Genomic DNA, 57,671 nt, shown 5'->3' with positions numbered 1-57,671 from the left:
CCAAAACAATAAACTAATAATCCTCTCAACCCACGACCTCGAACTCGCTGCTCGTTTCGCCGATAAACTCTTCGAAATAAAAAATGGAAAACTGCATCCCATTTCATCCGTCGAGCTAAATCATAATATCAAATCGATGTTCGAATCCTAGTCTGCTTCTTCCCCCGCGAGGGAAACGCTACCTGAGAAAAAAACTATTCTTCCCCCACGAGGGAAATACCACCTGAGAAAAAAGATACTCTTCCCCCACGAGGGAAACACTACCTGAGAAAAAAACTATTCTTCCCTCATGAGGGAAATGCCATATGAGGAAAAATATGCTCTTCCCCCGTGAGGGAAAGCTCCGACATCCTCGAAAACCCTAAAAACAAACGGGTGCTTTGTACGCCCGAGGGAATTTATTTACATTTGCACATCAAAGATTTAGAAAGAAAAACAACATTAAGACACGCTATGATAAATAGAGATTTAATTCGGATAAAGGTTCTACAGTTAACCTACGCATACTATCAAAACGGCAACCGAAATATGGATAACGCAGAAAAAGAACTCCTCTATAGTCTGTCGAAAGCATATGCACTTTATAATTATCTTCTCGCGCTTATTCCAGCAATAACACAAGAGGAGCAAAGACGTGTCGAAATTCTCACAGCAAAGGCCGAACGCGAAGCAACCGAAGCCCCATCATCGAAATTCGTGAACAACAAATTTGCCGCACAACTCGAAGAAAACAAACAACTCAATACCTTCCTCGAAAATCAAAAACAACATTGGGCCGACGACATCGAAACCGTTCGAAAACTGTGCAACCAAATAGAACAAAGCACAATCTACAAGGATTACATGGAAAGCACAGAAGATTCCTACAACGCCGACCGCGAACTATGGCGCAAAATCTATCGCACACTCATTCAGGAAAACGAAGACCTCGACTTGCTGCTCGAAGAAAAAAGTCTCTATTGGAACGACGACAAAGAAGTAGTAGATACATTCGTGCTCAAAACCATAAAACGGTTCGACCCGGCAAACAAAGCCGATCAGGAACTGCTGCCCGAATACAGAGACGAGGAAGACCGCGACTTCGCAATAAAACTATTCCGCTCAAGCATCCTCAACTCCGAAACCTATCAACGCTACATGCGCGATACGAGTCGCAACTGGGATTTCTCCCGACTTGCTTATATGGACGTAATCATCATGCAGATTGCAATCGCCGAAATGCTCAATTTCCCCAACATTCCAATCATGGTGACAATCAACGAATATGTCGACCTGGCAAAACTCTACAGTACACCTCGAAGCGGAAACTACATCAACGGAATGCTTGACTCTATTGCACGCTATCTCATCGAAACCAGCAAACTGTTTAAGCAACTTCCAGAACCCAACACACGCAAAAAGCAAGACAAAAAACACCCAGAACACCAAGAAGAAAAAAATAACAAAACAAACATATAAAAGAAATGAACACAGCAATTTTTCTGGCCGCACAGGCCGCAGGACAAGGAAGTCCGCTTCCGATGATATTCATGATGGTAGCCATATTCGTTGTTATGTGGCTCTTCATGATTCGTCCGCAACAAAAGAAACAAAAACAAATTCGCGCTTTCCAGAACTCACTCCAAGAAGGCTCGCCCGTTGTAACAGGAGGCGGAATATTCGGAACCGTGAAACGAATAGACCTCACAACAAACAAAGTAGAAGTTGAAATAGCACGCGGCGTTGTTATCACGGTAGACAAGAACACCGTTTTTGCCGATGCACAATCATCAGCACAACAACAGCAAGCCAAGTAAGAAAAGAAAATCGATGATGGTTCGCAACGTGTTGCAAACACCCAAACAATTCAGAAACTTCTTGTCGAAAATTATCAACAAGGAGTTTCTGATTTTTTTGTTCTTCCTCGCTCTCAGTGGACTCTTCTGGCTTACGATGACCTTGGACGAAACATACGAGAAAGAATTCTCAATTGACATTCGCCTCATCGGAGTGCCGAAAAACGTAGTCATCACAAGCGAAATAGATTCCACAATACACTTCACCGTGCGCGACAAAGGCTACATGGTTATCCTCTATCAACTCGGACAACAACTCAACCATCCAATATTCTTCGACTACAATACCTACAGCGACAATAAAGGCGCAGGAACAATTCCCATTGCCGATGTGCAACGCCAAATCAACCAACAACTATTCAAAAGCTCGAAGATTACAAGCGTAAAGTCAGACGACCTAGTGTTTACATTTAACTTCGGACAGTGCAAGAAAGTACCCGTACAGATGCTTGGCAACATAGACCCCGGCAACAGCTACTATCTGGCGCATACCGAGTTCACGCCCGATAGTGTCGTTGTCTACGCCACCAAAAAAGTTCTCGACAGCATCCATAAAGCACAAACAGAGAAACTCAATGTCGGTAACTTCACAGAACCCAAGGAAATAACCGTAAATCTGGCCAAGATAGCCAAGGCTAAATTCGTTCCGGCACAAGTGAAAATAAAACTCTTCCCCGACGTGCTCACCGAAGAAAAAGTAGAAGTGCCCATAGAACCAACAAACGTACCCGAAAATAAAGTGTTGCGAACATTCCCCGGGAAAATAACAGTGAGCTTCGTTGTAGGAGCACAGAGGTTGAGAACCCTCCCGAAAGACCTCACAACAAAAGAACTCCTACCAACCGGATTCAAAGTCGTTGTCGACTACAACGAAGTCATGACCCGACATACCGAAAAATGCCGCTTATATCTACTCGCCACACCAAACGGAGTACGAAATGCCCGACTAGCAACAAACTACATAGACTACATCATCGAACAAAGATGAAAATAGCCATAACAGGAGGAATCGGAAGCGGAAAAAGCTTCATTTGCCAACATCTCGCCAAGCGAGGAATAAAGGTCTACAACTGCGACGAAGCTGCCAAACAACTTCTACGCACATCGCCCCAAATGCAACTACAGCTAAGCAAGCTCGTGGGGCCGGAACTTTACCGAAACAACCAATTGCAAAAGAAGATTCTTGCCAGCTTCATTCTCGAAAACAGCAGGTACGCCCGCGCCGTCGACGACATCATCCACCCCGCCGTAGCCCGCGATTTCGAAACATCCGGGTTCGATTGGCTCGAAAGCGCAATCCTCTTCGACAGCAACTTCATCAGTCGCACCCCAATCCATTTTGTTGTCTGCGTCACCGCCCCCACCCCACTGCGCATAGAGCGCATAGTTAAACGCGACAACATTACCCCCGAGCAAGCAAAGAAATGGGTCGATAGACAAATGTCTCAAGCCGAAATCATAAGCCGAAGTAATTATGAAATCATAAACGACGGCCAGCACGATATCAACCGACAGCTCGACCAACTACTCCAAACACTCGAAGAAAATGAATTATTAAATAAAAAATAAACACAACATGTCAGAAACTATCCTTTCAATTGCCGGAAAGCCCGGGCTATTTAAACTCGTCAGCCGAGGAAAAGCAAACCTAATCGTTGAAGCGCTCGACGAAACACACCGTAGGCAACCGGCCTTCGCAACCGACCGTGTAACCAGTCTTGGCGACATCACCATGTTCACCACCGACGACGATATACGCCTCGGAGAAGTGCTCATCAAGCTACGCAACAAAGAATCATCCCAACCAGCATCGCTCAACTGGCGCAAAGCATCGGCCACCGAACTGCACAACTATTTTGCCGAAATAGTCCCGAACTACGACCGCGACCGCGTTCACAACAGCGACATCAAAAAGCTCATTCAATGGTACAACATCCTCATCTCGGCTGGTATAACCGATTTCGAAGAAATTTTTATGCCTAAGCAAGATGAACTCAATTCGCAAGAATAAATCTCTTCCCTGGCATAATAAAAAGAGGGTGTGTCCGCAAAAAGCCAGACACATCCTCTTCTTTCTTAATAGACTTTCGTCAATAAACAAAAATATGCTTATATGAACAACTTGAAACAACGCCGAACCATTCGAAAATATTCATCCGAAGATATCTCAGAAACATTTCTCACCCAACTTCTCACTGAAGCCGAACGTACACCCACAATGGGAAATTTACAACTCTATTCGGTTGTAATTAGCCGAAATTCGGAGATGAAACGTCGCCTTGCCCCGGCTCATTTCAACCAGCCCATGGTTGAATCGGCACCGGTTGTGCTCACTTTTTGCGCCGACTCCCGCCGTACAACACTTTGGGCCCATCAGCGCAAAGGAAATCCGGGCTACAACAATTTCCTATCATTTGTCAACGCTGCCGCCGACGCCCTACTCTATTGCCAAACATTCTGCAATCTGGCTGAAGAAAAGGGTCTAGGCACCTGCTTCCTCGGCACAACATTCTACAATCCGCTCTCGATTGTTGAAACCCTTGCTCTGCCCCGACTCGTTATGCCCGTAGGAACAATAACCCTCGGCTGGCCTGCCGAATCTCCCGACCAGTCTGAACGTTTGCCGATTGAAAGTATCATCCACTCCGAAACCTATTGCGATTACACTCCCGAGCTCATCGACCGGTTCTATGCCGAAAAGGAATCCTTACCCGCCAACCGCCAGTTTGTCGAGATAAACAACAAAGAAACTCTAGCGCAAGTTTTCACCGACATTCGCTACACCCGAGCCGACAACGAGCATATTTCTGCTACACTCATCTCTGCCCTCAAGCATCAAGGTTTTCTAGATTAATTCTCCCCCTACCCTATATTCCGGCCCAGACTCGGCTTTTATGTTACTCAAGCATGTAGAGGAGTGTGTATTCTCGGGTTGTTTTGATGGTGTAGGGGGTCACGGTTTTATGACGTGTGTCGATAGCAATGCGCTCGGAGGGGACAATTTTCATTTCTTGATAAGTTAATTTGGCTTTATGGTGTAGTTTAAATAGCGCTTCCTTGGCACACCATGCTGCAAGGAGGTCGTTGATTGTTTTGAAAGGTTCGTCTATGCGCAGAAATCGGTGGGCGATGCGACGGATGCGTTCAGAGCGATATTCAATGTCGATTCCCACATGATGTGTCGGAGAGAGAATTATGGCTAGGTGCCCTTTAGTGTGCGAAATGCTTATGTTATTGCCGGGAATGATGGGTTCGCCGTCGGGGCCGTGGGTTAACTCAACGTCTTTGCCGAGCATTACATGGAGGAGTTGTTTCTCGGCTTGTTGTTCGGCTTGTCGGCCGTTCGAGATTTTAATTATTCCGAGTTTTGTTCCGTTATCAGTTATCTGTTTTATGATGATTCGGCTCATTTATGGTGACTTTTATTTTACTTATTCTTCTTTCTTCGATGGCGATGATTTCAAAGGTGTAGTTTCGGTAGTTTATTTTTTCGTGTATGCTTGGGAAGTCGCCTTTTATTTCAAGAATCAGTCCGGCGAGTGAATCAGCGTCACCTTCAATGTCGATAAATTCATCGTCGGGCGTTCCGATGATTCTTGTGAAGTCACTCAGGAGTGTTTTGCCTTCGAAGAGGTAGGTGTTGTAGTTTAGTTTGGAGTAGTATTTTTCTTCCTCGTCGTATTCATCGTTTATTTCTCCAACGATTTCTTCAAGTATATCTTCCATAGTCACAATTCCACTTGTCCCTCCAAATTCGTCAACAACGACTGCAATGTGCACTCTGTTGTTTTGAAATTCGCGCAGGAGGTCGTCGATTTTTTTTGTTTCCGGTACGAAATATGGTGGACGTATGAGACTTTGCCACCTGAAATTGGTTGTTTTCGAAAGGTAAGGCAACAGGTCTTTAATGTAGAGTATGCCACGGATGTTGTCTTGGTTGTCTTGATAAATTGGGATGCGCGAATAGTTGTTTTCAACAATGCATTGAAGCACATCTTCATATTTGCTTTTTATGTCGAGGTCCACTATATCCTGCCTGGAGGTCATGATTTCTCTTGCCGTTTCGTCGCTGAATCTGATTATTCCTCGGAGCATTTTCTGTTCATCCTTAATTTCGTTTTGATTGGTGAGTTCGAGGGCCTGTTCGAGATCGTCGACAGATAGTTGCCGATTTTCTTTTTGAACCACTCGCTCGGCAAATGCCCCACTTTTGAGAAGAATATTTTCGAGATACCAAAAGAGACGTCTGAGGAATATTATGCTTTTTGCAGCGCCTCGGCAGAATTTGAGCGGGTTTTGTCGACTGTAAACTTTAGGCATAATTTCGCCGAAAAGCAGCAAAAGAAATGTTAACAGAACGGTTATACAGAGAAACTCTAGCCATTCGGCTTTGAATCGAACTAGGTTTGTGAGCACATAGTTCGAGAGCATTATTATCGTGACGTTGACAAGATTGTTTGTTATGAGAATTGTTGCAAGGGTGCGTTCGCTGTCTTCACGGAGAAGCTGTATGTTTTTGTCGGCTACCCTTTTGTTTGGGTCGAGTTGGTCGAGGTCGTTAGGCGATAGACTAAAGAATGCTATCTCCGACCCGCTTGCGAATCCTGACAGGAATAACAATACGGCCGATAGCAATGCCGATATTATAACACCAATTGTTGGCTGTTGAAATTCAATGTAGGATGAAAGGTCAAGTAGTAGTTCGTGCATTTTTAGAATGGCAATTTAGCGTCGGTTTCTTCTCCGGTTGTTTCTGTTTGTGCAGTATTTGCAGTGGTGTTTTCCGTACGTCTGGATTGGGCTAACCATTCTAAATTGTCGGCATATATCTCGGTCAATGCGTGTCGAATACCTTTCTTATCGTCGTAATTACGATAACGCAAACGTCCCTCGATATATAACTTATCACCTTTATGAATGTATTTCTCAGTGTATTTAGCCAGTCCTTTAAACAGGACTATATTATGCCAATCGGTATGGTCGGGTACTTGAGTGCCATTCGGTAGAACATAACCTCGTTCTGTTGTGGCTAAACTGAAGGAGGCAACGCATTGGTCGGATTCGAAATATCTAATCTCAGGCTCTTTGCCGACATTCCCAATCAGCATTACTTTGTTCATTGCTCAAACATCAAAAAAAGACTCACTGAATGTGATTATCTCCACATCCCAAGATATCTAAAATTGAAGTTTTTTCCCTTTGCTGATGGGAATTGGCTACGGCTATCAACTCTTTCTCGCAGATAATCTACAATTCGACTATAGCAATCGGCGCCGGATAAAGCCTTGCAGTTTGCAACAAAAAGAGTATCTCGATATTCGTGCTTGCCGGTTGATGGAATCAGAACAACTCGTTTGAAATTCAATGTTCCTTCATACCATCCTTCTCTTTCTTGGTTTAGATGCATAATAGAGGGGTTTTCTTTGCGTTGAACGAAATCATTTCCACTACGCAATGCTTTTTTCTGTTTGAAATCAAGCATCGTTGCAGCCTCGGTTTTAATTATAATGAAATAAATACGTGGACGCACTTTATATCGCTTCGGATAGAAGACATCACTTTCTACATATTCCCTAATGTCTGCCTCCAAATCTTGTGTCATCTGGATATCGGGAATAGAAACTAAAAAGTCAATGGCTTCGTCGACGCTATGAGCTAATATCTCGTGGTCGAAGAATCTTAAATATAAATTCATTTGGATGCGTTAATATGTTTCTCTAAAAAAGAGCGGCAAACGGGGCTCGAACCCGCGACCTCGACCTTGGCAAGGTCGCGCTCTACCAACTGAGCTATTGCCGCATAAGAAAAACTCTATAATTAATTGTGAAGAGGAGGAGACTCGAACTCCCACGAAACAATTTTCACTACCCCCTCAAAGTAGCGCGTCTACCAATTCCGCCACCTCTCCAACAAAAAATTATTGTCTCTGAATAAGCTTGTGCCCAGAACAGGACTCGAACCTGCACGTCGTGAAACACACGCACCTGAAACGTGCGCGTCTACCAATTCCGCCACCTGGGCAAATCTAGATTTATCGGAAAGATTTCCTAGAGCTTACTTATTACAGAATGTCAAACAAAAAGAGCGGCAAACGGGGCTCGAACCCGCGACCTCGACCTTGGCAAGGTCGCGCTCTACCAACTGAGCTATTGCCGCATTGAAAACTCCACTAAGTCTTATCGTCGGGGCGACAGGATTCGAACCTGCGACCGCCTGGTCCCAAACCAGGAGCGCTACCGGGCTGCGCTACACCCCGCTAATTTCTCAACAGATTAACTCTATTTCAAAATTGCGAATGCAAAGATAATTTATTTTTTTCTTCTGCCAAAGGTTACTATTACTTTTTGCCGGCTATGGGAACATACAAAAAGGTGGCTAGACGAAGGTGTTAAAAATATCATTAAGAAGTAAGAAGAATCTTCTGCAAAATCTTACAGAATATCTTTTCTAATATCAGGTTTCCTGTCTCTAAAAATTCTGGACTCTATGCCATGAAACAATAAAAATCTAAGATTCGCGCTGGAGCGACGAAGTGATTTTTTAATTTTTACTGTTTCGCGCCGGAGCGAAGCTGTGTTTTTTTGATTTTCTGGCTTTCGCGCTGGAGCGACAGGCTACTTTTTCAATTTTTGCTATTTCGCGCCGGAGCGAAGCCATGTTTTTTTGATTTTCCGGCTTTCGCGCTGGAGCGACAGGCTATTTTTTCGATTTTCACTGTTTCGCGCCGGAGCGAAACTCTTGTTCTTGAAATATTCACGGCTTAGATGCCAAGATATATGGTAGTACGACGTCACAAACGATGATATAAGTTCTGCGACGCCGTTGATATAATCCTATTAATTGATGGGAGAGGATTTATTTCTCCTTTTAGTTTTCAAGGTCCTGGCAATTCAAGATGCGCTGGGCATTTTGGATTCGTTCTTTCGTGGGTGGTGAGACGCCGTCAAGTGTGTAAGGGATTCCGAGTTTTTTCCATTTGAATACGCCTAGTGAATGATATGGTAGTACTTCGATGCGTTTCACGTTGCGAAGGGTTGTTAGAAATTCGTGCAGGCGGAGGAGGGCGTCGTCGTTGTCGGTTAGACCGGGAACGAGAACGTGACGAATCCACACGGGTTTATTGATGTCGGAAAGATAGCGTGCACAATCTAATATATTTTCATTTCCCCAGCCGGTGAGTTGTTTGTGTTCGTGTGAGTCGATGTGTTTTATATCGAAAAGTATTAAGTCGGTGTAGCGCATGAGTTCTTCGAATTTCGAGAAGAATGGTTCGCGACGGGTGAATGGTTGGGCAGCTGTGTCAAGACAGGTGTTTACGCCGAGTGCTTTGGCTTTGCGGAAGAGTTCGATGACAAAATCGATTTGTATGAGAGCTTCGCCTCCGCTAACGGTTATGCCGCCGTCTTTTCCCCAATAGCTTCGATAGTTCAGGGCTTTGGCGAGCACTTCATCAGGTGTGCAGAGGTCATCGGATTGTGTATCCCATGTGTCGGGGTTGTGACAGTAGCGGCATCGCATGGTACATCCTTTAAGGAAGATGATGAAGCGTATGCCGGGGCCGTCGACAGAACCGAACGATTCGAAGGAATGTATTCGGCCGAGTATTTCTTTTTTTTCCATTAATGTTTTTGTGGGTATGAAAATAGGGACGCCGTGTTGTGGGGGCGTCCCTATGGTATGATTATTATCTCGATTTAAGATGGATTACATCTTTTCGTGCGACTGACGGGCGATAACGTCGAGCTGCTGTTCGCGAGTAAGGTCGATGAACTTCACTGCGTATCCACTTACGCGGATGGTAAAGTTTGCATATTCCTCTTTCTCGGGATGCTCCATAGCGTCAACGAGCTTGTCTACACCGAACACATTCACGTTTAGGTGGTGTGCTCCGCGGTCGAAATATCCGTCCATCACGCCCACGAGTGTTTTCGTACGTTCTTCGTCGTTATGACCGAGGGTGTCGGGACTGATGGTTTGGGTGTTCGAAATTCCGTCGAGTGCATATTCGTAAGGCAACTTGGCAACCGAGTTGAGCGATGCCAGCAAGCCATTTTTCTCGGCACCGTACGATGGGTTGGCACCAGGAGAGAGTGGAGTAGCGGCTGGGCGACCGTCGGGCAGATTGCCGGTGTATTTTCCGTAAACCACGTTCGAGGTGATTGTGAGAATACTTGTTGTAGGCTCGGAGTTGCGATATGTGTTGTGCTTGCGAATCATTGTCATGAACGTTTTGAGCAGCCAAACTGCGATGTCGTCGGCACGGTCGTCGTCGTTACCGTAGCGTGGGAAATCGCCCTCGGTTTTGAACTCGAGCGGGAATCCGGTTTCGTCGCGAACGATGTTAACCTTTGCGTATTTGATTGCGCTGATAGAGTCGACAACGTGACTGAATCCGGCGATACCGGTTGCGAACGTGCGACGCAGGTCGGTGTCGATAAGCGCAAGTTCGGCAGCCTCGTAGAAATACTTATCGTGCATGTAGTGAATCAGGTTCAGCGTGTTCACATAGATGTCGGCCAGCCATTCCATCATGTTCATAAAGCGCGGTATGAACTCGTCGTAGGTTACAACGTCGCCTTCGATTGGACGAAGAGCTGGGCCGCATTGTTCGCGAGTTTTGCCGTCTACACCACCGCTGATGGCGTAGAGAACGCACTTTGCAAGGTTGGCACGGGCACCGAAGAATTGCATTTCCTTACCGGTTTGAGTGGCCGAAACACAGCAGCAAATCGAATAGTCGTCACCCCAGATTGGACGCATAACGTCGTCGTTTTCGTACTGGATGGAGCTTGTGATAATCGAAATCTTAGCAGCGTAGTGCTTGAATGCTTCGGGCAGACGTGAACTATAGAGAACCGTGAGGTTAGGTTCGGGCGATGGGCCCATGTTTTCGAGCGTGTGCAGGAATCGAAAATCGTTCTTTGTAACCATTGAGCGACCGTCCATTCCCATTCCGCCTACTTCAAGTGTAGCCCAAACGGGGTCGCCCGAGAACAGCTGGTTGTACGAAGGTATGCGAGCGAACTTAACCATGCGGAACTTCATTACGATGTGGTCGATTAGCTCTTGAGCTTCTTCTTCGGTAAGTGTGCCTTCGGCGAAATCGCGCTGAATATATATGTCGAGGAATGTAGATACGCGCCCAACCGACATCGCTGCTCCGTTTTGTGTTTTGATGGCTGCCAGATAGCCGAAGTAAAGCCACTGAACAGCCTCGCGGGCATTGTTGGCTGGTTGTGAGATGTCGTAGCCATAGATTTTGGCCATTTCTTTCATTTCCTCAAGAGCGCGAATCTGCATCGAGATTTCCTCGCGTAGGCGAATTACATATTCTGTCATTTCACCGCAACCGCAGTTGAGCAGGTCTTTTTTCTTTTCTTCGATGAGGAAGTCAACGCCATAAAGCGCAACACGACGATAGTCGCCCACGATTCTTCCGCGTCCGTAAGTATCGGGCAGTCCGGTGAGAATGTGGTTGTGACGAACAATCTTCATCTCCTCGGTGTAGGCATCGAACACTCCATCGTTATGTGTTTTGCAATATTTCGTGAATATTTCGTGGAGTTTTTCTGACGGTTTGTATCCGTAGGTTGTGCATGCCTGTTCGGCCATTTTGATGCCTCCATAGGGCATGAATGCACGTTTGAGAGGTTTGTCGGTTTGCAGGCCTACAACTTTTTCGAGTTCTTTTGTTCCCTCGCCGATGTAAGCTGGGCCATAGGCTGTCATACTGGAAACAATTTCGGTTTCCATGTCAAGCACTCCGCCTTTTGCTCTTTCTTGCTTCTGTAGTTCTTTGAGCATTCCCCAAAGTTTCTCGGTCGAAGCGGTTGGACCGGCCAGGAACTTCTCATCTCCATCGTAGACGGTGTAGTTGTTCTGAATAAAATCACGCATGTTTACTTCATCAAGCCATTTTGTGCCTGTGAAGCCTCTCCATTCTTTTCTCATGATTTGTTGTTTTTAAAATTGATAAGTTGATAAATAAAATTACGTCTCTTTTGTTTCTCGTTTTTGTATGAGTCGCAGCGGATGATTTTCCACGCGGCAAAAGTAATCAGTTCAACCTGGGCCCTCAATACTTAGTTGTAAGTATAAAGCACTTGCACTGTTTTTAGTGATTGTGCTATTCGTGATATTATCGGCCTTTGTAATCCCTAACATTAAGGAGATTCAGGTTTAAGCTATATTGAAATTGCCTTGGCAAAAATACATCTTTTTTAATTCCTCTCGGCAATTACTATTGAAATCGGGGATTTCGGAGATTGCATCCGGTGGTAACGGTCGGAAAGAGAGTCTCTGTCCCGGGAGTTGCACTCGGTGCAAGACTTGAAACAGGTCTATAACTAATTGTATGGCTCTTTCTCAGTGTATAATAATGTTTGCTGAAAGCAGAGGAGAAGTTAGGGAACCTATACGATTCGTTATAGACCTAAATGGTTATCAGATGCTAGCACACTTTGTGGGATCCTGCGCTGATTACGACGGGATAGACTTCGGGAGCGTGGCCGTATCGGGATTTGAATTTGGCTATGGCTGTAGAGATAAAGTCATCGTAAACGTCATTGCTAACTAGGTTGATAGTACATCCACCAAAACCGCCGCCCATAATGCGGGAGCCGGTTACGCCTGCTTCGCGGGCGAGCTGGTTGAGATAGTCGAGTTCTTCGCAGCTCACTTCGTACTCTTTGCTCAAGCCTTCGTGAGTTTCGTACATCATTCGTCCCACGGTTTCGTAGTCTCCGTGGTTTAGGGCGTCGCAAACGGCGAGTACTCTTTCTTTTTCACCGAGGACGAAATGTGCGCGGCGATAGTCTTCCGTACTCACTTCGTTTTCAACAGCGAGCAGTTCGTCAGGTTCAGCATCGCGAAGGGTTTCAAAGTGTTTTCCGGGGAAGTGTTCGGCGAGTGCCGACACAACGTTTTCACAACTCCGGCGGCGGTCGTTGTAGGGACTGCCTACGAGTTCGTGTTTCACTTTGGAGTTAATGAGCACGAGGGTGTGGTCTTTCGGTTCGAATGGGAAATATTCAAACTCGCGACTGCGGCAGTCGAGTCTCATAAGTTTTCCTTCCTGTCCAAAAACGCTCGCGAATTGGTCCATTATGCCGCAGTTCACTCCAATGTATTTGTGTTCGGTTGCTTGACCGGCCAGCACGATATCCCATTTTGATATTTCGTTGTTGGCGAAGAGGTCGTTAAGTGCACATCCAAAGCAGCTTTCCATGGCGGCCGATGAGCTCATGCCTGCACCTAGGGGCACATCGCCGGCGAAGGCTATGTTGAATCCGCCAACTTGAACACCAAGTTGCTTGAATTCTTGTACCATACCATAAATGAAGCGTGCCCAGGTGGTGCGGGGACCGTCGGGGTCGTTAACCTTGAACTCGACGCGGTCTTTCATATCGATGGAATAGCACATGATTGTGTCGGTTCCGTTTGGGCGAACTTCGGCCATTATTCCTTTGTCGATTGCTCCGGGGAAGACGAATCCGCCATTGTAGTCGGTATGTTCGCCGATAAGGTTTATTCTTCCGGGCGAGAAATAAATGTTGCCCGTCTGACCATCGAAGTGCTTAATGAATCGGCTTCTTACAAATTCAATATCCATAAGTTTGTTCCTTTCTATTTTATTTAATTAACTGGTATATTCTTGTTCACGTTACGGCTGCCTATGAGTGCGTAGAAACACATATAAACTACACCGGCAAGAGGTACGATGTAAGATAACATGTAACCGGCATTGTCGGCAACGAAGTTCTGGAGAAGTGGAAGCAAACCGCCTCCTACTACCATCATCATGAATATTCCGGAGGCCGATGCGGTGTATTTTCCAAGTCCTTCGGTTGCAAGATTGAATATACACGACCACATCACACTCGTGCAGAGTCCGCAGAGCACGAAAAGGAGAGCACATATCGGAACCGTCACCATTTCGAATGCTTTACCAGTAAAGACAGGCATTGACACGGCTATGCTTTTACCAAGAATCATAGCAGTGGCGAGCAAGGCAATTGCTATAATGGTTGTACAGAGCATCATGGTTCGACTGGAGATTTTGTCGGCTATAAATCCGGCTATGAATCGCCCCACGAGCATCAGAAGCCAATAGGTTGCGGCTACCGAACCGGCTATAGCTGTGGCTGTCATTATGGGCAAGCCTCCGCCATCGGCTTTGGTGTCGGATAAATAGTAGATGAGCGTTCCGGGAATTCCCACTTCAACGCCTACATATACAAATATTGCAATCACGCCGAGCACGAAGTGTCTGAAAGCCCAAGGCGAATGTTCGAAAACGGTTGAGGAGTCGGTTTTACCAATTGCGGGGTCTTCGATTGGTATGAAACTTAGGATTATGAATGCCATTGCAAACACTCCCATTGCAATGTAGAGCACAGGATTCACATCGAGCATCGAGGTTTCCTTGGTCACCTGTCCTATGAGTGCGCCTACAAAGAGCGGAGTTAGAGTTCCTGCTAATGAGTTGAGCGTTCCACCAATCATGTTGAGTTGGTTTCCACGGTTTCCACCTCCGCCAATGAGATTGAGCATCGGATTAGTAACCGTATTAAGCATGCATACACAGAAACCTGAGATGAATGCGCCAAGCAGATAGATTACAAAGCCTACAGTTTTTGCTTCGACAAAAAAACCAGAGCAGAACTGGGTGAGAACGCCGAAGAAGCCCACAGCTATTCCAATTAGAGCTGTTCGTTTGTAACCCACTCTAGAGAGCATCTTTCCTGCCGGAATGCCCATGAAAGCATAGGCCAGGAAGTTCATTGCGTTGCCAAGCATACCCACAGTATTGGCACTGGCGCCTCCGAAAGCGTTTTTCCAAATCACGCCGATAGGAGCGGCAAGATTGGTAACAAAAGAAATCATTGCATAAAGAAACATCATCGTGATGATGGCGATGATGCTTCCGTTTTGTTTGGTGTTGCTCATTTTGAATTATTTTATTTTGATGTTTATTCTTGAACATCTAATGAAAAGGCACGGTGTTGCGTTGTTCAACTCCGTGCCTTTTGTTATTTATTCGATGCCAAATCGATAGATAGTTTTCTGTGTATATTCTGTTTTCGGTTCCAGAACAACCGATGGGAAATAGGGGTGGTTCGGACTGTCTGGGAAATGTTGGCATTCAAAGCAGACGGCACTGCGACGGGGGAATGTTGCGCCGTGCTGACCGGTGTAACCATCGGCCCAGTTGTCGGTGTAGAATTGCATTCCCGGCTCGGTTGTGTAGACTTCCATTGTTCGTCCGCTATCGGGGTCTTTCAGTCGAGCAGCGAAAGCGAATTCGCCTTCTTCACGTTTGTTGAGCACGAAGCAATGGTCGTATCCTGCGCCGTGTTTTGTTTGTTCATTGTCGGAGTCGATATCCTGCCCGATTGCTTTGGGTGTTCTGAAATCCATGGGTGTATTTTCCACTTTGAGGATTTCGCCTGTCGGTATACCGGTTTCGTCGATTGGGATATAGAAATCGGCGTTTATCTGGCATATCTGGTTCTCGACTGTCGGTGTGGGATTAGCTATTCCGGCTAGCGAGAAGAATCCATGATGGGTGAGATTCAGGATTGTTTTCTTATTTGTTTTGGCTGAATATTTAATCACAAATTCATTTTCGTCGGTGAGCGTATAGGCCACCCACACTTCGAGCTCGCCGGTGAATCCTTCTTCGCCGTAGGGCGATGTGTATTTCAGCACCACGGCTTGCTGGTTCACCTGTGTGGCATCCCACACCTTTGCATTGAATCCTTTTGTTCCTCCGTGGAGCGCGTTGGGCCCGTTGTTTATTGCAATGTTATATTCCTTTCCGTTGAGTTGGAACCGTCCTTTTGCAATTCGATTACCGTATCGCCCGATGAGGGTCGACAGATAGGGTTCGGGCGATTTCATCAGGTTATCGATATTGTCGTGTCCCTGAATGATGTTTGCCATTTGTCCGTTTCTGTCGGGCATCATGATTGCCACGATTGCTCCACCATAGTTTGTGAGTGCAATTTCGGCTCCTTGTTTGTTTTTGAGGATGAACAAATCGGTTGTTCTACCATGAATGGTGGTCTGAAAATCTTTTCTTTTCAAACCACATAAATACTGCTTATCTTCGGTGTTCATCATATCGCTAATGTGTTTAGTTACTGATTTTTTTGATGCTTTGCAAAGGAAAGAAAAATATATGATATTCTTGAACGATTGCCCAAGTAGAGTTCTCCATCTGCCTCCGGTTATATTTCCACCGGAAAAAACTGTCCGTCCGAGTTGTTTCCTGTAGTTTTCGTGTCTCTTTTGTCTGCGCATCGACGCCACAAGATGCCACTAAGACACAGAACGATAGCTTTGCATCGAACAAATAAAAACAACAGAATTATATGGAAATAGCCACCATACAAAGCTGCACTTATCAGCATCCTGTAAGGCACGCAAAAGGATGCTATTAAACACCTGATATACAATTAATTACAAAAAGACTATATCAATGCCGAAAAAAGTACTATCGTTTTACCCAAAAAGTACTATCGTTTTCATCAAAAAGTACTATCGTTTTTGGCAAAAGGTACTATCGTTTTTGATGAAGGGTACTATCGCTTTAGATAAAAGGTAATATCACTTTAGATGAAAGGTGCTATCATTTTTGATGAAGAGTACTATCGCTTTATATGAAAGGTACTATCATTTTTGATGAAGAGTACTATCGTTTTTGATGAAGAGTGCTATTGTTTTCCGCAAAAGCTAATATCGGATAAAAATAAAAGTAGCATCTTGAGATAAAATGCGTTCGGTCGGGACGCGGATTATTATTTTATGCCAACTCGAGCGATAGCTCGCATGTAGGGACAGACCCCGTGTCTGTCCGACCCCCATCGCCCTCTCGGTTTACCGGCGGCATGACATATTTTCGGCATATAGGGGGCGGATATTTGTGCAGTCCTTGTCGGACGGGGGCGGCGGACAGACACGGGGTCTGTCCCTACATACGAGCTATCGCCCGAGTTGGCGCGGGGCGCGGGGCGAGGCGCTACGAACAAAACGCAAGTAGGAGGTAAATACTTCTATTAGCATTTACCTCCTACCAAAAATTTATTCGCCCTATCTGTGGGACGGGGATGGAATAAGTTTATTTCACCTTATCGACAATTGCTTTGAATGCTTCCGGATTATTCATTGCGAGGTCGGCAAGCACCTTACGATTAATCTCTATACCGGCCTTATGAAGAGCGCCCATAAGCTGGCTGTAGCTCATTTCGTAGAGACGAGCGGCAGCATTTATACGCTGAATCCACAATGCGCGGAATGTGCGTTTCTTGTTTCGGCGGTCGCGATAAGCATAGGTGAGACCTTTCTCGTAGGTATTCTTTGCTACTGTCCAGACATTCTTGCGGGCACCATAGTAACCCTTTGTCTTCTTGAGAATTCTTGTTCTCTTTGCTTTTGAAGCAACATGATTTACTGATCTTGGCATAGTTTTCTGTTCCTTTTAATGTTGTTCGACTAAAATTAGATTTAACGAAGATTCAGTAATTCGCGAACTTGCTTCACATTACTGCGATCAACAATCGTTTGATGAACGAGGTTTCTCTTCTGTTTCTTTGTCTTCTTAGTCAGAATGTGACTGTGGTAAGCGCGATGGCGTTTAATCTTACCCGAACCGGTGAGCTTGAATCTTTTCTTTGCTCCGGAATTTGTCTTCAACTTTGGCATTTTTCTTAAAAATTTAATTTGTTATTTATGTTCACCTGTGGCAACGTATATACCAGGACGTTACGCACAGTACCTCGCATTGAATAAACGAGGATTTATTCTTCTTCTTTGTCTATTTGAAGTTTGCTTAGCACATCGGCGCCGTTCTTCATATTAGCAAACAGTCCATTGTCTACGCTTTTTTCTACTTGTTCGGCTCTGGCGGCAATTTCGCGAGCTTCGTTTTGGGCTTCTTCTCGGTCGCGCCGTTGTTGACTCTTTTTGGTTACGCCGGCTTTCTTCGGCGTGAGATAGAGGAACATCTTTTTGCCTTCAAGCCTTGGCAGTTGTTCAACTTTCGCCAGTTCTTCCAAATCGTTGGCGAAACGAAGCAAAAGCACTTCGCCTTGTTCCTTGAATAGGATTGAACGTCCGCGAAAAAAAACATAAGCTCGCACTTTGTTTCCCTGACTAAGAAATTCCTGTGCATGCTTCAGTTTGAATTGATAATCGTGTTCGTCGGTCTGGGGGCCGAATCGGATTTCTTTTACTTCCTGCTTAACCTGCTTTTGTTTCATCTCTTTTTGATGTTTCTTTTGCTGGTAGAGGAATTTTGAGTAGTCGATGAGACGACAAACCGGTGGCTGTGCATTTGGAGATATTTCAACGAGGTCGACACCTTCTTTGTGTGCCATATCCATCGCTTTGCGCGTTGGCATAACCTCGGCCCCTTCTTCGGTCACCACTCGAACTTCCTTGACGTGAATTTGTTCATTCACGCGGTATTTCAACTTCATTTTGTCATTCTTCATTCAACTTGTTTTGATAGTCCTTTTTTATATTAAACGGCTGCAAAGATACTATTTACAAGTATATAGGCCAAACTTTTATTTCTGGGATTCTTAGTGGTTACAGGTGGCTGGAAAGAAGAAAATCAAGGCCAACATGCGTTCGGCAAAATTTTCACACACACTTTAGTCTTTAATCAACATTGATACAAAAAAATACGGTATTCAACATTGCCAGACTACACCGAAATAGCATGTGGCCTTGATGTTTGCAAAGATAATGTTTTTCTTTTTCCCATCAAATGGGTGACTGGTTTATGGCTGAGGGCCAAACGAGCTAACTTCCAATTGCATTTAGAATTGTTTTCGTTAGTTCTTCCTGGCTTATTCCCGAGTTCTGGGATGCCATTTTGATGGTTGCGCGTTGGAGCATTATCTTCCCTAGGGGCGAGTTGAGCATTTTGAGTTTGGGGTATTTTTCAACAAGTGCTTTCTTGGCTTCGGGATGTTTGCTGAAGATATCTTTCAGGCGTGTTTCGGGAGTGATGGTTAGAGGGGTGTCAGATTCATCTGATTCTGATTTGACTTCGGTGTTCTCTTGCTCGTTCTTTCCTGCCCAGGTGAGGAGGGTTTGCGAACCTTCGAACGAACGGATGTGGTTACATTCTTGCATCATTTCCAGTATGCCGCGGAATCGCCCATTTTTATCGCGAACGGCTATATATATAATGTATATGAACAGTCCTGGTTTGTTAATCCAGAATTCGGCCTTATCTTGCTCGCCATTACGGAATTTTTCGACGATTTCCTGAACTATGTGTACGCTTTTGCGTGGATGACAGTTGGTGACCTCTCGCCCGATGACATTCTTCGACCTTGGGAATATCCGATGGTTTGTGTCGGAATAGAATTTTACGAGTTCGTTTTCGTCGACGTATGATATGTCGACTGGCAAATGTTGGAATATAAGGTTAATCTGTTCGAGTGTGAGTTTGCCAGTTGTCACGTCGAGTTCTTGTTGTGGTCCGGCACCGTAGCCATATTTTGAGAGTAATTCTCGAAGTTCGTCGGCAAATCCATCCGGTGCTGCGTTTGTTTTCGGTTCGTTTGTTTTATGTTCAACGTCGAAGAAGGCGAAACCTATTTCCTGGTCGCCCGATTTCATATCTTCAAACTCGGCGGGCGAAATTAACGCTAGTGATGTTGGATAGAGAATTTGTTCTTCTTTTTGTATCAGGTCGCGTGCATATTCTACCAGTTCTTTTTGCAGTTTTATGAACGATTCTTCATCGTTCTTCTCGAGTAGCACGATGGATTCCTTGATTTGGTCGCGAATCATGTCGTCGAAATTCCACATTGTTGTTGTTGGTCGGTTGAATCCTTTCTTTTCCAGAAGCGGGTAAAGCTGATTCTGCTTGCGTGCATAGTGGATGGGGTATTGCCTGATGCGGTCGTAAAGTTCGAGCCATTGATTCTTGATTACTGGATATTGCACTAAATCTTCAACCGACTTGAGAAGTTGTTTCATCTCGTCGTTTTCTTTATAGTAGTGCATTATCGGATGGTCGTCCGGCAGGTCGGGCCGAGATGTATCCATGAATCCGTCGAGCAATTCGAGCAGTTTCGTAATATTTTCACGCATGCATTCGTCTTCCGATTCTTCTTTCAGATTTTGTTCGGCGTAGGCTATATGATATGGTTTCACAACGCCTACCTTTTCGGCAATTTCTTTTCTGGCATCATCGAGTGATAGCTGTCCGTTTCCATACTTTTCTTCTACTTCGAGTAGTGCTTTCATCTTCTCCATTTCTATTTTGGGAAGATATTCTTTCATTTTATTTTCCATATATCATTGTTTATTGATTTGGAAGCAAAGTTAATTTCGCCTCTGGGGGTGTCCGGATAACAATTGTGTCCGTGCGTAGTTAAAGAAAGTTATATACTCATTCGTTGCCTATTTTGTCTATTCTCATCAGATGTTTCAAGGCCGAAATCGAGCATTTGGGTATTTGCATCGGTGTAAGAACTGGAAATAATTTATTTCCGGGCGTTACATCTGATGTAACGACTGGAATAGTCTCTGCCGGGAGCTTACACTGCGTGCAAGTCGAAAAAATAGTCTCTGCCGGGAGCTTACACCGCGTGCAAGTCGAAAAAATAATCTCTGCCGGGAGCTTACACCGCGTGCAAGTCGAAAAAATAGTCTCTGCCGGGAGTTACACTGCGTGCAAGTCGAAAAAATAATCTCTGCCGGCATTTTTCACCGCGTGCAGTCCACGAAATAATTTATTCCGAGCGTTGTACTTCTTTCTTTTTCTCTACCAGAAATTAGTTCCGGGGAGATTAAAGGAAAGGCCAAAGAAGATGGGCAAACCAACCGCGGAACTTTTGCCAGGGTGTACGCCATGTGTTCCAGCTTTGTGGTGTAAGGAGGAAGCAGTCTTTTTTTGGTTCTCGAAAAGGGTGTCGAGTTCTTTTGTGATTTCTCTGTCTATGATGACGGCATTATTCTCCCTATCCCATCGCAGACTTCGGGCATTGAGATTGGCTGAGCCTACGGTGCAGAACCTACCGTCGACGAGAATTATTTTTGTGTGGTGAAAACCGGGTTTATACATCCACACGCGGCATCCGGCTTTCATGAATTTGTGAGCGTTGTAGAATCCGCAGTCGGGCGTGAGAGGAATGTCGCTCTTTACGCTTAGCATTATTTCTACTTTGACGCCTCGTTTTACGGCTCTTCGTAGGGCTCGCTTGAGTTTCGGCAGGAGGGTGAAATAGGGATTGATGATTTTAATACTGTCGTGGGCGTCGTTGATAGCGTTGAGGTAGAAATATCTAATTATGTCGTTCGAAGTTGCAGGCTCACGATTTATGATTCCTACCATTTCGTGGCCAGCCGACTGGCAGGTGTCGGGTTTAAGTCCGGTTATATAATCGGCGTTCGATATGCCACGATAATATTTCGCCCCGTGTATATTCTGTCCAGAAACCATATACCACATCCGTAGGAATATGGTTTGTAGCGTATTCACTTCATCGCCTTCAATTCGGCAGTGCATGTCGTGCCATGAACCAACGATGGGGGTTCCTTTTATGTAATAGTCGGCCACGTTCATTCCGCCAGTGTAAGCTATTTTTCCATCAATGATTACAATTTTTCTGTGGTCGCGGTTAAATATGTCGTGAATCCACGGAAAGCAAATGGGTTTGAATTCGTGGATTTCGATTCCTTTTGCTCTGATTGCCTGTATGTGTTTCCGACGCATGGGCTGATTGTTACTGGCATTGCCGAATCCGTCGAATATGGCTCTCACTTCTATGCCTTGTTCTGCTTTCCGGGCGAGATGCTCGATGAGTTCGTTATTTATAGAGTCGTTTCGGAAGTTGAAATATTCCAGATGTATGCTCGAGCGGGCCTGGTCGATGGCTTTGAATAGGTCGTCGAATTTCTCTTGTCCACTCATGAGTAGCGTCACGGAGTTGTTTTTCGTAAAGCGTACACCTTTCGAGCGGAGCTGATTCACGATTAAAGAATCGGCCTCGGATGCACCAATGGCCCGACTGATTAAAATGAGGAAAAAAAAGAGTAGGTGTTTTTTCATTTAAAGCATGCAACTGTAGTGGTCAACAATTCCGAGAAGACGCTTTTGTTGGTCGCAAACCAGAACAGTGTGTATTTTATGCTGTTGCATGATGCATTGAATCTCGGTTATCTTGGTGTCAGGCAAAACCGTCTTGGGCTCTTTCGTCATTATGTCGCTCACAATATGGTCGAAAAATCTAGCCTGCCATTTCTCCATTGCGCGACGTATGTCACCGTCGGTTATTAAACCCACTATCTTCCCATCTTCGAGCGACACTCCAAGCCCCAATTTTCCTTTGCTCACACTGATGATGGCTTTGCCGAGATGAGTGTTTTGCGAGATTATCGGCAGGTCGTCTGTTCGCATAACATCGCTTGCTGTTGTAAGGAGCCGTTTCCCGAGTTCGCCTCCAGGATGAAAATGTGCAAAATCCTGCGGCTTGAAATTTCGCACTCGCATCAGAGCAATTGCCAACGCATCGCCCATGACAAGCGCGGCAGTCGTGGAACTTGTGGGTGCGAGGTTAAGCGGACAAGCTTCTTTTTCAACCCGCACTTTTATGTGGATAGTTGAATACTTCGCCAGCAACGAAGCCGGATTGGCACTTATGCCGATGATGGGGATGTTCATGTGCAACACGATGGGAATGAACCGCAACAGCTCGTCAGTTTGTCCGGAATTCGAAAGTGCCAGCACCACATCCTCCTTACCGATAACACCAAGGTCACCGTGATAAGCGTCGAGCGGATTAACAAAAAAAGCCGGCGTACCGGTCGACGAGAGAGTTGCGGCAATCTTGGCCCCGATATGTCCGCTTTTGCCCACTCCGGTAACTATCACTTTCCCGTTACAGCGAAACATAAGCTCCACTGCACGGTCGAAATTATCATCAAGCTGGTCTATAAGTTTAAGGGTCGATTCGGTTTCTTCCTTAATGGCTTGAATGGCATATTGCCGCACCTCTGATAATCTTTCTGCGTTCATTCCTATAAAAGTTTTTCGATTAACGAACCCAGTTTACGAAGCTCGAGCATATTGGCGGCATCGCTCAATCCTTTATCGGGGTCGGGATGCACTTCAAAGAAAAATCCGGTTGCTCCGAATGCTTTCGCAGCTAGAGCCATAGCGGGTACGAACTTCCGGTCGCCCACCGTTTTACCGTCTCCTGCGCTGGGGCGTTGAACGCTGTGCGTACAATCCATAATAACGGTTGGCACAATTTCCTGCATGTCGGGAATATTCCTGAAGTCGACAACCAGGTTGTTATATCCGAAACAATTCCCTCGTTCGGTGAGCCACACCCCGCGTGCGCCACTTTCGAGGCATTTCTGAACAGGGAAGCGCATGTCGCGCCCACTCATGAATTGCGCTTTCTTGATGTTCACTATTCGTCCGGTTTTTGCAGCTGCCACAAGTAAATCAGTCTGTCTGCAAAGGAAAGCCGGAATCTGCAGAACATCTACAATCTCGCCTACCGGGCCAGCCTGCCAACTTTCGTGAATATCAGTTAGCAATCGTAAGTCGTATCGCAGTTTGATATCGTGCAGCATCACCAATCCCTGCTCCATTCCAGGTCCGCGAAAGGAGTTTAAGCTAGTACGATTTGCTTTGTCAAAGCTCGCTTTAAAAATGATGTCGATATTATGTTTTCTGTTTAGCCGTACAAGTTCTTCAGCCACGTTGTAGAGCAGCTCTCTGCTTTCTATTACGCAAGGCCCGGCTATGAAGACGGGATTATTTTTCATATTTCGATGGAACAAACGGACACCCCTTGTTACTTTTAATTTCTATGATTTAATCAAAAATTTGGTCGCAAAAATATATAGTATAAGGTGAATCCGAGAAAGATTAACCTTAGTTTACATAATAATATCGCTTTCTAGTTAAACTGTTTGGCTGTCTTTTTTCTTTAGTACTACATTTGCCACCGAAAAATCAGGGAGAGCAGTTTCTCCCTAAACAAAATGAGAGAGTGTTTTTAATTCAGTAATTAATTAATTTATCAGAGATGAAAAAGATTCTAATGACACTTGCTGTTGCATTCATTGCAATCGCAGCTAACGCACAAGTTTACGTAGGTGGAAACATCGGTATCGGTTCTTCCAAAATGGGAAACGCTGACAACGTAACAACCTACAAGTTTCTACCCGAAGTGGGCTACAACATTAACGAAGATTGGGCCGTGGGCACAACCATCGGATGGGGTAAAGGCGAAGGTCATGCTCCAACCGAGATTATGTCGGAAACCAACAACTACATGACGGTTGCTCCGTATGTTCGCTACACATTCGTGCACAACAAATACGTAAATGTGTTTGTTGACGGTGGTTTCGGATACTATCACATAAACCACGCCAAGAACGGCGCTGTTTCCTACAACAATTGGGAAGCTGGCATTCGTCCGGGCGTTGCAGTGAACCTCAGTCCGAAGCTCAGCTTCGATGCTCATGTAGGTTTTGCCGGTTGGAGTTCAACCAAAGCCGATGTTAGCGGTGCTAAGGCATCCAATGCATGGGGTGTAAATCTCGATGGAAACAACGTGACATTCGGCGTTTACTATAATTTCTAAATCAGGAATTTCTTTACTTCTTAAAAGAAGGTTCATAGAGAATTTGTTTTATTAGTGATTGAAGGTGTTCGAAAGGACACCTTCTTTTTTTGTACATACTCGTCCCAGTTCTCTACGCGAGTTCAGTTAAGAAAAACTCCCACTCAGGTAGGTAGAGACTCTTTATAACATTGGCTATTCTTGGGATATGTTTTGCAACCCATGCGCAAACATATTCCGGACGGGTAACCGACAGCAAAGGAGAGCCCCACTCGAATTTGTATCGGTGGTTCTGCGGTCGGCAAGTGCACACCGCCCGACTGCAAACTGTCGCCCTGACCACTCCCAAACTTATTTCGTCAACCCCCTTCGACACCGCGAACTAATGCTGAAAGCAAGTTTCAGTCTGTGATTCCCCCGGGGTGAACGGCGCACTTTATTATTTTTCTCTTACCAAACTAGTTGGGCGCCCCCCGAACGAAAAAAAACGTTCGTCGCCAAAGGGCGAAGCCACAAACAAGAGAAAAAATGCTCGTCGCCAAAGAGCGAAGCCACAAACAAGAAAAAAAACGCTCGTCGCCGAAGAGCGAAACCTCAAACAAGAAAAAAAATGCTCGTCGCCAAAGGGCGAAGACATGAACCAGGAAAAAAACGCTCGTCGCCAAAGGGCGAAGACATGAACCAGGAAAAAAATGCTCGTCGCCAAAGAGCGAAGCCACAAACAAGAAAAAAAATGCTCGTCGCCAAAGGGCGAAGACATGAACCAGGAAAAAGTTAGGATTATTGCTTATTGTCGCGAGCCACTTTGATTCTCGCACGGATGTTCTCAAGACGCTCAACGGCATGACGCCGGGCGTTGACAACCTGATAACGATAAACAATACAAGTCAACATAAAGTAGAATATCGTTTGGGCCCACAGCGCACGATATTCGGGCAGGATGTCGGCAAGAGTGCCGCCCATTGACGACAAACGAAGAAAGCCACGAATACCGAACGTAGACGGAATCAACCAACTAATGCCTTGCCAAACACCGGGAATGTTGCTCTGCGGCCAACTTATACCGGTGAGAAACAAGAAAGGAATCGAGGTAAATACAACAAGCAACATAACATTCTCGCGATAATGAACAACACACGAGATGGTCATACCAAAGAATATCACCGATAAAAGATAAGGAATCAACAAAGCTATGAGGTCGAGCGGCGTGGCCATCATCGTGAAGCCGAAAAAATGTGGAACGGCCAGCGTGAGATAGGCCGACATGATGCAATAGAGCATAAAATAGCAGAGCGATTTGCCAAGCACTATTCTGAAAATGCCGTTGTAATGCCTGCTGATAGGGACAAGGTCTTTGTAGCGGTTGTTTTCGCGCGCAGTACCGGCCGATAAGCCTATACCGAGCAGGAGAGTTTGTTGGAGAATAAGAATGAGCACACCCGGAAGAACTGCATTGCCATATCCGCCGGTGGCGTTGAAAATGGGGCGCTCCTCGTAAGCTAAAGGCTGGGTGTTGATTTGCTCTTCGCGCACGGTTATACCACCCGATTTATGTCGCTGAATGTCGGCCCCCATCTTGAACGACACGGCCAGCGAAGTTTGATAAATGGCCTTGTATGTAAGCATCAAGCTCATGTCGCAATAGATACTCACACTAGTCTGCTCGCCACGATGGAGCTGTTGTTGGAAGTTTTCGGGGAATACAATCACACCATGAACCTTTTGTCGACCCACGAGTTCGCGTGCCTCGTGGAGGTTGTTGCAATGATAGGCCACCTTGACGTCGGGCGACGCATCAACATCTCTTATAAACTCGCGCGATGCCTGCGAATGCGACATGTCGACAATCGCCACGGGCACGTCGCGCACCACTTCGTTGTTGTAAATCCACGAATATAACAGCGGATAAGCTAGCGGAACGAGGATGAAGAAGATGAGCACACCCTCGTCTTTAATGGTATTTTTGGTTTCGAGCCACCATATGTAGCACATGTCGTGCAGACCTTCGGATATGTACGAGAGTATGGATTTCAAATTCTTCATAAGTCAGGGAATGTAAACATATTCCAGCATGGCACGTTTGAGATTTCTCACCGTGAGCATGGGCGAAATAACAAAAGCCACGAGCGCAACAACGTTCCACCAGGCATCGACGAGCGGATAGTCGTTGAAAATGCAGATGCGATAAATCATGTAATAGTGACGCAAGGGAATGAGCTGCGCCACAGCTTCAATCATCGAGTCCATCGCGAAGAGCGGATAGGTTGCCCCGCAAGCCGAAAATCCAACAACAGCCCATAGCGAACAAATACTCATCGACATACGTAACGACGGAAGCAAGCCGAAAATGAATACTCCAAAACCTTGCGACGAAAGAACCGTGAGCAATGCCATTAGAATAAGACGCGTTGTTCCGCCGGGATGCGGAAAACCCAGATGACCGTAGATATACCATTCGAATCCCAAAAATATGCTCAGAAATATCATGAATTGCGGGAATAACTTTCCAGCTAACGCCACCATAATATTATTTCCCGAGAGACGCATCCACTCGTGAGCCCGTCCGAATTTTAATTCGGTACCGATGGAATAAGCCGTTATAAGGAGCATGAAAAGCACCAGAACACCGGGAATCATAATCGTGCTGAGATAAATATTGTAGTTCATCCATGGATTGCCAATCATGTGCAGATCTAGGACTATAGGCTGTAAAAAAGCTTTAATCTCGTGCTCGCTCTTACCGAGCATTTGAAGCTTAGCTACTCCGACAGTAGCCGAACCTAGAGTTGAAATAGTTTTGAGGTCTTTGAAAAGCATCGAACCGGCCATGAGTGTCACATTGCTGTAGTAGAACGAAATCTTCGGCTGCCGCTGCGCCAAGAGCTTGGCAGTAGTGCCTTTCGGAATATAGATAAAGGCGTGAATCTGACCGCGCTGAATGGCTTGCCGAGCGTCATTCACGCTAGTGAATCGGGCCACAATGTCGGTTTCCTGAAAAGCATCAAGCTGATGAACAAGTTTTCGGCTAACCAACGTGTTATCATTATCTACAACTCCACATGGCAGTTTTTGTGGCAGTCCTTCGCCCATCAGCGATGTGAAGAAGATGATTATTATTATCGGAAAAACAATCATGCAAAAAAGATAGATGGGCATGTGGGCTATATGTCCTATTTCGCGAGCAGCTATATCCAGAATGCGCCGCGGCCATGCTTGCAACTTCTTCCTCACCATCGATTATCGGTTTATTTCTTGATGATTAGCGACATACCCGGGCGCAAACCGTCGAGTTTAGTCACAGGACGGGCTTTGAGTTCAAAAGTCTTCAAGTCGTACTGTCCATTGGCTTTAGTGGCTTTCCATACGGCATAGGCACCTTCGTCCTTGAGCGACGTCACCTTCATTTCAATAGTTTTATTGAAGGCCGGTACAAACGCCTTGAATACAGCCCCCACCTTGAGTCCCTCAAGCTGGTCTTCACGGATGTTGAACGTACCCCAAACCTCATCGTTCATGGCGATGCTCATTATCGGACTGCCTAATCCTACCAGCTCGCCAACCTTTGGATAGATAGTCGAAACTTCGCCATCAGCCGTTGCCACCTGGACGGTTTCTTTCAGGAATGAGCGCACCACCTCCACGGCCGATCGAGCTGCTTTAGCTTGGTTTTTGGCGGCACGTTTAGCTTCATCACGCGCCCCGCTCTTGGCTAATTCCCATTGCGATTTGGCCACTTTCACAGCCGATTGCGTTGTTTCATAGGCAGCAAAAGCCTCATCACGCTTTTGTTCTGAAATCACTCCCTCTTCAAAGAGTCTATTCAATCGACCGTAGGTTTTCTGGGCAATATCGTTGGCCGATATGGCCTGCTGATAGATTTGATATGCACTTTCAATAGCTTCTTTCCTAGTAGGCGCTGCCGTTAAATCGCTTATCGCGTTGGTTGCACCGGCTGTAGCCACAGCTACTTTCTCTTGCGCATCTGCCTCGGGGATAGACAGCTTTGCAAGCGTATCGCCCTTATGCACATAATCACCCTCTTTCACAAGGATATCAGTTATGCGACCAGGGTATTTACAAGCAACCCGATATTCGTCGACCTCAACTTCGCCCTGGATAATCTCTTCTTTCCTGTCGAGCGTGAAGAACCCGATAACGGCCACGAGCACGATTACTGTAACAAAGCCCAGAATAGCCAAAAGAATATTTTTATGTTGTGATTTTGCTGACATAATTATTTTCGTTTTTTCTGTTATTATTCTTTATTCTCCCACACGGCCAAAAGCTTTCCGAAGTCCCACCTGGGCTGTACGAACAGCTATTTCAGCATCTATTATCGCTGTTTTGGCGGCCTGCCAGGCTGTTTGCGCAGCCATAACTTCAGTAACAGTCATTACGCCCTCTTTAAAACCTACGTTGGCGCAGCGCAGATTCTCTTCGGCCGCCACCATGTTCTTGTTGGCTGTTGATAGCTGCTTGTTGGCGTCGTTTAGGCGGAACCTGTTCTGCTCTATTTCCAAACCAATTTTTCCGCGAACGTCGGCCAGCTCCATCTCGGCAATGGATGTTGCGGCCTTTGCGGCGCGAATCTTATACTTATTCTCGCCCCACGTCCATATCGGCACCTGAACAACGATGCCCACATTCCATACGCCAGCGAATTTCTGTTCAAAACCGTTAAACATATTCGGATTCGACACTACATATCCACCCGTAAGAGCAATATGTGGCATATAGAGCGAACGAATCAGTCTAGTGTTGAGCCGACTGATCTCAATAGTGTTTCGAATCATCCTTATTTCAGGGCGTGAGCTGAGGGCACAGTCGGGCTGCATTGACGATGCATCATAAACTATGGCGAATTCATCCACCTCTTCATCAGCCAGTCTAACATTCCCGTCGGGCACTATTCCGCACAGTTCGCACAGCGCCATCTTGGCCAACGATACACCGTTTTGAAGTCTACTAATCTGCAAATCGGCCGTGTTCACCGCTACATCCACCTTCAGTCCGTCGGCGCGTGTTGCCACTCCCTCGCGAATCATTTTATGCACGTCGTCGTCGAGCTTCTGCATTAGGTCACGAAACTTGTTTGCCAGTACTTCTTTTTTCTTTAGCGACACGATGAGCCAATACGCATTGTCAACGGCAAAGAGCACGTTTTGTCGCTTCAGTTCGATATCGTTTTGCGCAATTTCCTCGCCGATGGCCGCAATATCGTTGGCCGTTTTAATGGCTCCGCCCATGTAAATAGGCTGCGTAACAAGCACGCTTCCCACGTAAACATTCTTAGTATTGGTGCGAAAAGCATCGCGCACCGTCTCACCGAAATTGTTCAACGCCTGGGTTATAGGGCCCGATATTCCGCCAATGGCCTGACCTATTTGTTGGGCCGTTGCCGCGCTTATCACGCCTTGCTGAACAAGGTTCGTAAGATTCTGCCCCACCTGATTGTTTATCTGCGAGAAGCTGTTTGTTCCGAGGTTCGAGAGTGATTTTTTTTGCTCGTTATTAAGCAACGAAATCTCTTTCGTGAAATGCTGATAGCCTGCCAGTGCATCTACCCTCGGCAGATATTTAGTTTTAGCGACCTGGTGTACGTTTGCAGCTACATCGGCTGTCATCAGCGATACTTTCAGCTGTTTATTATTTTCAAGTGCAAGCCTCCTACATTGTTCAAGCGACAATATTTGCTGTGCTTGCCCCCCTAGTACTAATGAGGTGAACAAAAAGATTATAGAAAGTTTTTTCATTAACTACGAGAATATTTTTAATCTATGAGACGCAAAGTTACTCATTTTCGATATTACTGTCAGATCACAATACATAGCTCTCTGTCTTTAATACGTATACACAAAATCTCACACCAGATTTAATATATGTTTTCTCGCAGAAAAGATTCTGCCATTAGATATTTCATTAGCTCAATAATAGGGCAAAATCATCTTGGTTCGTAAGTGAACTTAAAGGAATTGATTTGATGTATAATGAATCATACAAATGTGTATAATGAGTTATACAAATGTGTATAATGAGTTATACAAATGTGTATAATGAGTTATACAAGTGTGAATTGCTTCAAAATGTGTATCTATGCAGTAGTATAAACAACGTATTATAATTGGTCGTTTACAGCCTTGTGTTGTGAATTGCTTCAAAATGTGTATCTATGCAGTAGTATAAACAACGTATTATAATTGGTCGTTTACAGCCTTGTGTTGTGAATTGCTTCAAAATGTGTATCTATGCAGTAGTATAAACAACAAGAGGCTAGAGAGATCCGCTAGTAGACCAGTTGTGAATTGCTTCAAAATGTGTATCTATGCAGTAGTATAAACAACAGTAAATACTTCCCAAAGTGTGTTGGATAGTTGTGAATTGCTTCAAAATGTGTATCTATGCAGTAGTATAAACAACAAGAGGCTAGAGAGATCCGCTAGTAGACCAGTTGTGAATTGCTTCAAAATGTGTATCTATGCAGTAGTATAAACAACCTGTAAACAAAGGGCTCGTAAGGGTTCTCGTTGTGAATTGCTTCAAAATGTGTATCTATGCAGTAGTATAAACAACAGACCTATTTTGCTCTTCCGGAACGCCGAGTTGTGAATTGCTTCAAAATGTGTATCTATGCAGTAGTATAAACAACTTGCTCCTATGCCGAACTCGTTGGTATACGGTTGTGAATTGCTTCAAAATGTGTATCTATGCAGTAGTATAAACAACAAAGGCTCCAAAACATCACCGGCAGTCTTAGTTGTGAATTGCTTCAAAATGTGTATCTATGCAGTAGTATAAACAACGGCTCGCATTTGTCTTCTGCTCCGAAGTTTGTTGTGAATTGCTTCAAAATGTGTATCTATGCAGTAGTATAAACAACGAAAAAGAGGAAGCCCCTACCCCACCTAGGTTGTGAATTGCTTCAAAATGTGTATCTATGCAGTAGTATAAACAACTGAGCTTAAAGCGAAGAAGGAAGAGGAGAGTTGTGAATTGCTTCAAAATGTGTATCTATGCAGTAGTATAAACAACATATCATAATTTAACATATCCATAACACCTGTTGTGAATTGCTTCAAAATGTGTATCTATGCAGTAGTATAAACAACTGAGCTTAAAGCGAAGAAGGAAGAGGAGAGTTGTGAATTGCTTCAAAATGTGTATCTATGCAGTAGTATAAACAACAACAAACGCTTACCTCGAGCATTCAAACGAGTTGTGAATTGCTTCAAAATGTATATCTATGCAGTAGTATAAACAACAACAAACGCTTACCTCGAGCATTCAAACGAGTTGTGAATTGCTTCAAAATGTGTATCTATGCAGTAGTATAAACAACAAGCATGATAATGTGCACGTTTGGTCCGCGTTGTGAATTGCTTCAAAATGTGTATCTATGCAGTAGTATAAACAACTCAGTGCGTAAAACCTCTGGCAAACTAGAAGTTGTGAATTGCTTCAAAATGTGTATCTATGCAGTAGTATAAACAACATATCATAATTTAACATATCCATAACACCTGTTGTGAATTGCTTCAAAATGTGTATCTATGCAGTAGTATAAACAACAATCTGCAAAATTCGCTCGAGGAGGCCTCGGTTGTGAATTGCTTCAAAATGTGTATCTATGCAGTAGTATAAACAACTATTCTGTATATACGTCTGCTCACGCTTTAGTTGTGAATTGCTTCAAAATGTGTATCTATGCAGTAGTATAAACAACCATGGAGTTATTATGTGTTTATATTCTGTTGTTGTGAATTGCTTCAAAATGTGTATCTATGCAGTAGTATAAACAACCGTTAGCATCATTAAGACGAGCTTGAGAATGTTGTGAATTGCTTCAAAATGTGTATCTATGCAGTAGTATAAACAACCGTTGACAATACTGTAGTCGACATTACCATGTTGTGAATTGCTTCAAAATGTGTATCTATGCAGTAGTATAAACAACCAGTTACAAAAGTAGCTACAGAATTTGAAGTTGTGAATTGCTTCAAAATGTGTATCTATGCAGTAGTATAAACAACCTACACGCTCAACAGTATAACGAAAATCTTGTTGTGAATTGCTTCAAAATGTGTATCTATGCAGTAGTATAAACAACTAATTTTGAATGAATTAGAAATGGGATTAGGTTGTGAATTGCTTCAAAATGTGTATCTATGCAGTAGTATAAACAACAAAGGCTTCAAAACCTCACCGGCTGTTTTAGTTGTGAATTGCTTCAAAATGTGTATCTATGCAGTAGTATAAACAACCGTATATTCTCTGCTCCTGCTGGAGCTTTGGTTGTGAATTGCTTCAAAATGTGTATCTATGCAGTAGTATAAACAACATCAGGATCGAGTTTAACTCGTCCATAAGAGTTGTGAATTGCTTCAAAATGTGTATCTATGCAGTAGTATAAACAACGGGGGTGACGCCCATCAAAACCGCAACCGTGTTGTGAATTGCTTCAAAATGTGTATCTATGCAGTAGTATAAACAACTTACTATTGTCAGCCTGGAAGCCGTAAAAAGTTGTGAATTGCTTCAAAATGTGTATCTATGCAGTAGTATAAACAACCCTTCTATTAATTATGATACGCGTGTTTATGTTGTGAATTGCTTCAAAATGTGTATCTATGCAGTAGTATAAACAACTCGTTTTCCGTAGGCCGGAGGCGCTTCAGGTTGTGAATTGCTTCAAAATGTGTATCTATGCAGTAGTATAAACAACAGCAATCGCAGCGACAGCACCTATAATCGCGTTGTGAATTGCTTCAAAATGTGTATCTATGCAGTAGTATAAACAACATTCTGATACTCAATGTCCCGTATTTGTTGTTGTGAATTGCTTCAAAATGTGTATCTATGCAGTAGTATAAACAACATAGAGCAACTTAATAATATTAATTCTAAAGTTGTGAATTGCTTCAAAATGTGTATCTATGCAGTAGTATAAACAACTGAAGGATAGTATTTCTCTGATTATCAAATTAATAGATGTTGTTTGTGCAAAATAAAGACTGTAATGGAAAGGGTCCTATCTGAAAGATTAGGACCCTTTTTTATACATAGAATATTTTCAGCTAGCATTCCATAACTTGATAAGACTATCATTTAGATGTTTCATGGATATATTGCTCGCATCCAGCAATCATGCGACTAATTTGGGACAGCCGCGAACGGATACTTAGATGAGCCGACGTCTCTCGGTTGGAGAGAAGAGAGGTTAGGTGAATTTGCGCAAGAATATAATTATCGCGCGCTGCCTGCCAATGCTCGAGAAACATGTGGGCCAGTCCAAGACGATAGAATGTTTCGCCCTTCTCACTTTCGTAGCAAACTTCGAGCACGCGCTCGTAATAGGTGATGGCCTGCTCATAGTTTTTCAGTTGGAAATGACTCTCACCAGCCGCGAAATAATAAACCGAACGCTCGTGGGGCGCCATACCTTCAAGCTGAGGAATGGCGGAATCTAGATACTCGACTGCCTGTTTGTAATTCCACTCGTGATAATGGCAAATACCTATGTAGGCCTTGAAACGCGGGTTGAGCTTATGGCGGACGTCGAGTTCCTGAAAGATAAGCAGCGATTCGTGGAATTTTCCCGACGTAAAATATTCCAACGCCATTCCAAGCTGTTCGGAATCGTTTTTTTGCGCACGAATATTCGAAGCAAATAACGCAATGAAGAGAATAAGAAAAGTTTTGAAGAGTTTCATTCCCAAATGATTTGTCGAATTTGTCGGTTGCCCATCGAAATGAGGTCGATGTCGATTATAACTGTTCCAAGACTGTGGTTTTCGTGTGAATCGTCTAGTTCGTGCTCAATAGCTTTGAATCGGGCGATGAGTTCGCTTTCCGAAAAATTGGAGTCGAAAACTGCAATACAATTCAGGAACCTATCAGATTCAATCCCAACTGCTTCCGTCCAAACCGACTCGGAAAAACGTATATCCGGAAATATCTCGGTAAGCATACGACGTGCTACATCGATATTATTTTTCTGATTGATATTGGAACCTAAAGTAATCTTGATATCCATGTCTGCAAAGGTATTTCAACGCTTTGGGGTTTTGTAGTTTTTAAGAATATATGTTTTGGACAGGTTCTCAAACCGCGTAATTTTGCATCCATTACATTCTATAACATATTAATGAAACGATTTTTTCTTTCCTGGCTCACTTTCAGCCTAACATTATTACCGACCATTGCCGGTCCAGGACCGAAATGGAACCAAACCTTTCAAAACTATTTCGACAAATACAAAGACATCGCCATTGCCGAGATGCTCAAATACGGCATTCCAGCCAGCATAACCCTTGCACAAGCTGTACTGGAGAGTGCTGCCGGACAAAGCGAACTGTCGCAGAAAGGGAATAATCATTTCGGAATCAAATGTCATGGGTGGGACGGGCGAACCGTCTATCACGATGACGACTTCCGCGGCGAATGCTTCCGAGCCTACGATTCGGTCATCGAAAGCTATGAAGACCACTCAAGATTTCTACGTAATCGCCCACGATATAATTCGCTGTTCAGCTTAGCCACAACCGACTATCGTGGATGGGCACACGGACTCAAACGCGCCGGATATGCAACTAATCCGGCATATGCCCAACGGCTAATCGATATCATCGAACTATATAAACTATATCAATATGACATCATGACAGGCACCTCGCGCCCGATAGACCTAAGCCAAGCGCAAAATAAAAAAATAGGGACAACGCCTCGTATGGACCGCTCACAAATGGTTGGGCCGGCGCATACCATTAGACGATACAACGAAAATTATTATATAGTTGCACGTGCTGGCGACACTTTTGAAACAATCGGAAAAGAAGTCGGTGTGAGCTATCGAAAGTTAGCGCAATATAACGAGCGCGACCGTAACGATATTCTGAGCGAAGGTGAATTCATATGGCTGAAAAAGAAACAACACCAGGCACCGCAAGACCGAAGCAGATTCCACCGTGTGCAAAACGCCGAAAGTCTATACGACATCTCGCAATCCTACGGTATCCAGCTCCGCTATCTAATTGCAATGAATCGCGACCTCGCGGCTCGCGGCGTAAAAGTGGGCGACCAGGTGCGACTCTATTAGTATCCTATCAATAATCATAAAAATAACCTTTCCTTTTATTGGCAACCTCGCCGTGGCAGCTAATGTTGCGGCGAGGTTGCATTAGAAAATGAATAAAGTAAATGAACAAAAGAATTTTCCTTCTCAACTTGCTTCTTATGTTTTTCATTCTTCCGGCAGCGGCTGTTCTGCAGGAGGATTCGTTGCAAAATTCGCTAGCTGTACTGCGCCATGAGCTAATCACACGGCACTATGAGCAAACCGAGCAGCTCAACCGAGCTAAGCTAATCAACGAAAGGGTTATGCAGCAGTTGCACGAGATTGGCGAAAATTCGGCGCAGATTTCCCTGATGCTTTATTCACAGAATTCGGAAAATATTTTCGACCTGACATATGCATGTCATGAGGCCACTAAACTGTGGAGTGATTTCCAGGAAAAAACTCGCCCATTCCAATTGATGATTATGCAAAGTAATGAGGAGATTGCACGCTACGACTCATTGATTAACGTGCTGAGCACGATGTACACTACTGGCATGTCGGAGAAGACTAAGACCGACCGTAACGTGTGTTTGACACTTGCAAAGAGTATTCGGAGGATGTTGCGGGAGAATAACGATTCTTATCTGGAGTATACGCGATATTACGACTATAGCCGTCAGCAAGTGCAATCGCTCGATGCTTATGCCCAGAAGCGTTACAAGGAGTTTCAATCGGGCATATTCCTGAATCGGAGCGACAATTATCTTAAGTTTCTGTCGCAGTTCCGTCTCAATGTTTTGCAGTTAGGCATAACATTATCAGAGAAGTACACTCCACAGCGGTTAGTGAGTTCGCAATGGGATGTGATGTGGCTCATCGGACTATTCGGGATGATATTCATGTACGGTCTTATTGCCGTGCTTGTGAATTATTTGAGTATCCGTTTTCTAGTAACCAAGTTTTTCAAGAACGAGGATTCGGAACGTAGCAAGGCTTTTAGAGCTAAAAGAACAAGTATCATAACGGTTGCGTCAATCTTCACATTCGGTTTGATTTTGATTATCATCCCGTTTTTCTCGGAATCGAACTTTGTAAACATGGCCAGCAGACTACTGCTGGAGTTCGTATGGATGCTCACGGTAATTTTCGCTTCACTGCTTTTGCGAATCGACGGAGAACATATTAGGATCACTTATAAAATCTACTATCCCATAATTCTAATCGCCTTCCTTGTTATTGCTTTCCGGATTGTTTTGATTCCGGAAACTATCGTGAATCTTATTTTTCCGGCAGCACTCCTTGTGACAACTATTTGGCAGGCAAAAGTGATCGCAAAGCACAGGCTACGCGTACCGAAGTATGACCTCTATCTGGCTTATATTTCACAAGCTATCTTTACACTTGCACTGGTGAGTTCCTGGGTAGGTTATATATTGCTTTCCGTCCAGATTGTAATTTGGTGGGTGATGCAGCAGGCATGCATTCTTACGATTGCATGCGCACATGACTATCTGGCACAATATCGCGACCGGCATGACCTGGGTTCAAAACCGGTTTCGCGCACATGGTTCTTTCGGTTATGCTATTTTGTCATGCTTCCCTCGGCCATGGTGTTATCGTTTATCCTGGCGCTCTATTGGGCTGCTGATGTTTTCAATCTGAGCGAGATGACATGGCAGGTTATCCGAACGAACTTCATTAATTCGCCCAATCTGCAGATAAGTATTTTCGCAATTGCGGCGGCGATTATCCTTTGGTTCGTTTTCAAATATCTTAATAACACGATAAAGGATTTCATAAAGCTCTATCTACAAAGCAAAGACCCCACAACGGCAGTTTCGCGTAGCGTAATGCTTATTAATGTAGTACAAGTAGTTGTGTGGGGTGCGTGGCTACTCACGGTGTTGAATATTTTCAAGGTGAACAACACGTGGCTAGTAGTTGTCTCGGGAGGCCTGTCGACTGGTATTGGATTCGCGATGAAGGATATTCTGGAGAATATCTATTATGGTATCTCGCTCATGGCCGGGAGAATTAAAATTGGCGATTATATCATTTGCGACGGAGTGCGCGGGCGGGTGACCTCTATAAATTATACATCCACAATGCTAGAGGCGCTGGACGGTTCGGTCATAGCCTTCCAAAACTCACAGCTCTTCACGAAGAACTATAAGAATATGACTAAAAATCATGGCTATGAACTGGACACTCTCGAGGTAGGCGTCGCCTATGGCACGAATATCGCCCAAGTGAAGAAGCTGCTCGAGGAATCAATTGCCCGGCTCGGATTCATCTATCAGGGTAAGAAGCCGAAAGTAGTGTTGAGAAGTTTCGACGACAGCTGCATAACCCTCAAAGTATTTGTGTGGGTGAACGTGCTCACACAGTCGAGCGACGACAGCACAATAATGGAGTGCATCTACGAAACGCTCAACAGCAACGGCATCGAGATTCCATTCCCGCAACGCGAAATAACCATTAAACACAGTACATAATATTGTCAGATGTGTCAGTCGGCAATGTGACAGATTTGCGTCGCTAGAGCCATTGGCACGGTTTTCGACAATAAGAGGGCGAAAGCACCAACAAGGGTGCTCGGAAACAGAAACAATAACTTTAAAATAAAAAACAAACATGACAATTAGACCCTTAGCAGACAGAGTGCTCGTTTTGCCGACACCTGCCGAAGAGAAAGTTGGAGGAATCATTATTCCCGACACAGCTAAAGAAAAACCCCAAAGAGGTAAAGTAGTTGCCGTTGGCAACGGAACAAAAGACGAAGCAATGGTGCTCAAAGCCGGCGACGAGGTTCTTTATGGCAAATATGCCGGAACCGAAATCGAAGACGATTCGCAGAAATATCTCATCATGCGCCAGAGCGACGTCCTAGCAGTAGTAGAGAAATAAAACAAATCAAAAAAATAAATCATCATGGCAAAAGAGATAAAATTCGACAGTGAAGCCCGCGAGCTTCTCAAAAGCGGAGTCGACCAACTGGCCAACGCCGTAAAAGTAACCCTTGGCCCAAAAGGTCGCAACGTTGTTATAGGTAAGAAGTTCGGCGCCCCGCAAATAACCAAGGACGGCGTAACCGTTGCAAAAGAAATAGAACTAGAATGCAATTTCGAAAATGCCGGTGCACAACTCGTTAAGAGCGTAGCCAGCAAAACAGGCGACGACGCCGGAGACGGAACCACAACCGCCACAATTCTTGCACAAGCCATTGTGAACGAAGGACTGAAAAATGTGGCCGCAGGAGCTAATCCGATGGATTTGAAACGCGGAATCGACAAAGCCGTCGAAAAAGTTGTAGCCTACATCAAAGAGGCATCCGAAGTGGTTGGAGATAACTACGATAAAATAGAACAAGTTGCAACCGTAAGCGCCAACAACGACCCCGAAATCGGTAAATTACTTGCCGACGCAATGCGTAAGGTTTCAAAAGACGGCGTGATAACAATCGAAGAAAGCAAAACACGCGAAACAAACATCGGAGTGGTTGAAGGAATGCAGTTCGACCGCGGTTATCTCTCCGGCTATTTCGTAACCGACACCGACAAGATGGAGTGCGTGATGGAAAACCCGTACATACTCCTATACGATAAGAAGATTTCCAACGTGAAAGACTTCCTACCCATACTTCAGCCCGCTGCCGAAAGTGGACGTCCACTCCTCGTCATCGCCGAGGATGTTGATTCCGAAGCACTCACAACACTTGTTGTGAACCGCCTCCGCGCCGGCCTAAAGATTTGTGCAGTTAAGGCACCAGGATTCGGCGACCGTCGCAAAGCCATGCTCGAAGACATAGCTGTGCTCACCGGTGGAGTCGTTGTAAGCGAGGAGAAAGGTCTCACACTCGACAAAACAACACTCGACATGCTCGGAACAGCCAAGAAAGTAAATATCTCAAAAGACAACACCACCATCGTCGACGGAGCCGGCGCCAAAGACGCCATCCAGGAACGCGTGGCACAGATAAAGAACGAAATCTCGGCAACCAAGAGTTCTTACGACAAGGAAAAGCTCCAAGAACGCCTCGCCAAACTCTCCGGCGGCGTAGCCGTACTCTACGTAGGTGCAAACTCCGAAGTCGAGATGAAAGAAAAGAAAGACCGAGTTGACGATGCCCTCTGCGCAACACGTGCAGCAATGGAAGAAGGTGTAGTTGCCGGCGGCGGCACAACCTACATCCGCGCTCAAGAACCGCTCGCTTCCATAAAAGGCGAGAACCAGGACGAACAAACCGGTATAAACATCGTTTGCCGTGCCATCGAAGAGCCGCTCCGCCAGATAATCGAAAATGCCGGCGGCGAAGGAGCCGTTGTTGTCAACAAAGTTCGTGAAGGCAAAGGCGACTATGGCTATAACGCCCGCAAAGACACCTACGAAGACTTGCGCACAGCCGGAGTCATCGACCCCGCCAAGGTTGCCCGCGTAGCCCTTGAAAACGCAGCCTCGATAGCCGGCATGTTCCTCACAACCGAATGCCTCATTGTAGACAAACCCGAAGAGGCACCCGCAATGCCCGCACAGCCAGGTATGGGCGGAATGATGTAAACCCATACAAACCAATCCATATTCCGGGAGGCCTTGCCAAAGAACCCTCCCGGAATACTCAAAGCGGAGGGAAGTATCACATAACAGATATTCCCCTCCGCTTATTTTATTCCCATTAACTACATTTCATTTTATCCCGTTCATGAGAAAGGGAGGAAAAGAGAGAAATCAAAAGCTTTTACCACATGCGAAAAAGCGCTTCTCGCGTGCTCTGGAAATTGCATACGTGTGCGCATAAATTTCTTCACAACCGAGTCCACGTGTATCTACTCTCCTATCCCCGAGCGATTACTCCCGTACTCCCGAGCGATTACTCCCAAGTCCACGTTTATCTACATACGTACTCTCATTGTTTTCTAAACCGAGAAATTGAATTATCATCACGATGAAAAATTAGTTTCATCATGATGATACAAACGTTTCATCGTGATGATAAATTTGTGTCATCACGATGATAATCCAATTTCTCCAGTATGTCTATAATACAACTCCCTATGTAAATAGAAGGGACTCCGTATATAAATAGAATGGAGTATAGTTGTAATAGCTCGGGGATAGGAGAGTAGATACACGTGGACTCGGGAGTAATTTCTCGGGGGATGCAAGGTAATTTCTAGGAGATAGCGCCGTGAGAAAATTTTCGCGCACACGTATGCGTTTTCCAGAGAAAACTTGAACCTCCCTAAAACAAGGCGTTTCGGCCATTTCCGGAACCTTCGAAAACAGCCTCCAGACCGCAAAGCAGAATTATACATAAGTTCAGTTTAATAGAAATACCCACTCAACCATCGACCGCATGGGTATTGAGCGAATTTGCGAGAGGCTACACATGTAGGGACAGACCTCGTGTCTGTCCGATAACAATGCCAATTCAGTCTACCGACCGAATAATATTTCCCCATCCTGTTCGGAGGGCGGGATATTTATTCCATCCTGACGGATGGACAGACGAACAGACACGGAGCCTGTCCCTACATGCGGGCTAACGTCCCGAGTTGACATCTATTAAACATCAAAGCAGAGAGAATCGGATGCCCAGTATAAGTTCTATTTCCTCTCCAAAATATTAAGCAGATTCTTAAACCGAATTCACGTAATTATAGCATCTCAAAATTATATCTTCGTGAAAAGCAGATTAATTAAGCGTACCAACCCTACCCGCAGAACATAACGAAAAAGAAAATCTCCGGCTCGAGATTAAGCTGAACCGGAGATAATAAAAATGTTATGAGAATAAGTTTTTTATCTAACTATGCCTCGCTTGGAAGATTGAATGAAGTCGATTATGTATTCTATCTCAGGGGTTATTTTGAGGGTAGAGCGTAATTTCTGAATGTTTTCTTCGCGCGTGCCTTCGCTGTAGATTATTCTGTAGGCTTCATGGATAAGTTCTATCATCTCGTTAGAGAAGCCGCGGCGACGCAAGCCTACAACATTTATCCCGGCATATCTGATTGGTTCTCGCCCAGCGATGATGTATGGCGGAATATCTTGCGAAAATCGGCTTCCGCCTTGAATCATCACGTAGCTACCCACGCGGCAGAATTGATGGGCCAAAACGGTGGCCGAAATGATTGCGTTATCGTCCACAACTACTTCGCCCGCGAATTTGGTGGAGTTGCCGATTATAAGATTCGAGCCGAGAATACAATCGTGGGCCACGTGCATGTTTTCCATAAGGAGGTTGTTACTGCCCACCACAGTTATGCCGCGCGATGCAGTGCCTCTCGAAATTGTGACGTTCTCACGGATGGAATTGTTGTTGCCAATCTCGCAGGTTGTGTCCTCGCCTTTGAATTTAAGGTCTTGCGGCTTGGTAGAAATGCTTGCTCCGGGAAAGATTTCGTTTCCGCTACCAAGACGCGTACCATAGTTCAGTGTAACGCTGTTTTGAAGAATGTTCTCATCGCCGATGACAGTGTTTCTGTCGATGTAGCAGAACGGGCCGATGACGTTATTCTCGCCGAGTTTTGCTTCGGGGTGTACGAAGGCTAAAGGACTAATCTTATTCATTTATAATATAATTCGTTTTTACTTATTCTTTACAATCTGTGCGGTGAACGTTGCTTCGGCCACAACGCGCTCGCCAACAAAAACATAGCCTTTCATCGAACTAATACCGTGGCGCACCGGGCCAAGGAGTTCTACGCGGAACAGGAGCGTGTCGCCGGGTGTTACTTTCTGGCGGAACTTTACGTCGTCTATCCTAAGGAAATAAGTCGACCAGCGTTCGGGTTCTTCAACTTGCGAGAGAACTAGAAGGCCACCGCATTGTGCCATTGCTTCTATTTGCAGAACACCTGGCATAACAGGTTCTTGCGGGAAATGCCCTTGGAAGAAAGGTTCGTTGCTACTCACGTTTTTGATTCCGACGATGTTCGTAGAGCCCATCGCCACAACCTTGTCTACGAGTTGCATTGGATAGCGGTGCGGAAGGAGTTCGCGAATACGTATGTTGTCCATCAGCGGTTCGTCGTTCGGGTCGTAGATTGGGGCCTGCACTTCGTGTTTGCGAATTTCCTTGCGCATCAGTCGAGCAAACTTGTTGTTAACTGTGTGTCCGGGGCGTGTTGCCACAATACGACCTTTTATAGGCTTGCCGATGAGGGCCATATCTCCTATAATATCTAGCAGTTTGTGTCGGGTACATTCGTTGTCCCAAATGAGTGGTTTGTTCTGAATGTAGCCAATGTTTTCAGCATCCATATGGGGTACTTTCAGCAGGTCGGCCAGTTGGTCGAGGGTTTCCTGCGGAACTTGCCGTTCGTAAATTACAATTGCATTGTCGAGGTCACCACCCTTGATGAGGTTGGCTTTGAGCAGCGGCATTATGTCGCGAACAAATACGAATGTTCGGGCAGGAGCTATTTCGTCTGCAAATTTCTCAATATTGTCGAGCGTTGCAAACTGACTGCTGATGAATTTCGAGTCGAACGAACACATCGCTGTTATAGAGAATTGTTCGTCAGGTAGAATGGTTATAATGGAACCGTTGTCGTCGTTTATTTCTATTTTCTTCCGGATGATGTAATAATCCTTCGGTGCATTTTGGTCAACCATTCCCACTTCGTTAATCTTGTCGACATACATTGCTGCCGAGCCGTCGAGAATCGGAAACTCAGGACCGTTAATCTGTATCAGGCAGTTGTCGACTCCCATTGCATAAAGCGCCGCCATTCCATGCTCGATAGTACTAACTCGCGCATCGCCCTTTGCGAGCACAGTGCCACGCTGTGTATCGATTACATTTTCTGCAACTGCTTCTATGATTGGCTGGTCTTCTAAGTCAATGCGTTGGATTCTGTATCCTGTGTTTTCCTGTGCCGGATTAAAAGTTACTGTAAGGTTGAGTCCTGTGTGCAGACCTTTTCCGAAAAGGGAGAAACTCCCCCGCAGCGTTTTTTGCTTTGCTGTGTCCATGTATGTTTATTTATTCTTTTTCAGTTCTTCGACTTCTTTCAGGAGGGTCTTTATTTGTTCGTGCAGTTCGGGAAGCCGGCGAATCAGTGCCTGCGACTTGAAGAATTTGCGTTGTTCCATGGGAGGAGTACCAATCAGTCTTTGGTTCGACTTAATATTACCCGGAACGCCCGATTGTGCGCCTAGCGCAACCTTATTACCTATTTCGATATGTCCCGATATGCCTGTCTGTCCGCCGAACATACACCATTCTCCAACTTTGGTCGAGCCAGCTATTCCAACTTGCGCGCTCATAACAGTGTTTCTTCCAATATCGGTGTTATGAGCAATTTGTATAAGATTGTCGAGCTTAACACCCTTCCGAACAATTGTACTTCCCATTGTTGCACGGTCTATGCAAGTATTAGCACCAATCTCAACATCATCCTCAATTACAACATTACCAATCTGCGGAATCTTATCATAGCTTCCCGCCTCTTCGTTGGGAGCGAATCCGAATCCATCGGCGCCAATGACGCTTCCCGAATGAATAGTAACGTTGTTACCAAAGTGCGTTTCGTGGTATATGCTCACGTTGGGATATACGATGCAACCTTTGCCCAGCTTACAATTATCCATTATCGTGGCGTGCGGATAAATCAAACAATCGTCACCCAGTTCCACTCCGTCACCTATATAAGCGAAAGCACCTATATATACATCCTTCCCTATCTTAGCTTTAGGCGAAACGAAAGCTAGCGAATCAATTCCGTTCTTCTTGGGTTTCATGCTTTCGTAGAGCTGAAGCAGCTTTGCCACACAATCGCGAGCATTCCGAACACGAATAAGAGTAGTGTTAACCGGTTGGTCTATGGTTATGTCTTCATCGACCAAAACTACCGAACTTTTCGTTTCGTAGAGATAGTGTGTATATTTAGGATTTGCCAAAAACGAGATAGCTCCGGGTCTGCTTTCCTCGATCTTGGCAAATGTATTAATGGTCACTTCATCGTCGCCTTCTACACGACCTTGAATAAGTTGGGCAATTTGCTTTGCTGTAAATTCCATTCTTAATTAAATATGGTATTTAATGCGCGCAAAGGTAGAGAAGATTTGCCACAACAGCGGAAACAATACGGATAAAATCCTTTCTGGCACGCTTGTAGTCTAGAAAGCTAACAACGACTCAACAATCTTTTTACTTCTTCACCTTTTGTTTACCGTCTACAATGTAGACACCAGCAGGCAGTTGGTCGAAAGGTTTGTTAAGTTTCATGCCCATTAGATTGTAGATACCGCGTCTTGATACAGGAACATCGGTTGTCGGAGTGATGAGTTTTGTGCTCTCCTTGGAGATTGTTATTCGTTCTGTTATGACCTTACCATCTGCACCGAATAGAGAGTAGTAGTCGTAGCCACCGTCTTCGAATTTCTTCCAGTATGTTCCTGCTGGGCTCGTGATAGAACAACCAACAAATTCTGGCTTTTTGTCCCATAACCAGCCGAAAGTTCCGTCATATGGGTCACCAGTACTGCCACTACCCTGTGCTTGAACGGTACAGTTGATGAATTTCCAGTGGCCGGCAGTTAGACCGGTTAATCCGCCTACTGATTCAAGCGTACAGCCATCTACGGTGAGATCGCCTCGGTTAAAAATACCGTAGCGATAGCCATTTTTACCAGTTGTCGAACCGTTCACTATGAGTTTGCCATCGCCCGTGATGGTGAGATTCTTTTTCGGGCCATTACTGATTCCTCCACTATTATCAGATATTATGGTATTGTTTCCAACAAGGTAGATTATCAGACCGTCGATTTGATTCTTAATACCTAGCCCGAGTGTTTCTTCTTCTGTGGTATGAATGGTAGCATCCGAGAGTGTTAGGGTGTTCGTAGCGGGGGCGTATTTTACAGTTCCACTCACTCCATCTATTACGCTTAGGTTATTGCAGTTGGTTGTGTTTACTTTACGACCAGCTATCATAAGATCATAATCGGAGGGGGTGGATTCGATAGTTACCCAGTCGGTCACCACTTTATCGTCGTCTCCAAAGAGTGAGAAACGCACGTTTTCACCATCTAGAAACTTCTTCCAATAGAACTTCTTCGGGCTTGTAATTTTGCAGCCTTTGAAATCGGGGATTCCATCCCATACGTAACTGATACTCCCTTTATACTTGTCGGTATTGATACCGCCGCCCTTAATGCGCATGTTACAGCGAACAAACCTCCAATAACCTGATGACAAGCCAGTCACTCCGCCGCTCATTTCTAGTGTACAGTCGCTCACAATTACTACTCCACGGTTGATGACACCTCGTTGATCAAGTTTTTCTTCTGCTGTCTGTGAGCCTTTCACTGTAAGTTTACCGCTACCCGTAATGGTGAGGGTACGGCTGATATGGTTATACAAGCCCATGCTTTGTTCGGAGATGATGAAATTCTCACCGATGAGTCGGATGGTGAGACGTTTGAGTTTATTCCAAAGTCCTATGCCTTCATCATATGTGGCAGTTGTACGAATAGTAGCATTATCTAGGGTGAGTGTGTTCGTAGCAGGATCATAGACCGCCGTACCCGTTATGCCATCTATCACAGAAAGGTCGTTACAGTTATCGGAGGTTACCTTCGTACCTGCTATCTCAAGGTCGTAATCTACTTGTGCCCAAGCCTTATGTGGCAGAGCGAAAAGAATGATGAACAGGGCTATAAATGCCGCGTACTTGGTTTTAGGTAATTGTTTGTACATTATAGTTGTTTTCTTATTTTGAAATTCCTTCTAATGCAATACTCTACGTGAAGGGGTAGAGCATTTGTGAATCTTATTCATACGTTAATTCGGTATAATAAAGCCTTCTATACTCCGGGCTCTATGTTTCTGAAGGTGTAGAAGACCAACAATTCCTAATTCTACCACTTTTTATACCGAACTCATGTATCCATAGTTTCACAACTCGCGTGCAAATTTAGTATTTAGTTTATCAAGAACCTATTTTCTGTCTTCATCAACACTATACGTTCAATAATAACCGTAGAACATTTCCGCCGATTTTATTATTCCCAAACTCCTATACAAGCGCAAAGGAGCGTGGGAGAATTATTTTTACCTCACAGTATGACGCTCCGGGTTGTTGCCGACAACCATAAGGCATTTCTGTCTGTTGGCGCAGCCTCATCGGGAGTTAGTACTTTATATACTCTGCTATCGGTCCGTTGTAGTTGATAGTAAAGGTGTGATCTGTCTTTTTGTCGGATCATATCACATGCCCATTCTTCAGCTTTATGGTGATGGTGCCGCCTAAGCGGCCCTCTATCTTAAGAGTGTCCATGAGGAATATGGGCGGTGGGACACCTCTGTAACCTGTACCCCGGTGTGCCATCGCGAAATGGAAGCTCCGTAGGAGCGATGGATTACAGGCAGGCGGTGGAGCGATAGCGCAACCCCTGTAAACGGAACCATCGCGAACGGGGAACCCCGAAGGGGTGACGGACACCATCAGCCGCCGCCACGTTCCACCCGCCGCCCGCACTCTCCATTTCCCCGCGCTCCTCTGTTGCCCCGCCGTTCGGGGTTGTGCTATCTGACCACATTCCGTCGCCCTTTCAGGGCTTCATTTGATTGGGTGTGCCCATTATACAGGGGTTGCGCCCTTGCGGGCTCCACCGCCTGCCTGTGATCTGACGCCTCTCCGAGGCTTATTTGGTGAGACGACCATGACACAGACACAGGGGTCTGTCGCCTCTCCGGGGCTCTCATCCCTGCGCAAGTCCGTCGCCCTTTCAGGGCTCGTTTGGTGAGACGACCATGGCACAGACACAGGGGTTGCGCCCTTTCGGGCTCCACCACCTGCCTGTGGTCTTTCGCCTCTCCGAGGCTCTCATCCCTGCGCAAGTCTATCGCCCTTTCAGGGCTTGCCCTATGCGAACATTCCTAACAGGAGCTTGCTCGGGGTGAACATTCCTGACGGGGCTTGCCCTATGCAAACATTCCTAACGGGGCTTGCTTGGGGTGAATATTCCTGACAGGGCTTGCCCTATGCGAACATCCCTCTCGCAGGGGCGCAGCGCAGGGCGTTTACAACTCCGTTATCTTGCCGCTGTAGCTGATGGTGAGGGTGTGTTCCTTACCGTCTTTGCCCTTCACGCGGCCGTTTCTCAGCCGAATGTTGAGGGTGCCCTTGATGGAGCCCGCATACTCGAGGGTGCCGGTGTTGAAGACAGGTACGGATTGTTCGGGGTTGCCTGAAGCTTCGATGAACTTGGTGTTGCCGCCTTCGCCATTGGACTTATAGTAGTCTACCGTCCAATAGAAATAAACCGCATCGGCGTTTTTCTTTGTCTTTTCGGTCAGCTTGATGGGAGTGCCGAACACGTCTTTGTTTATATGTAACACCACTTGTTCTTTTTCGTCGGCCGAGAGGATAAGGTAGATACGGTAGTTGCCGTCGCCTTCGGGGTCGTATTCGGCCTTGAGGATGGGTTTCTCCTCGCCGTCGATGGTTACGGTCTGCGCCTTGGGTTCGGGCAGAGGTTCCGGTGTCGGTTCGTCGTTACTACTCGAGCAGGCGGTGAACGCCGCGCTCATCATCACTGTTGCAAGGGCGAAAGCTGCTTTCGCTGCGCTTGCAAGAAATAAGTTCTTCGTCATTGTTTTACTTTTAATTATTGATTATTGATTAGGGTTATTCCCTCTCCGTCATCGTGCCGCTGTAGCTGATGGTGAGGGTGCGCTTCTGGCGATCGTTGGTCTTTACGCGCCCGTTTTCGAGCTTGATGTTGATGGTACCCGTGGGCGAGCCGCTCACGGTGAGCGTGCCGGTGAGGTAGAGATCGCTATTACTGTCGGGGTCGCCGTAAGTATTGGTGAATAGGGAGTTGTCGGGATTGTGGTAGTCTGCCGCCCAATACCACTCGTCGCCCTCGTGCTTCTTTTCCCTTTTGGTCAGGTCTACGGGGCTGCCGTTCATGTGCAGGTCTTTGTTCAGGTCAATTTCCACCTTTTCCTTACCGTCGGCCGATAGGTTGAGGAAGAGCCTGTAGTTGCCGTCGGTATGGTCTTCGTATTCGGCCTTGACGATGGGTTTCTCTGCGCCGTCGAGGGTCACGGTGTTGGCCTTCGGTTCGGGCAGGGGTGCTCCATATTTCTCCATCGTGCCGCTGTAGCTGATGGTGAGGGTGTGCTCCTTGCCGTCGGTGCCCTCTACGCGCCCGTTTTCGAGCTTGATGTTGAGGGTGCCGTCGGGCGAGCCGCTGATGGTGAGGGTGCCGATTTTAAAGACGGGGTAGTCATCCTCGCCGGGGGCGCCGTAAGTATCGATGAGCTGAGTGCCGTCGGGCTTATAGTATTCCACCACCCAACAAAACCCGGCGTGCTCCTTTTCCCTTTCGGTCAGGTTGAAGGCGTGGCCGGTCATATGCAGGTCTTTGTTCAGCTGCATTATCACCTTTTCCTTATGGTCGTCGGAGAGGTAGAAATAGAGAATGTAGTTGCCGTCGGCCTTGTCTTTGTATTCGGCCTTGAGGATGGGTTTCTCTGCGCCGTCGATGGTCACGGTTCCGGCCTTGGGCGAGGGCTTCGGTTCGTCGTCGTTGTCTTTCGAGCACGAGGTAAATACGGTGCTCATCATTACTACTGCTGCAAGGGCGAAAGCTGCTTTCGCACAGCTTGCAAGAAATAAATTCTTCGTCATTGTTTTGCTTTTAATTATTGATTAGGGTTATTCCCCCTCCGTCATCGTGCCGCTATAACGCACGGTGAGGGTGCGCTCCTCGCGATTGTTGTCCTTTACGCGCCCGTTCTCGAGCTTGATGCTGACTTTGCCACTTTTGGGATCGCCCGTGACGGTGAGCGTGCCGGCGAGGTAGAGATCGCTATTACTGTCGGGGTCGCCGGTAGTATTGGTGAATAGGGATTTGTCGGGATTGTGGTAGTCTGCCACCCAATACAACTTGCCGCCCTCGTGCTTCTTTTCCCTTTTGGTCAGGACTACGGGGCTGCCGTTCATGTGCAGGTCTTTGTTCAGGTGGAGTTCTATTTTTTCCTTACTGTCGGCCGAGAGATAAAGAAGGAGGAAGTAGTTGCCGTTGAGCTTGTCTTCGTATTCGGCCTTAAGGATGGGTTTCTCCTCGCCCTCGAAGGTTACGGTTCCGGCCTTTGGCGAGGGAGGTGGCGTTGGTTCGTCGTTACTACTCGAGCAGGCGGTGAACGCCGCGCTCATCATTACTACTGTTGCGAGGGCAAGAGCCTTGCTTGCCGCGTTCGCAAAGAAATTATTGTGTTTCATTGTTTATTGTGCCCCCCTGCTGAAATCTCCTTTCGGAGCAACGCCGTGTCGGGGGCTCGGGCGTTGGGTTGAATTGTTTTGAAACTTACTCTACGCCTCTCTCCGTTCCCCCGCTTCCTATGGTGCGAACCGCGGGAGGGGGAGGAGAGAGGGTGGGCTGAATTGCCTACAGGTTCCCACGCGTCACTCTTTCTCGTCGGGCTTCTGAATGATGCGCTGCACTTTTTCGGCCATGGCGCGCAGTTCGGCTCTGGGGAAGAACTGTATGCGTGCCTTTTTGAGTGTTTCGGCGCTTACGTCTTTCTCCTTTTCCACCTGCTTGCCGATGGAGACGAGCTTAAAGGAGCCCAGGTCGGCGAAGTCGACCGCGTGCCCGGCCAGCATTTCGTTGCGCAGCACTTCGGCCAGCGCGGTGATGCACGAACGGATGTCGGAACGCGACAGCGAGGTGAGGTTGATGATGTAATCCTCCACCTGTCTGGTTGTAGTCCTGTCTTGCGGCAGGGGCGATGCGAAATACATTGTTTTACCTTTATTTTTGCCTATACGCATCACAATTTTTTTGATCTCATGTAGAATCATAGCTTTTACTTTTAAAATGATTATTACTTATCTTGTTAAATTCACTTATCCTCCGCTAGGAACGGCATCTGCCCATCGCTAGGAACGACAATCGTCCTCCGCTAGGAACGACATCTGCCCATCGCTAGGAACGACACTTGCCCGCCGCTAGGAACGGCACTCGCCCGCCGCTAGGAACGGCAATCGTCCGCCGCTAGGAACGCCACTTGCCGCTTAACTTGGTATTCCGTCGCCCTTTCAGGGCTTGGGTTGATTGGGTGTTCCCATTATACAGGAGTTATGCCCTTGCGGGCTCCACCACCTGCCTGTGATCTGACGCCTCTTCGAGGCTTGCGGGGATTGACGATTGTCCTCTCGTTGAGTCGGCGCTTGTCCTCTCGTTGAGTTGGCATTCATTCTCTCGTCGAAACGACCTTCGTCCTCTCGTTGAGTCGGCGATTACCCTCTCGTCGGGCCGGCGGGAACCCCGGAGGGGTGGCAAGACCACAGGCAGGCGGTGGAGCGGTAACGCAACCCCTGTAACCCAGCGTGCCATCGCGAAATGGAAGCTCCGTAGGAGCGATGGACCACAGGCAGGTGGTGGAGCGGCAGCGCAACCCCTGTAACCCGCGCATACCACCCGAAATGGAAGCTCCGTAGGAGCGATGGATTACAGGCAGGCGGTGGAGCGGCAGCGGAACCCCTGTAACACGGAACCATTGCAAACGGAGAACCCCGAAGGGGTGACGGACACCATCAGCCGCCCGCCACGTTCCACCCGCCGCATGCACTCTCCATTACCCCGCGCTCCTGATTGCCCCGCCGTTCAGGATTGTGCTATCTGACCACATTCTGTCGCCCCGTCAGGGCTCATTTGATTGGATGTTCCCATTATGCAGGGGTTGCGCCCTTACGGGCTTCACCGCCTGCCTGTGATCTGACGCCTCTCCGGTCAGGGGTTGCACCGCCTGCCTAAGGTCTGTCGCCCCGTCAGGGCTCGGTTGATTTGGGTGTTCCCATTGTACAGGGGTTACGCCCTTTCGGGCTCCACCACCTGCCTGTGATCTGACGCCCTTTCAGGGCTCGTTTGGTGAGACGACCATGACACAGAACACAGGGGTTACGCTATCTGACCACATTCCGTCGCCCTTTCAGGGCTTCGGTTGGTGAGACGACCATGGCACAGAACACAGGGGTTGCGCTATCGCTCCACCGCCTGCCTGTGGTCTTTCGCCCTTTCAGGGCTTGCGGGGCTTGCTGCCTGCCCACATTCCCAACTTATGGGCGGACGGGCCGAACCGAGAACCCAGTGCAACGTTCGGGAACGTACATGATGCTACCGCTCATAACGATGTAAAAGAAGCGGGCGGTGTAGTTGGCGTAACTCGTGCGGAGCGAACTCGACCAGTAGAAGCCCTGGCTGCCGGCATCGTAGAGTTCGGAATCAATGCGGCGGCCGGCGGCAGGCAGGAAGATGGAGTTGCCGTTCTTTTTGCTCTTCATTTCGTAGCCGTTCACGCCGTCTTGCGTGGTCTCGGTATAGGTGCAGTTGTCGAACAGTTCTTTGATTTCGTCCCAGGTCGGCATGCGCCAGGGCGAGCCGAGGTTGGCGGTGGCGGCGTCGTCGGCCGCTTCGAGGGTCTCCTTGTTGTCGCCGATGAAGTTGCCGTCGGAGTCATACCAGATGCCCTTGGTCTGGTCGTCGGCGAAGGTGTACTTGGTGATGTATCGCCAGTCGTCCTTGCCGGTCTGCATCCACTTGTAGGTACTCCAGTAGTAGACGGCCTTGTTGGGCTCTGTCTCGCCCCATGCGTAGTAGTCGCCGTAGTCGGTCGGCTTCGATGCGCCGAGGTTGCACCTAGCCCACTTCAGGCCGCTGGGCAGGCCAAGGTCTACGTATTTCTCCACCGGGGTTGGCCCGCCTGCTCTTTCCATTGTGCCGCTGTAGCTGAGGGTGAAGGTGTACTCCTTACCGTCTTCGCCCTTTACGCGCCCGTTTTCGAGCCGGATGTTGATGGTGCCGTCGGGCGAGCCGCTCATGGTGAGGGTGCCGGTTTCAAATACGGGCTCGGTGCCATTGGCATAAAACAACAGGTTACCGTGGGCATTCAAGTACGTTACCCCCCAACGAAACCTGTCGTCGTAGCGCTTCCTATTCTTTTCCTTTTCGGTCAGGTTGATGGGGTTGCCGGTTGCGTGCAGCTCTTTGTTCAGGCCAAGCCTCACCCTTTCCTGACTGCTGGCAGAGAGGCTAAAGAAGAGTACGTAGTTGCCGTCGCCCCAGTATTGGTATCCGGCCTCGAGGATGGGTTTCTCTGCGCCGTCGAAGGTTACGGTCTGCGCCTTGGGTGTGGGAGGTGTTCCGCCGCCTCCGTCATCATCGTTGTTACTACTCGAGCAGGCGGTGAACGCCGCGCTCATCATCACTGTTGCTGCGAGGGCAAGAGCCTTGCTTGCCGCTTTCGCAAAGAATGTTTTCTTGTTCATAATCTTTTAATTGATTGATGGTTTATTTCTTATCTGAATGCTCCTACAGGAGCGGTTTCGTCGTTTGAGTTGATCGGCATTTGCCGTTTAACTTAGAGGGCATTTGTAGTTTAACTTAGACGTCACTTGTAGTTTAACTTAGACATCACTTGTAGTTTAACTTGGATGTCACTTGTAGTTTAACTTGGACGTTACTTGTAGTTTAACTTAGACGTCACTTGTAGTTTAACTTAGAGGACGATTGCCGTTTAACTTAGGCGTCACTTGTCGCTTAACTTAGTATTCCGCCGCCCCCCTTGGTTTCCTTGTTTCGGGGGGGGCGTTGGGTTGTTATGAATGGGTTGTTACTTCACGGGATGGCGCTCCGAGTCGCTGCCTACGACCATGACGTATTTCTGTCCGTTGGCGCTCTTCTGGAGGTAGCAGTGGGTGAGCACGGTCTTGCCGCCCGACTTGGTGATGAGGTCGGCCTTGAGGGTGTACTTGATGATCTTGTAGGGCCATACTTTCTCTTTTATTGTCTGCCACTTGTTGCTGTGGTAAACCACCTTGACAAACTCGTCGCCGCGGTGTCCTGCCAGTTCGCGTCCGGCGGCATCGCCCTTGGTTTTGAGTTCGCCCGATACGCTCACGCCCTTGGGCATCGACACGGCGGGAATGTTGCCCATACGCACGGCTCCCATGATCTTGCCGACCACTCCGTCGGCCGTCCAGCGCGTGTAGAGCATCGTGGCCTTGCGTGCCTTGGGGTCGGAGGCCTCGCGCTTGTTCCAGTCTTTGTGCTGAACGAGAATCTGGGTGTAGAGTTCCGTGCCCATCAGGTAGTACTTGGCGCGTATCATTGGGTATTTCTGACATATCTCATCGTTCTTCTCTACATTTTCGAAGCAGTCGATGACGCGGTCGGCAATGAGGTCGAAGTCTACCACATTGAGGGCCATGTTGAACATGATGCGTTCGCGCTCGAAGCGCCGCTTTTCGTATTCCATTGTCGGCAGCACGATGCCGAGTTTGGCGTCGAGTATGCCCTTGTAGTCGTCGCAGGTCTCGGGCTTGATTTCCACGCCCGACTTCATGATCGGACTGAGGATGACCAGCAGTTCGGCGAGCTTCTGCACGGCAGCTTCGCTGTTGGGGTCGGCGAAGAAGGCTGCCGCGAAGGGATAGCGGAAGATGTCGTCGCAGTAGACGCCCATCTTCTCGCCTGCCGGCGTCATGAACTCGGCTCCGTTCTTATCGTCGTAGGTGAAAGGCGGGAAGTAGACGCTGTTTCCCGGTCTTTGGCTAAGCACTTCATCTATCATTTTGTTGAGCACATTGTGCCCGATGAGGACATTGTCGCCCAGTCCGTACATTTTCGGATACTTGTAGTAGGGCTGCAGCGGGAAGTACTTCGGGTCGAGATGCTCGTAGGCGGCGTGTATCCGGGAAATGGGCCGCGTGTAACCCTTCCACACCTCATTGCTCGATGCGTCGGGGTCGGCCTCCAAGGCGCCTGCCGAGGGCTTGAACTTCTGCTCATAGAGCGTTTCCAGGTCGTAACCTTTTCCACCCTTGCCCTTCTTGCTTTTCTTACTGCCGGAGTCGGAATCCGATGAGTCGGACAGCCCCGTCTCCTCGCTTACTTTCTCCTTGGCCTTCTTCGCGCTCTTCTTGACGGCTTTGGTAGCGGCTTTCTCTGCCTGATACATACCGTTTACAACGGCGTTGTGGGCTGAGCTTTCAACTTTGTTCTCCACTACCCGCTCTGTGTTCTGCTTCACCCTCTTGACGAGTTTGCCGAACTGTGCCTCGGCGGGCGTGGTGATTGCAAATGCCAGCGTCATGGCTGCCGACAATGCGATGACTCTATTATGTGTCATAATAATTGTGCCCCCCTGATGACCCGCGTTATTTGTGTTTTGTGCGGGAACGCCGTATCGGGGGCGCGGGCGTTTAGGATTAATATTTACGTTTTACATCCCTCTCGGGGGATTGCCCGGCCGGGTAGACGGCGGGGCATCCACTCGTCTTGCTCGGCAGGACTACTCGTTTACTTTTTTCGCACGCCGCGCACCGATAATCCCCTGCACCGATTATCAGAACCGACTCTTATCTCATCTGAATCATTGACTCTCCAGCCTTTGAGTTGTACGGCCAGCATGCTGGCATTGGTGTCGAGCGTTTTCGTCCAGTAGTAGCAGCCGGTACCTTTCTTATTAAGTTCTCTATTGTAGTAGAGGCCGGCGGCCGGCAGGAAGATTCTGTTGTAGTTAGGTCCTTTCACTTCATAACCGTACACGCCGTTATATGCCTTCCAAGTCCACGTGCATTTATCCATAAGCTCCTCCATTTGGGCTTGGGTGGGCGTGCAGGATATTTTGTCGTAGCGGGTAGCAGCATCGTCAGCGGCTTCGAGTTCGGTTCTGCCGTCGGTGAAGCCATTCGAGCCGTGGTCGGGATTGGTGCAGTATTTGGTAATGCGGATGTTGCTTTTATTAGCCCACTTATAGCTTCCCCAGTCGTAGGATTTCTGGCCCGACTTGTCCTCCGTTTCGCCCCATGCGAAGTATTTGCCATACGCTTCGGGTTTATCGGCGCCTACGTTGCATTTTGCCCACTTCGTGCCGCTGGGCAGACCGAGGTCTACAAACTGTTCACTCTCTATCGGGCCGTTGTAGTTGACGAGGAAGGTGAACTCCGTGCCATCATTGTTCTTTATTTTTCCGTTCTTAAGCACGAGATTGAGCGTTCCGCTAAGGTCGCTATTGAAAGAAGCATTGCCGTTGAGGGTGCCGCTTTTGAAGAAGTGGTCGTCGGGATTTTGACCATAATACGTGAAGCTCTTGCCGGACTCGGAGGTATTGTATTGTACTGCCCAGAAGTGGTCGTCGGTTTCCGGTTCCCTTTTTGTGAGGTCGATGTCTTTGCCGAAGTGGCGATCTTTCTTGAGTCCTATCAACACATTTTCTTTGCCGTCGGGGGTAAGATAGAGGGTGAAGTAGTATCGTTCACCGGGGTATTCGTAGTATTCAACTTTCTCTATTTTCCTGTCTTTGCCGTTGATGGTTACGGTGTTAGTCTGGGGCTGGGGCTGGGAGCCTCCGATATTCTCCATCGTGCCGCTATAGCTCAATACGATGGTGTGCTCCTTACCGTCGTCGCCCTTTACGCGCCCGTTTTTGAGCACGATATTGATGGTGCCATCGGGCGAGCCGCTCGCGGTGAGCGTGCCGGTGGTGAAGACGGGATGATTATTGCCGGGCTTGCCGTGAATACTGAAGAGTATGCTGATGTCGGGATTGTCGAGCTGATAGTAAGCTACCCCCCAATACGACTTTTCGTCGTGCTTCTCTTCCTTTTTGGTCAGGTCGATGAGGCTGCCGTTCATATGCAGCTCTTTATCCAGTATGATTTCTATCCTTTCCTTACCGTCGGCCGAGAGGTAAAGATAGAGCCAGTAGTCGCCCTTGAAACCGTCTTCGTATCGAGCCTTGACGATGGGTCTCTCCACGCCGTCGATGGTTACGGTGTTGATCTTCGGTTCGGTCGTTGGGCCGTCGTTACTACTCGAGCAGGCGGTAAACGCCGCGCTCATCATCATCACTGTTGCTGCGAGGGCAAGAGCCTTGCTTGCCGCGTTCGCAAAGAAATTATTGTGTTTCATTTTTTTATTTGTGCCCCCCTGCTGAAACTCCTTTCGGAGCAACGCCGTATCGGGGGCTTGGGCGTTTGTAGGATGAAAAAGTGTCTTTTATTCCTATTTGATTGATTTGTTAAGAGTGGGATAGTATAGAATGAGAGTCTTGGTTGTTCACTGCTGCTGTGAGGGCAAGAGCCTTGCTTGCCGCACGCGCAAAGAAATTGTTGTGTTTCATTGTTTTATTTGTGCCTCCCTGTTAAGACTCCTTTCGGAGCAACGCCGTGTCGGAGGCTCGGGCGTTTGTAGAATTGAATGATTTGCTTCGAATAGATTAGAAAAAGAAAGACTGCCAGATGCGCTTCCACAGAGTGTCCTTTGGCGGAGGGTCTGGCGACGAATAGGGTGTATCGCTTTCGGAATGACCGCCTGTTTGTATTTTCTCACGACGTTCGAACTCAATGTCTATCATCTCTTGAATGGTTTCGAGGAGTTGCATACGGTCTTCCAATATTTCCAAACTTTCTCGTTGTCGATTACTTTGTTTACGGTTCGATTGCTGTTTCATATTAGTCTTGTTTTACGGCATTATCATTTCGACATGAACAAAAAGACTTGTCGGCTGATGCCTATTTTTTTACTGTTAATACTATGTCGCAAAATTATGTGCGGGGTAGACGGAGGGGTATTTCAAAATCAATCAAAAACCTATCATAATCGTGCATTCTGTACCCAGTCGACCTATCATAATCATGCATCGAAACGCTGTGGCTCATTACAAACAAGGCGTTTAGCAATGATAGGTTTAGTATTTTTTACAGACGCATGCCTGGGGCGGTGAAAAGACTCTTGTGGGAGATTCCAATGAGTTTCTTTAGCGTATACAGTGAGTTGATGCATCATAAAAGTTGTGCGCGGATACTATCAACAATTTTGTTTTGGAGCGCTGGCACTCTGTAGTGCAAAACAGGGTCTGTTTGGGGCGAACTCCGACCCGCTGGAGCAAAACAGGGTCTGTTTGGGGCGAACTCCAGCCCGCTGGAGCAAAACAGAGTCTGTTTGAGGCGAACTCCGACCCGCTGGAGCAAAACAGGGGCTGTTTGGGGCGAACTCCGACCCGCTGATGCAAAACAGGGTCTGTTTGAGACGAACTCCGACCCGCTGGAGCAAAACAGAGTCTGTTTGAGACGAACTCCGACCCGCTGGAGCAAAACAGGGTCTGTTTGAGACGAACTCCGACCCGCTGGAGCAAAACAGGGTCTGTTTGAG

45 protein-coding genes, 5 tRNA genes, 1 pseudogene and 1 CRISPR repeat array (1 of these 52 cut by a window edge) are annotated in these 57,671 nt (G+C 46.6%); of the genes and pseudogenes, 12 read left to right on the top strand and 39 right to left on the bottom strand.

The features are described 5' to 3' along the window. The 7 genes from HMPREF9140_RS01620 to HMPREF9140_RS01590 all read left to right on the top strand — a co-directional run. Positions 1–151 carry the end of an ABC transporter ATP-binding protein gene (locus HMPREF9140_RS01620; protein WP_006951285.1) on the top strand. 560 nt of this gene lie to the left of the window's left edge, so 151 of the gene's 711 nt are visible here — the last part of the coding sequence; its start codon lies beyond the left edge, outside the window; its stop codon occupies positions 149–151. Between the two features lie 302 nt (positions 152–453). After that, on the top strand, positions 454–1,458 hold the full coding sequence (gene nusB / locus HMPREF9140_RS01615; protein ID WP_006951284.1) for a transcription antitermination factor NusB: 1,005 nt from the start codon (positions 454–456) through the stop codon (positions 1,456–1,458). A gap of 5 nt (positions 1,459–1,463) precedes the next feature. Continuing rightward, on the top strand, positions 1,464–1,796 hold the full coding sequence (yajC, locus tag HMPREF9140_RS01610; RefSeq protein ID WP_006951283.1) for a preprotein translocase subunit YajC: 333 nt from the start codon (positions 1,464–1,466) through the stop codon (positions 1,794–1,796). Between the two features lie 13 nt (positions 1,797–1,809). Further along, on the top strand, positions 1,810–2,823 hold the full coding sequence (locus HMPREF9140_RS01605; protein ID WP_006951282.1) for a CdaR family protein: 1,014 nt from the start codon (positions 1,810–1,812) through the stop codon (positions 2,821–2,823). After that, positions 2,820–3,404, top strand: coding sequence for a dephospho-CoA kinase (coaE, locus tag HMPREF9140_RS01600; RefSeq protein ID WP_006951281.1), 585 nt, complete (start codon positions 2,820–2,822; stop codon positions 3,402–3,404). Before HMPREF9140_RS01605 ends, coaE begins: the two co-directional genes overlap by 4 nt. A 7-nt stretch (positions 3,405–3,411) precedes the next feature. Continuing rightward, positions 3,412–3,846, top strand: coding sequence for a DUF5606 family protein (locus HMPREF9140_RS01595; RefSeq protein WP_006951280.1), 435 nt, complete (start codon positions 3,412–3,414; stop codon positions 3,844–3,846). Positions 3,847–3,948: 102 nt separating this feature from the next. Next, on the top strand, positions 3,949–4,689 hold the full coding sequence (locus HMPREF9140_RS01590) for a nitroreductase family protein (protein WP_006951279.1): 741 nt from the start codon (positions 3,949–3,951) through the stop codon (positions 4,687–4,689). 43 nt (positions 4,690–4,732) lie between these two features. Here the strand turns inward: HMPREF9140_RS01590 and HMPREF9140_RS01585 are convergent, their stop codons facing one another. The 21 genes and pseudogenes from HMPREF9140_RS01585 to kdsA form a co-directional block, all read right to left on the bottom strand. Further along, positions 4,733–5,245: a 4'-phosphopantetheinyl transferase family protein gene (locus HMPREF9140_RS01585; protein ID WP_006951278.1), complete on the bottom strand. Its 513-nt coding sequence runs from the start codon at positions 5,243–5,245 to the stop codon at positions 4,733–4,735. Then, positions 5,214–6,545: a gliding motility-associated protein GldE gene (gene gldE, locus HMPREF9140_RS01580; protein WP_006951277.1), complete on the bottom strand. Its 1,332-nt coding sequence runs from the start codon at positions 6,543–6,545 to the stop codon at positions 5,214–5,216. Before gldE ends, HMPREF9140_RS01585 begins: the two co-directional genes overlap by 32 nt. 2 nt (positions 6,546–6,547) lie before the next feature. Next, positions 6,548–6,955 (bottom strand): single-stranded DNA-binding protein, encoded by a 408-nt coding sequence (locus tag HMPREF9140_RS01575; protein WP_018572000.1) that lies wholly within the window; start codon positions 6,953–6,955, stop codon positions 6,548–6,550. Positions 6,956–6,990: 35 nt separating this feature from the next. Next, a complete protein-coding gene (locus HMPREF9140_RS01570) occupies positions 6,991–7,530 on the bottom strand; it encodes a hypothetical protein (protein ID WP_006951275.1) in 540 nt (179 codons plus the stop codon). A gap of 31 nt (positions 7,531–7,561) precedes the next feature. Beyond that, positions 7,562–7,634: transfer RNA gene (locus tag HMPREF9140_RS01565), tRNA-Gly, on the bottom strand. A 25-nt stretch (positions 7,635–7,659) separates the two neighbouring features. After that, positions 7,660–7,743 (bottom strand) — tRNA-Leu (locus tag HMPREF9140_RS01560). 31 nt (positions 7,744–7,774) lie between these two features. Next, positions 7,775–7,856, bottom strand: a tRNA-Leu gene (locus tag HMPREF9140_RS01555). 62 nt (positions 7,857–7,918) lie between these two features. Further along, positions 7,919–7,991: transfer RNA gene (locus HMPREF9140_RS01550), tRNA-Gly, on the bottom strand. 26 nt (positions 7,992–8,017) lie between these two features. Beyond that, positions 8,018–8,091, bottom strand: a tRNA-Pro gene (locus HMPREF9140_RS01545). Positions 8,092–8,702: 611 nt separating this feature from the next. Beyond that, positions 8,703–9,455, bottom strand: coding sequence for a pyruvate formate-lyase-activating protein (gene pflA / locus HMPREF9140_RS01540; protein WP_006951274.1), 753 nt, complete (start codon positions 9,453–9,455; stop codon positions 8,703–8,705). Between the two features lie 84 nt (positions 9,456–9,539). Continuing rightward, positions 9,540–11,786, bottom strand: coding sequence for a formate C-acetyltransferase (gene pflB, locus HMPREF9140_RS01535; RefSeq protein WP_006951273.1), 2,247 nt, complete (start codon positions 11,784–11,786; stop codon positions 9,540–9,542). 499 nt (positions 11,787–12,285) lie between these two features. Next, a complete protein-coding gene (gene galK, locus HMPREF9140_RS01530; RefSeq protein WP_006951272.1) occupies positions 12,286–13,446 on the bottom strand; it encodes a galactokinase in 1,161 nt (386 codons plus the stop codon). A 23-nt stretch (positions 13,447–13,469) separates the two neighbouring features. Next, positions 13,470–14,783: an MFS transporter gene (locus tag HMPREF9140_RS01525; protein ID WP_006951271.1), complete on the bottom strand. Its 1,314-nt coding sequence runs from the start codon at positions 14,781–14,783 to the stop codon at positions 13,470–13,472. An 87-nt stretch (positions 14,784–14,870) separates the two neighbouring features. Continuing rightward, on the bottom strand, positions 14,871–15,959 hold the full coding sequence (locus HMPREF9140_RS01520; RefSeq protein ID WP_006951270.1) for an aldose epimerase family protein: 1,089 nt from the start codon (positions 15,957–15,959) through the stop codon (positions 14,871–14,873). Between the two features lie 997 nt (positions 15,960–16,956). Beyond that, positions 16,957–17,301, bottom strand: coding sequence for a 50S ribosomal protein L20 (gene rplT, locus HMPREF9140_RS01515; RefSeq protein ID WP_006951268.1), 345 nt, complete (start codon positions 17,299–17,301; stop codon positions 16,957–16,959). 41 nt (positions 17,302–17,342) lie between these two features. Continuing rightward, positions 17,343–17,540 carry a 50S ribosomal protein L35 gene (rpmI, locus tag HMPREF9140_RS01510; RefSeq protein ID WP_006951267.1) on the bottom strand — a complete coding sequence of 66 codons (198 nt, stop codon included), beginning with the start codon at positions 17,538–17,540 and terminating at the stop codon, positions 17,343–17,345. Positions 17,541–17,635: 95 nt separating this feature from the next. After that, entirely contained in the window at positions 17,636–18,331 is a 696-nt protein-coding gene (gene infC, locus HMPREF9140_RS01505) for a translation initiation factor IF-3 (RefSeq protein WP_006951266.1), read from the bottom strand. Positions 18,332–18,644: 313 nt separating this feature from the next. Beyond that, complete coding sequence (locus HMPREF9140_RS01500) at positions 18,645–20,153, bottom strand: PAS domain-containing protein (RefSeq protein WP_006951265.1); 1,509 nt, start codon at positions 20,151–20,153, stop codon at positions 18,645–18,647. Between the two features lie 497 nt (positions 20,154–20,650). Next, positions 20,651–21,912, bottom strand: a pseudogene (locus HMPREF9140_RS01495) (phospholipase D-like domain-containing protein). Beyond that, positions 21,913–22,878 (bottom strand): KpsF/GutQ family sugar-phosphate isomerase, encoded by a 966-nt coding sequence (locus HMPREF9140_RS01490; RefSeq protein ID WP_006951263.1) that lies wholly within the window; start codon positions 22,876–22,878, stop codon positions 21,913–21,915. It lies immediately after the preceding pseudogene. A gap of 2 nt (positions 22,879–22,880) precedes the next feature. Further along, a complete protein-coding gene (gene kdsA, locus HMPREF9140_RS01485) occupies positions 22,881–23,639 on the bottom strand; it encodes a 3-deoxy-8-phosphooctulonate synthase (protein ID WP_006951262.1) in 759 nt (252 codons plus the stop codon). A 263-nt stretch (positions 23,640–23,902) separates the two neighbouring features. Here kdsA and HMPREF9140_RS01480 point away from each other — a divergent pair, with 263 nt between their 5' ends. Continuing rightward, on the top strand, positions 23,903–24,463 hold the full coding sequence (locus HMPREF9140_RS01480; RefSeq protein ID WP_018571997.1) for an outer membrane beta-barrel protein: 561 nt from the start codon (positions 23,903–23,905) through the stop codon (positions 24,461–24,463). Positions 24,464–25,222: 759 nt separating this feature from the next. On the opposite strand, the gene HMPREF9140_RS01470 is transcribed toward HMPREF9140_RS01480, so the two are convergent. The 6 genes from HMPREF9140_RS01470 to HMPREF9140_RS01445 form a co-directional block, all read right to left on the bottom strand. Next, positions 25,223–26,485 carry an ABC transporter permease gene (locus tag HMPREF9140_RS01470; RefSeq protein ID WP_006951260.1) on the bottom strand — a complete coding sequence of 421 codons (1,263 nt, stop codon included), beginning with the start codon at positions 26,483–26,485 and terminating at the stop codon, positions 25,223–25,225. A 3-nt stretch (positions 26,486–26,488) separates the two neighbouring features. Further along, complete coding sequence (locus tag HMPREF9140_RS01465) at positions 26,489–27,676, bottom strand: ABC transporter permease (protein ID WP_006951259.1); 1,188 nt, start codon at positions 27,674–27,676, stop codon at positions 26,489–26,491. Between the two features lie 11 nt (positions 27,677–27,687). Continuing rightward, positions 27,688–28,674, bottom strand: a complete 987-nt coding sequence (locus HMPREF9140_RS01460; RefSeq protein ID WP_006951258.1) for an HlyD family secretion protein — start codon at positions 28,672–28,674, stop codon at positions 27,688–27,690. 30 nt (positions 28,675–28,704) lie between these two features. Beyond that, positions 28,705–30,195, bottom strand: a complete 1,491-nt coding sequence (locus tag HMPREF9140_RS01455; protein WP_006951257.1) for a TolC family protein — start codon at positions 30,193–30,195, stop codon at positions 28,705–28,707. Between the two features lie 312 nt (positions 30,196–30,507). Beyond that, a CRISPR array of direct repeats spans positions 30,508–33,391; the repeat unit is 47 nt; unit sequence GTTGTGAATTGCTTCAAAATGTGTATCTATGCAGTAGTATAAACAAC. Positions 33,392–33,540: 149 nt separating this feature from the next. Beyond that, the gene (locus HMPREF9140_RS01450) at positions 33,541–34,149 is read right to left on the bottom strand and encodes a tetratricopeptide repeat protein (protein ID WP_006951255.1); all 609 of its coding nucleotides are present in this window, start codon (positions 34,147–34,149) and stop codon (positions 33,541–33,543) included. After that, positions 34,146–34,472: a 2-amino-4-hydroxy-6-hydroxymethyldihydropteridine diphosphokinase gene (locus HMPREF9140_RS01445; RefSeq protein ID WP_006951254.1), complete on the bottom strand. Its 327-nt coding sequence runs from the start codon at positions 34,470–34,472 to the stop codon at positions 34,146–34,148. The genes HMPREF9140_RS01450 and HMPREF9140_RS01445 overlap by 4 nt, the downstream gene beginning before the upstream one ends. Positions 34,473–34,583: 111 nt before the next feature. Between HMPREF9140_RS01445 and HMPREF9140_RS01440 the strand changes: the two genes are divergently transcribed. The 4 genes from HMPREF9140_RS01440 (at position 34,584) to groL (ending at position 40,052) form a co-directional block, all read left to right on the top strand. Beyond that, complete coding sequence (locus HMPREF9140_RS01440) at positions 34,584–35,534, top strand: glucosaminidase domain-containing protein (RefSeq protein WP_006951253.1); 951 nt, start codon at positions 34,584–34,586, stop codon at positions 35,532–35,534. Positions 35,535–35,635: 101 nt separating this feature from the next. Beyond that, positions 35,636–37,990 (top strand): mechanosensitive ion channel family protein, encoded by a 2,355-nt coding sequence (locus HMPREF9140_RS01435; protein WP_006951252.1) that lies wholly within the window; start codon positions 35,636–35,638, stop codon positions 37,988–37,990. Between the two features lie 139 nt (positions 37,991–38,129). Next, positions 38,130–38,402, top strand: a complete 273-nt coding sequence (locus HMPREF9140_RS01430; protein ID WP_006951251.1) for a co-chaperone GroES — start codon at positions 38,130–38,132, stop codon at positions 38,400–38,402. Between the two features lie 24 nt (positions 38,403–38,426). Next, on the top strand, positions 38,427–40,052 hold the full coding sequence (gene groL / locus HMPREF9140_RS01425; RefSeq protein ID WP_006951250.1) for a chaperonin GroEL: 1,626 nt from the start codon (positions 38,427–38,429) through the stop codon (positions 40,050–40,052). Positions 40,053–41,294: 1,242 nt separating this feature from the next. Here groL and lpxA read toward each other — a convergent pair. The 12 genes from lpxA to HMPREF9140_RS01365 all read right to left on the bottom strand — a co-directional run bounded on the left by lpxA (position 41,295) and on the right by HMPREF9140_RS01365 (position 56,970). Continuing rightward, the gene (gene lpxA / locus HMPREF9140_RS01420; protein ID WP_006951249.1) at positions 41,295–42,065 is read right to left on the bottom strand and encodes an acyl-ACP--UDP-N-acetylglucosamine O-acyltransferase; all 771 of its coding nucleotides are present in this window, start codon (positions 42,063–42,065) and stop codon (positions 41,295–41,297) included. 18 nt (positions 42,066–42,083) lie between these two features. After that, entirely contained in the window at positions 42,084–43,472 is a 1,389-nt protein-coding gene (locus HMPREF9140_RS01415; protein WP_006951248.1) for a bifunctional UDP-3-O-[3-hydroxymyristoyl] N-acetylglucosamine deacetylase/3-hydroxyacyl-ACP dehydratase, read from the bottom strand. Positions 43,473–43,478: 6 nt separating this feature from the next. Next, a complete protein-coding gene (gene lpxD / locus HMPREF9140_RS01410; RefSeq protein WP_006951246.1) occupies positions 43,479–44,519 on the bottom strand; it encodes a UDP-3-O-(3-hydroxymyristoyl)glucosamine N-acyltransferase in 1,041 nt (346 codons plus the stop codon). Between the two features lie 130 nt (positions 44,520–44,649). Next, the gene (locus HMPREF9140_RS01405; protein ID WP_006951245.1) at positions 44,650–46,200 is read right to left on the bottom strand and encodes a hypothetical protein; all 1,551 of its coding nucleotides are present in this window, start codon (positions 46,198–46,200) and stop codon (positions 44,650–44,652) included. Between the two features lie 1,326 nt (positions 46,201–47,526). Beyond that, positions 47,527–48,099, bottom strand: coding sequence for a hypothetical protein (locus HMPREF9140_RS01400; RefSeq protein ID WP_006951243.1), 573 nt, complete (start codon positions 48,097–48,099; stop codon positions 47,527–47,529). Positions 48,100–48,133: 34 nt separating this feature from the next. Beyond that, complete coding sequence (locus HMPREF9140_RS01395) at positions 48,134–49,141, bottom strand: hypothetical protein (RefSeq protein WP_006951241.1); 1,008 nt, start codon at positions 49,139–49,141, stop codon at positions 48,134–48,136. Between the two features lie 27 nt (positions 49,142–49,168). Further along, positions 49,169–49,735 carry a hypothetical protein gene (locus HMPREF9140_RS01390; protein WP_006951240.1) on the bottom strand — a complete coding sequence of 189 codons (567 nt, stop codon included), beginning with the start codon at positions 49,733–49,735 and terminating at the stop codon, positions 49,169–49,171. 183 nt (positions 49,736–49,918) lie between these two features. Further along, positions 49,919–50,317, bottom strand: coding sequence for an HU family DNA-binding protein (locus HMPREF9140_RS01385; protein WP_006951239.1), 399 nt, complete (start codon positions 50,315–50,317; stop codon positions 49,919–49,921). 1,257 nt (positions 50,318–51,574) lie between these two features. Then, positions 51,575–52,783: a DUF1566 domain-containing protein gene (locus tag HMPREF9140_RS01380; protein WP_006951238.1), complete on the bottom strand. Its 1,209-nt coding sequence runs from the start codon at positions 52,781–52,783 to the stop codon at positions 51,575–51,577. 344 nt (positions 52,784–53,127) lie between these two features. Beyond that, positions 53,128–54,645, bottom strand: coding sequence for a hypothetical protein (locus HMPREF9140_RS01375; RefSeq protein WP_006951237.1), 1,518 nt, complete (start codon positions 54,643–54,645; stop codon positions 53,128–53,130). Positions 54,646–54,815: 170 nt separating this feature from the next. After that, positions 54,816–56,429, bottom strand: coding sequence for a TonB-dependent receptor (locus HMPREF9140_RS10705; protein ID WP_006951234.1), 1,614 nt, complete (start codon positions 56,427–56,429; stop codon positions 54,816–54,818). Positions 56,430–56,736: 307 nt separating this feature from the next. Then, positions 56,737–56,970, bottom strand: coding sequence for a hypothetical protein (locus HMPREF9140_RS01365; RefSeq protein WP_006951226.1), 234 nt, complete (start codon positions 56,968–56,970; stop codon positions 56,737–56,739). Between the last annotated feature and the right edge of the window lie 701 nt (positions 56,971–57,671).

The organism is Prevotella micans F0438, assembly GCF_000243035.1.
Lineage (GTDB): Bacteria > Bacteroidota > Bacteroidia > Bacteroidales > Bacteroidaceae > Prevotella > Prevotella micans.
Note: the sequence above shows the minus strand (reverse complement) of the source record. Positions and strands in the feature narration are given on the sequence as shown.

What these genes read in the sequence shown, in the direction of transcription:
- gldE (WP_006951277.1), bottom strand. Translation starts at nt 6,545, where the DNA reads ATGCACGAACTACTACTTGACCTTTCATCCTACATTGAATTTCAACAG.
- lpxD (WP_006951246.1), bottom strand. Translation starts at nt 44,519, where the DNA reads ATGGAATTTACAGCAAAGCAAATTGCCCAACTTATTCAAGGTCGTGTA.
- HMPREF9140_RS01590 (WP_006951279.1), top strand. Translation starts at nt 3,949, where the DNA reads ATGAACAACTTGAAACAACGCCGAACCATTCGAAAATATTCATCCGAA.
- HMPREF9140_RS01455 (WP_006951257.1), bottom strand. Translation starts at nt 30,195, where the DNA reads ATGAAAAAACTTTCTATAATCTTTTTGTTCACCTCATTAGTACTAGGG.
- infC (WP_006951266.1), bottom strand. Translation starts at nt 18,331, where the DNA reads ATGAAGAATGACAAAATGAAGTTGAAATACCGCGTGAATGAACAAATT.
- pflA (WP_006951274.1), bottom strand. Translation starts at nt 9,455, where the DNA reads ATGGAAAAAAAAGAAATACTCGGCCGAATACATTCCTTCGAATCGTTC.
- HMPREF9140_RS01585 (WP_006951278.1), bottom strand. Translation starts at nt 5,245, where the DNA reads ATGAGCCGAATCATCATAAAACAGATAACTGATAACGGAACAAAACTC.
- HMPREF9140_RS01480 (WP_018571997.1), top strand. Translation starts at nt 23,903, where the DNA reads ATGAAAAAGATTCTAATGACACTTGCTGTTGCATTCATTGCAATCGCA.
- rpmI (WP_006951267.1), bottom strand. Translation starts at nt 17,540, where the DNA reads ATGCCAAAGTTGAAGACAAATTCCGGAGCAAAGAAAAGATTCAAGCTC.
- HMPREF9140_RS01395 (WP_006951241.1), bottom strand. Translation starts at nt 49,141, where the DNA reads ATGACGAAGAATTTATTTCTTGCAAGCTGTGCGAAAGCAGCTTTCGCC.
- galK (WP_006951272.1), bottom strand. Translation starts at nt 13,446, where the DNA reads ATGGATATTGAATTTGTAAGAAGCCGATTCATTAAGCACTTCGATGGT.
- HMPREF9140_RS01380 (WP_006951238.1), bottom strand. Translation starts at nt 52,783, where the DNA reads ATGAACAAGAAAACATTCTTTGCGAAAGCGGCAAGCAAGGCTCTTGCC.
- coaE (WP_006951281.1), top strand. Translation starts at nt 2,820, where the DNA reads ATGAAAATAGCCATAACAGGAGGAATCGGAAGCGGAAAAAGCTTCATT.
- pflB (WP_006951273.1), bottom strand. Translation starts at nt 11,786, where the DNA reads ATGAGAAAAGAATGGAGAGGCTTCACAGGCACAAAATGGCTTGATGAA.
- HMPREF9140_RS01430 (WP_006951251.1), top strand. Translation starts at nt 38,130, where the DNA reads ATGACAATTAGACCCTTAGCAGACAGAGTGCTCGTTTTGCCGACACCT.
- HMPREF9140_RS01500 (WP_006951265.1), bottom strand. Translation starts at nt 20,153, where the DNA reads ATGGAAAATAAAATGAAAGAATATCTTCCCAAAATAGAAATGGAGAAG.
- HMPREF9140_RS01490 (WP_006951263.1), bottom strand. Translation starts at nt 22,878, where the DNA reads ATGAACGCAGAAAGATTATCAGAGGTGCGGCAATATGCCATTCAAGCC.
- HMPREF9140_RS01365 (WP_006951226.1), bottom strand. Translation starts at nt 56,970, where the DNA reads ATGAAACAGCAATCGAACCGTAAACAAAGTAATCGACAACGAGAAAGT.
- HMPREF9140_RS01460 (WP_006951258.1), bottom strand. Translation starts at nt 28,674, where the DNA reads ATGTCAGCAAAATCACAACATAAAAATATTCTTTTGGCTATTCTGGGC.
- HMPREF9140_RS01450 (WP_006951255.1), bottom strand. Translation starts at nt 34,149, where the DNA reads ATGAAACTCTTCAAAACTTTTCTTATTCTCTTCATTGCGTTATTTGCT.
- HMPREF9140_RS01465 (WP_006951259.1), bottom strand. Translation starts at nt 27,676, where the DNA reads ATGGTGAGGAAGAAGTTGCAAGCATGGCCGCGGCGCATTCTGGATATA.
- HMPREF9140_RS01520 (WP_006951270.1), bottom strand. Translation starts at nt 15,959, where the DNA reads ATGATGAACACCGAAGATAAGCAGTATTTATGTGGTTTGAAAAGAAAA.
- HMPREF9140_RS01415 (WP_006951248.1), bottom strand. Translation starts at nt 43,472, where the DNA reads ATGGACACAGCAAAGCAAAAAACGCTGCGGGGGAGTTTCTCCCTTTTC.
- HMPREF9140_RS01470 (WP_006951260.1), bottom strand. Translation starts at nt 26,485, where the DNA reads ATGAAGAATTTGAAATCCATACTCTCGTACATATCCGAAGGTCTGCAC.
- HMPREF9140_RS01575 (WP_018572000.1), bottom strand. Translation starts at nt 6,955, where the DNA reads ATGAACAAAGTAATGCTGATTGGGAATGTCGGCAAAGAGCCTGAGATT.
- HMPREF9140_RS01440 (WP_006951253.1), top strand. Translation starts at nt 34,584, where the DNA reads ATGAAACGATTTTTTCTTTCCTGGCTCACTTTCAGCCTAACATTATTA.
- nusB (WP_006951284.1), top strand. Translation starts at nt 454, where the DNA reads ATGATAAATAGAGATTTAATTCGGATAAAGGTTCTACAGTTAACCTAC.
- lpxA (WP_006951249.1), bottom strand. Translation starts at nt 42,065, where the DNA reads ATGAATAAGATTAGTCCTTTAGCCTTCGTACACCCCGAAGCAAAACTC.
- HMPREF9140_RS01595 (WP_006951280.1), top strand. Translation starts at nt 3,412, where the DNA reads ATGTCAGAAACTATCCTTTCAATTGCCGGAAAGCCCGGGCTATTTAAA.
- HMPREF9140_RS01605 (WP_006951282.1), top strand. Translation starts at nt 1,810, where the DNA reads ATGATGGTTCGCAACGTGTTGCAAACACCCAAACAATTCAGAAACTTC.
- groL (WP_006951250.1), top strand. Translation starts at nt 38,427, where the DNA reads ATGGCAAAAGAGATAAAATTCGACAGTGAAGCCCGCGAGCTTCTCAAA.
- HMPREF9140_RS01445 (WP_006951254.1), bottom strand. Translation starts at nt 34,472, where the DNA reads ATGGATATCAAGATTACTTTAGGTTCCAATATCAATCAGAAAAATAAT.
- yajC (WP_006951283.1), top strand. Translation starts at nt 1,464, where the DNA reads ATGAACACAGCAATTTTTCTGGCCGCACAGGCCGCAGGACAAGGAAGT.
- HMPREF9140_RS01400 (WP_006951243.1), bottom strand. Translation starts at nt 48,099, where the DNA reads ATGACGAAGAACTTATTTCTTGCAAGCGCAGCGAAAGCAGCTTTCGCC.
- HMPREF9140_RS01385 (WP_006951239.1), bottom strand. Translation starts at nt 50,317, where the DNA reads ATGATTCTACATGAGATCAAAAAAATTGTGATGCGTATAGGCAAAAAT.
- kdsA (WP_006951262.1), bottom strand. Translation starts at nt 23,639, where the DNA reads ATGAAAAATAATCCCGTCTTCATAGCCGGGCCTTGCGTAATAGAAAGC.
- HMPREF9140_RS01405 (WP_006951245.1), bottom strand. Translation starts at nt 46,200, where the DNA reads ATGTACAAACAATTACCTAAAACCAAGTACGCGGCATTTATAGCCCTG.
- HMPREF9140_RS10705 (WP_006951234.1), bottom strand. Translation starts at nt 56,429, where the DNA reads ATGAAACACAATAATTTCTTTGCGAACGCGGCAAGCAAGGCTCTTGCC.
- rplT (WP_006951268.1), bottom strand. Translation starts at nt 17,301, where the DNA reads ATGCCAAGATCAGTAAATCATGTTGCTTCAAAAGCAAAGAGAACAAGA.
- HMPREF9140_RS01435 (WP_006951252.1), top strand. Translation starts at nt 35,636, where the DNA reads ATGAACAAAAGAATTTTCCTTCTCAACTTGCTTCTTATGTTTTTCATT.
- HMPREF9140_RS01570 (WP_006951275.1), bottom strand. Translation starts at nt 7,530, where the DNA reads ATGAATTTATATTTAAGATTCTTCGACCACGAGATATTAGCTCATAGC.
- HMPREF9140_RS01525 (WP_006951271.1), bottom strand. Translation starts at nt 14,783, where the DNA reads ATGAGCAACACCAAACAAAACGGAAGCATCATCGCCATCATCACGATG.
- HMPREF9140_RS01390 (WP_006951240.1), bottom strand. Translation starts at nt 49,735, where the DNA reads ATGAAACACAATAATTTCTTTGCGAACGCGGCAAGCAAGGCTCTTGCC.
- HMPREF9140_RS01375 (WP_006951237.1), bottom strand. Translation starts at nt 54,645, where the DNA reads ATGACACATAATAGAGTCATCGCATTGTCGGCAGCCATGACGCTGGCA.